The 56,900-nt window shown below is 65.9% G+C and carries 51 protein-coding genes and 1 pseudogene (2 of these 52 running past the window's edge); 32 read left to right on the top strand and 20 right to left on the bottom strand.

Annotation, left to right across the window (positions count from 1 at the left end; all coding sequences use genetic code 11):
- The 4 genes from C4S73_RS12085 to C4S73_RS12100 all read right to left on the bottom strand — a co-directional run.
- On the bottom strand, window positions 1-668 hold the beginning of the coding sequence (locus C4S73_RS12085; protein ID WP_103872741.1) for a tripartite tricarboxylate transporter permease. It extends 835 nt beyond the left edge of the window; only the first 668 of its 1,503 coding nucleotides appear in the window; its start codon is at window positions 666-668; its stop codon lies beyond the left edge, outside the window.
- 4 nt (window positions 669-672) lie between these two features.
- Window positions 673-1,164, bottom strand: coding sequence for a tripartite tricarboxylate transporter TctB family protein (locus C4S73_RS12090; protein ID WP_103872742.1), 492 nt, complete (start codon window positions 1,162-1,164; stop codon window positions 673-675).
- 86 nt (window positions 1,165-1,250) lie between these two features.
- Window positions 1,251-2,246, bottom strand: coding sequence for a tripartite tricarboxylate transporter substrate binding protein (locus C4S73_RS12095; protein ID WP_103872743.1), 996 nt, complete (start codon window positions 2,244-2,246; stop codon window positions 1,251-1,253).
- A 198-nt stretch (window positions 2,247-2,444) separates the two neighbouring features.
- Window positions 2,445-3,869: a S1 family peptidase gene (locus C4S73_RS12100; protein WP_146071338.1), complete on the bottom strand. Its 1,425-nt coding sequence runs from the start codon at window positions 3,867-3,869 to the stop codon at window positions 2,445-2,447.
- A 202-nt stretch (window positions 3,870-4,071) separates the two neighbouring features.
- On the opposite strand from C4S73_RS12100, the gene C4S73_RS12105 reads away from it, so the two are divergent.
- From C4S73_RS12105 to C4S73_RS12115, 3 genes and pseudogenes are all read left to right on the top strand, one after another.
- A complete protein-coding gene (locus tag C4S73_RS12105; RefSeq protein WP_103872745.1) occupies window positions 4,072-9,324 on the top strand; it encodes an alpha-2-macroglobulin family protein in 5,253 nt (1,750 codons plus the stop codon).
- 224 nt (window positions 9,325-9,548) lie between these two features.
- On the top strand, window positions 9,549-11,612 hold the full coding sequence (gene pbpC / locus C4S73_RS12110) for a penicillin-binding protein 1C (RefSeq protein ID WP_425290341.1): 2,064 nt from the start codon (window positions 9,549-9,551) through the stop codon (window positions 11,610-11,612).
- 126 nt (window positions 11,613-11,738) lie between these two features.
- Window positions 11,739-12,029 (top strand): annotated as a pseudogene (locus C4S73_RS12115) (GIY-YIG nuclease family protein).
- 94 nt (window positions 12,030-12,123) lie between these two features.
- Here C4S73_RS12115 and C4S73_RS12120 read toward each other — a convergent pair.
- Window positions 12,124-15,207, bottom strand: coding sequence for an efflux RND transporter permease subunit (locus C4S73_RS12120; protein WP_103872746.1), 3,084 nt, complete (start codon window positions 15,205-15,207; stop codon window positions 12,124-12,126).
- A complete protein-coding gene (locus C4S73_RS12125; protein ID WP_103872747.1) occupies window positions 15,207-16,298 on the bottom strand; it encodes an efflux RND transporter periplasmic adaptor subunit in 1,092 nt (363 codons plus the stop codon). The genes C4S73_RS12120 and C4S73_RS12125 overlap by 1 nt, the downstream gene beginning before the upstream one ends.
- Before the next feature lie 78 nt (window positions 16,299-16,376).
- Between C4S73_RS12125 and C4S73_RS12130 the strand changes: the two genes are divergently transcribed.
- The 5 genes from C4S73_RS12130 to phnE (C4S73_RS12150) all read left to right on the top strand — a co-directional run bounded on the left by C4S73_RS12130 (window position 16,377) and on the right by phnE (C4S73_RS12150) (window position 20,931).
- Window positions 16,377-17,063, top strand: coding sequence for a TetR/AcrR family transcriptional regulator (locus tag C4S73_RS12130; RefSeq protein WP_103872748.1), 687 nt, complete (start codon window positions 16,377-16,379; stop codon window positions 17,061-17,063).
- Between the two features lie 175 nt (window positions 17,064-17,238).
- Entirely contained in the window at window positions 17,239-18,057 is an 819-nt protein-coding gene (phnC, locus tag C4S73_RS12135; protein WP_103872749.1) for a phosphonate ABC transporter ATP-binding protein, read from the top strand.
- 64 nt (window positions 18,058-18,121) lie between these two features.
- Window positions 18,122-19,039: a phosphonate ABC transporter substrate-binding protein gene (gene phnD / locus C4S73_RS12140; RefSeq protein ID WP_103872750.1), complete on the top strand. Its 918-nt coding sequence runs from the start codon at window positions 18,122-18,124 to the stop codon at window positions 19,037-19,039.
- A 159-nt stretch (window positions 19,040-19,198) separates the two neighbouring features.
- Window positions 19,199-20,080: a phosphonate ABC transporter, permease protein PhnE gene (phnE, locus tag C4S73_RS12145; protein WP_103872751.1), complete on the top strand. Its 882-nt coding sequence runs from the start codon at window positions 19,199-19,201 to the stop codon at window positions 20,078-20,080.
- A complete protein-coding gene (gene phnE / locus C4S73_RS12150) occupies window positions 20,077-20,931 on the top strand; it encodes a phosphonate ABC transporter, permease protein PhnE (protein ID WP_244595570.1) in 855 nt (284 codons plus the stop codon). The genes phnE (C4S73_RS12145) and phnE (C4S73_RS12150) overlap by 4 nt, the downstream gene beginning before the upstream one ends.
- 173 nt (window positions 20,932-21,104) lie before the next feature.
- Here phnE (C4S73_RS12150) and phnF read toward each other — a convergent pair whose 3' ends face one another.
- A complete protein-coding gene (phnF, locus tag C4S73_RS12155) occupies window positions 21,105-21,851 on the bottom strand; it encodes a phosphonate metabolism transcriptional regulator PhnF (RefSeq protein WP_103872752.1) in 747 nt (248 codons plus the stop codon).
- A gap of 87 nt (window positions 21,852-21,938) precedes the next feature.
- Here phnF and phnG point away from each other — a divergent pair, with 87 nt between their 5' ends.
- From phnG to C4S73_RS12195, 8 genes are all read left to right on the top strand, one after another.
- Complete coding sequence (gene phnG / locus C4S73_RS12160) at window positions 21,939-22,370, top strand: phosphonate C-P lyase system protein PhnG (RefSeq protein WP_103872753.1); 432 nt, start codon at window positions 21,939-21,941, stop codon at window positions 22,368-22,370.
- Window positions 22,370-23,002, top strand: a complete 633-nt coding sequence (phnH, locus tag C4S73_RS12165; protein ID WP_103872754.1) for a phosphonate C-P lyase system protein PhnH — start codon at window positions 22,370-22,372, stop codon at window positions 23,000-23,002. Before phnG ends, phnH begins: the two co-directional genes overlap by 1 nt.
- Window positions 23,002-24,183: a carbon-phosphorus lyase complex subunit gene (locus C4S73_RS12170; protein ID WP_103872755.1), complete on the top strand. Its 1,182-nt coding sequence runs from the start codon at window positions 23,002-23,004 to the stop codon at window positions 24,181-24,183. Before phnH ends, C4S73_RS12170 begins: the two co-directional genes overlap by 1 nt.
- Window positions 24,180-25,211 carry an alpha-D-ribose 1-methylphosphonate 5-phosphate C-P-lyase PhnJ gene (locus C4S73_RS12175; RefSeq protein WP_280177591.1) on the top strand — a complete coding sequence of 344 codons (1,032 nt, stop codon included), beginning with the start codon at window positions 24,180-24,182 and terminating at the stop codon, window positions 25,209-25,211. Before C4S73_RS12170 ends, C4S73_RS12175 begins: the two co-directional genes overlap by 4 nt.
- Window positions 25,208-26,026: a phosphonate C-P lyase system protein PhnK gene (gene phnK, locus C4S73_RS12180; RefSeq protein WP_425290338.1), complete on the top strand. Its 819-nt coding sequence runs from the start codon at window positions 25,208-25,210 to the stop codon at window positions 26,024-26,026. Before C4S73_RS12175 ends, phnK begins: the two co-directional genes overlap by 4 nt.
- 134 nt (window positions 26,027-26,160) lie before the next feature.
- Complete coding sequence (gene phnL, locus C4S73_RS12185; protein WP_103872757.1) at window positions 26,161-26,859, top strand: phosphonate C-P lyase system protein PhnL; 699 nt, start codon at window positions 26,161-26,163, stop codon at window positions 26,857-26,859.
- Window positions 26,859-27,998 carry an alpha-D-ribose 1-methylphosphonate 5-triphosphate diphosphatase gene (locus C4S73_RS12190; RefSeq protein ID WP_103872758.1) on the top strand — a complete coding sequence of 380 codons (1,140 nt, stop codon included), beginning with the start codon at window positions 26,859-26,861 and terminating at the stop codon, window positions 27,996-27,998. The genes phnL and C4S73_RS12190 overlap by 1 nt, the downstream gene beginning before the upstream one ends.
- Window positions 27,995-28,690, top strand: coding sequence for a DUF1045 domain-containing protein (locus C4S73_RS12195; RefSeq protein ID WP_244595571.1), 696 nt, complete (start codon window positions 27,995-27,997; stop codon window positions 28,688-28,690). Before C4S73_RS12190 ends, C4S73_RS12195 begins: the two co-directional genes overlap by 4 nt.
- Here C4S73_RS12195 and phnN read toward each other — a convergent pair.
- On the bottom strand, window positions 28,677-29,291 hold the full coding sequence (gene phnN, locus C4S73_RS12200; RefSeq protein ID WP_103872759.1) for a phosphonate metabolism protein/1,5-bisphosphokinase (PRPP-forming) PhnN: 615 nt from the start codon (window positions 29,289-29,291) through the stop codon (window positions 28,677-28,679). The two genes, C4S73_RS12195 and phnN, sit on opposite strands and share 14 nt — an antisense overlap.
- On the opposite strand from phnN, the gene C4S73_RS12205 reads away from it, so the two are divergent.
- Both C4S73_RS12205 and C4S73_RS12210 read left to right on the top strand, forming a co-directional pair.
- Window positions 29,290-29,910, top strand: a complete 621-nt coding sequence (locus C4S73_RS12205; RefSeq protein ID WP_103872760.1) for an LbetaH domain-containing protein — start codon at window positions 29,290-29,292, stop codon at window positions 29,908-29,910. The genes phnN and C4S73_RS12205 overlap by 2 nt on opposite strands.
- Before the next feature lie 131 nt (window positions 29,911-30,041).
- The gene (locus C4S73_RS12210) at window positions 30,042-31,550 is read left to right on the top strand and encodes a globin-coupled sensor protein (RefSeq protein ID WP_146071339.1); all 1,509 of its coding nucleotides are present in this window, start codon (window positions 30,042-30,044) and stop codon (window positions 31,548-31,550) included.
- 6 nt (window positions 31,551-31,556) lie between these two features.
- On the opposite strand, the gene C4S73_RS12215 is transcribed toward C4S73_RS12210, so the two are convergent.
- From C4S73_RS12215 to C4S73_RS12255, 9 genes are all read right to left on the bottom strand, one after another.
- Window positions 31,557-32,243 (bottom strand): class I SAM-dependent methyltransferase, encoded by a 687-nt coding sequence (locus C4S73_RS12215; RefSeq protein ID WP_103872762.1) that lies wholly within the window; start codon window positions 32,241-32,243, stop codon window positions 31,557-31,559.
- Complete coding sequence (locus tag C4S73_RS12220) at window positions 32,240-33,394, bottom strand: glycosyltransferase family 4 protein (protein WP_103872763.1); 1,155 nt, start codon at window positions 33,392-33,394, stop codon at window positions 32,240-32,242. Before C4S73_RS12220 ends, C4S73_RS12215 begins: the two co-directional genes overlap by 4 nt.
- A 58-nt stretch (window positions 33,395-33,452) precedes the next feature.
- A complete protein-coding gene (locus C4S73_RS12225) occupies window positions 33,453-35,273 on the bottom strand; it encodes a S8 family serine peptidase (RefSeq protein ID WP_103872764.1) in 1,821 nt (606 codons plus the stop codon).
- A 67-nt stretch (window positions 35,274-35,340) separates the two neighbouring features.
- The gene (locus C4S73_RS12230; RefSeq protein WP_103872765.1) at window positions 35,341-36,024 is read right to left on the bottom strand and encodes a hypothetical protein; all 684 of its coding nucleotides are present in this window, start codon (window positions 36,022-36,024) and stop codon (window positions 35,341-35,343) included.
- Between the two features lie 45 nt (window positions 36,025-36,069).
- Window positions 36,070-36,630: a sigma-70 family RNA polymerase sigma factor gene (locus C4S73_RS12235; protein ID WP_103872766.1), complete on the bottom strand. Its 561-nt coding sequence runs from the start codon at window positions 36,628-36,630 to the stop codon at window positions 36,070-36,072.
- A 551-nt stretch (window positions 36,631-37,181) separates the two neighbouring features.
- Window positions 37,182-37,520: a hypothetical protein gene (locus C4S73_RS12240; protein ID WP_103872767.1), complete on the bottom strand. Its 339-nt coding sequence runs from the start codon at window positions 37,518-37,520 to the stop codon at window positions 37,182-37,184.
- A 189-nt stretch (window positions 37,521-37,709) separates the two neighbouring features.
- Window positions 37,710-38,087, bottom strand: a complete 378-nt coding sequence (locus C4S73_RS12245) for a DUF6481 family protein (RefSeq protein WP_103872768.1) — start codon at window positions 38,085-38,087, stop codon at window positions 37,710-37,712.
- An 83-nt stretch (window positions 38,088-38,170) separates the two neighbouring features.
- Window positions 38,171-38,434, bottom strand: coding sequence for a 30S ribosomal protein S21 (gene rpsU, locus C4S73_RS12250; RefSeq protein ID WP_103872769.1), 264 nt, complete (start codon window positions 38,432-38,434; stop codon window positions 38,171-38,173).
- Between the two features lie 154 nt (window positions 38,435-38,588).
- Complete coding sequence (locus tag C4S73_RS12255) at window positions 38,589-38,798, bottom strand: cold-shock protein (protein WP_068179468.1); 210 nt, start codon at window positions 38,796-38,798, stop codon at window positions 38,589-38,591.
- Between the two features lie 282 nt (window positions 38,799-39,080).
- Here C4S73_RS12255 and proB point away from each other — a divergent pair, with 282 nt between their 5' ends.
- From proB to hemC, 10 genes are all read left to right on the top strand, one after another.
- The gene (proB, locus tag C4S73_RS12260) at window positions 39,081-40,211 is read left to right on the top strand and encodes a glutamate 5-kinase (protein ID WP_103872770.1); all 1,131 of its coding nucleotides are present in this window, start codon (window positions 39,081-39,083) and stop codon (window positions 40,209-40,211) included.
- A 36-nt stretch (window positions 40,212-40,247) separates the two neighbouring features.
- Complete coding sequence (locus C4S73_RS12265) at window positions 40,248-41,555, top strand: glutamate-5-semialdehyde dehydrogenase (protein ID WP_244595572.1); 1,308 nt, start codon at window positions 40,248-40,250, stop codon at window positions 41,553-41,555.
- Complete coding sequence (locus C4S73_RS12270) at window positions 41,552-42,181, top strand: nicotinate-nucleotide adenylyltransferase (RefSeq protein WP_103872771.1); 630 nt, start codon at window positions 41,552-41,554, stop codon at window positions 42,179-42,181. The genes C4S73_RS12265 and C4S73_RS12270 overlap by 4 nt, the downstream gene beginning before the upstream one ends.
- 162 nt (window positions 42,182-42,343) lie before the next feature.
- Window positions 42,344-42,661 carry a ribosome silencing factor gene (rsfS, locus tag C4S73_RS12275; RefSeq protein ID WP_244595584.1) on the top strand — a complete coding sequence of 106 codons (318 nt, stop codon included), beginning with the start codon at window positions 42,344-42,346 and terminating at the stop codon, window positions 42,659-42,661.
- Window positions 42,662-42,674: 13 nt separating this feature from the next.
- Window positions 42,675-43,154: a 23S rRNA (pseudouridine(1915)-N(3))-methyltransferase RlmH gene (gene rlmH / locus C4S73_RS12280; RefSeq protein WP_103872773.1), complete on the top strand. Its 480-nt coding sequence runs from the start codon at window positions 42,675-42,677 to the stop codon at window positions 43,152-43,154.
- Window positions 43,155-43,237: 83 nt separating this feature from the next.
- Window positions 43,238-44,524, top strand: a complete 1,287-nt coding sequence (locus C4S73_RS12285; protein ID WP_244595573.1) for a murein hydrolase activator EnvC family protein — start codon at window positions 43,238-43,240, stop codon at window positions 44,522-44,524.
- Window positions 44,524-45,867 carry a S41 family peptidase gene (locus C4S73_RS12290; RefSeq protein ID WP_103872919.1) on the top strand — a complete coding sequence of 448 codons (1,344 nt, stop codon included), beginning with the start codon at window positions 44,524-44,526 and terminating at the stop codon, window positions 45,865-45,867. The genes C4S73_RS12285 and C4S73_RS12290 overlap by 1 nt, the downstream gene beginning before the upstream one ends.
- A 97-nt stretch (window positions 45,868-45,964) precedes the next feature.
- The gene (locus tag C4S73_RS12295; RefSeq protein ID WP_146071340.1) at window positions 45,965-47,176 is read left to right on the top strand and encodes a divergent polysaccharide deacetylase family protein; all 1,212 of its coding nucleotides are present in this window, start codon (window positions 45,965-45,967) and stop codon (window positions 47,174-47,176) included.
- Window positions 47,173-47,685, top strand: coding sequence for an RNA pyrophosphohydrolase (locus tag C4S73_RS12300; RefSeq protein WP_200827992.1), 513 nt, complete (start codon window positions 47,173-47,175; stop codon window positions 47,683-47,685). Before C4S73_RS12295 ends, C4S73_RS12300 begins: the two co-directional genes overlap by 4 nt.
- Before the next feature lie 190 nt (window positions 47,686-47,875).
- Window positions 47,876-48,820, top strand: coding sequence for a hydroxymethylbilane synthase (hemC, locus tag C4S73_RS12305; protein ID WP_103872777.1), 945 nt, complete (start codon window positions 47,876-47,878; stop codon window positions 48,818-48,820).
- A gap of 186 nt (window positions 48,821-49,006) precedes the next feature.
- Here hemC and aptA read toward each other — a convergent pair whose 3' ends face one another.
- Entirely contained in the window at window positions 49,007-50,338 is a 1,332-nt protein-coding gene (gene aptA / locus C4S73_RS12310; protein WP_103872778.1) for an omega-aminotransferase AptA, read from the bottom strand.
- Between the two features lie 130 nt (window positions 50,339-50,468).
- Window positions 50,469-51,347: a GntR family transcriptional regulator gene (locus tag C4S73_RS12315; protein ID WP_103872779.1), complete on the bottom strand. Its 879-nt coding sequence runs from the start codon at window positions 51,345-51,347 to the stop codon at window positions 50,469-50,471.
- An 85-nt stretch (window positions 51,348-51,432) separates the two neighbouring features.
- Between C4S73_RS12315 and C4S73_RS12320 the strand changes: the two genes are divergently transcribed.
- Window positions 51,433-52,575, top strand: a complete 1,143-nt coding sequence (locus C4S73_RS12320; RefSeq protein WP_103872780.1) for a C45 family autoproteolytic acyltransferase/hydrolase — start codon at window positions 51,433-51,435, stop codon at window positions 52,573-52,575.
- A gap of 114 nt (window positions 52,576-52,689) precedes the next feature.
- Entirely contained in the window at window positions 52,690-54,273 is a 1,584-nt protein-coding gene (locus C4S73_RS12325) for an ABC transporter substrate-binding protein (RefSeq protein ID WP_103872781.1), read from the top strand.
- Between the two features lie 6 nt (window positions 54,274-54,279).
- On the opposite strand, the gene C4S73_RS12330 is transcribed toward C4S73_RS12325, so the two are convergent.
- Window positions 54,280-54,900: a GntR family transcriptional regulator gene (locus tag C4S73_RS12330; RefSeq protein ID WP_103872782.1), complete on the bottom strand. Its 621-nt coding sequence runs from the start codon at window positions 54,898-54,900 to the stop codon at window positions 54,280-54,282.
- Between the two features lie 172 nt (window positions 54,901-55,072).
- Between C4S73_RS12330 and C4S73_RS12335 the strand changes: the two genes are divergently transcribed.
- Together C4S73_RS12335 and C4S73_RS12340 are read left to right on the top strand one after the other, a co-directional pair.
- Entirely contained in the window at window positions 55,073-55,960 is an 888-nt protein-coding gene (locus C4S73_RS12335; protein ID WP_103872783.1) for an alpha/beta hydrolase family protein, read from the top strand.
- A gap of 48 nt (window positions 55,961-56,008) precedes the next feature.
- Window positions 56,009-56,900: the 5' portion of an ABC transporter substrate-binding protein gene (locus C4S73_RS12340; protein ID WP_103872784.1), read on the top strand. Its footprint extends 653 nt past the window's final position; only the first 892 of its 1,545 coding nucleotides appear in the window; the start codon lies at window positions 56,009-56,011; the stop codon falls past the right edge of the window.

Below are 56,900 nucleotides of genomic sequence, written 5' to 3' on the forward strand. Positions count from 1 at the left end.
CGCTCGGTCAGGGCACGCATGACTTCCGCCAGCGCGAACACGCCGACAAGCGCCGGAATCGGCTCGATGCCCCCCAGCAGATCCGTAGAGCCCAGGGTGAAGCGCGCGACGCCACCTGGATTGTCGATGCCGATGCAAGTGATCAGCAGGCCAAGCAGCATCGCCGCGATCGCCTTGATCGGCGAGGAGCGCGCCACCAGCGTGGCGCACATCAACCCCAGCAGCGCGAGCCAGAAATTCTCGTAGGTCGAGAAGCTCAGCGCGAATTCGGCCAGCACCGGAGCCAGGATCATCAGCGACAACGTGCCGGCGATGCCGCCGAGCGCACTGAACCAGAGGCAGATGCCCAAGGCTGTTTCTGCCTGGCCCTTGCGCGTCATCGCATAGGCTTCGTCCGTATAGGCCGCCGAGGCCGGCGTTCCCGGGATGCGCAGGAGGCAGCCTGGAATATCGCCCGAGAAGATCGCCATGGCCGAGGCCGTGATGATGGTGGCGACCGCCGCGATCGGCGACAGGTAGAACGTGACCGGCACGAGCAGCGCCGTCGCCATGGTCGCCGACAGCCCGGGCAACGCCCCGACCGTCAGCCCATAGATCGCCGAGGCGAAGATCGCGATCAGCACATCCCAAGCGAAGACGAGCCCGAAGGCCTGGATGACTGTGTTCATGAGGTCACCACGGGAAGGGCAGCAGGCCGCCGGGCAAGGGCACACGCAGCAGCTTCAGGAAAATCAGGTTGATGAAGAACGGCGCGATCAGCGCCAGCGGCACGGCGAGTTTCGGCCTGGCGCCGAAGGCGAAGCTCGCCGTCAGCACCATGATCGCAGCTGTCGGCAGGAAGCCCAGCGTCTCGGAAGCCAGCGCATAGAAGAACACAAGCGCGGGCGGCAGCAGGGCAAGCCAGGAGCGCCAGGCCGGCAGCGGCTCCAGTTCCTCGGGCGTGGCATGGCTGATGACATCGGCCTCCGCCACCTCTTCGAAATGTCGGCCGATGCCGAGTACGATCAGGACGCCGCAGATCGCCAGCCCCGCTCCCACCACCATCGGGAAGGCGGAGGGGCCGACCTGCTGGCCGGGAACGGGCGGGAGCTTCGAGCCGTAAAGGAACGCGACGGAACCGAGCATTGCGATGGCAGCGCCGGTAATACGGTCGGACAGTTGCATTGCGGCAACCTCATCATGTCGAAGGATACGGGACGAAAACACCGGGGCCCCCTGAGCGGCCCCGGTGCTTGCAGGCTTGGACGCGATCAGGCCTTGGAAAGGCCCGCTGCCTTCATGGCCGAAGCCATCGCCTTGTCGCCCTCTTCCATGAACTTGCCGAAGCCCGGACCGTCCGCGAACTTCATGCCGAAGCCGCGTGCGTTCATGAAGTCCTGATAGTCCTTCGAATCGAAGGCCTTCTTCAGTGCCGCCGTAATCTTGGCCTGGATATCGGCCGGCACGCCCTTGGGCGCCCCGATGCCGCGCCAGGCGCCGACGGAATAGTTGATGCCGAGCGTCTCGTTCAGCGTCGGCACGTCCTTGAACTGCGGATTGCGCTCGGTCGCCATGATCGCCAACGACTTCGCCTTGCCCGCATCGATCATGGCGCGCGCCTCGGGCACCGAACAGGTCACGATGTCGATGCCGCCGGCGGCCAGATCCTGCATGCCAGGCGCCGCCCCGTTCGACGGGACCCAGGCGACATGGTCGGGCTTCAGGCCCATCGCGACGAGCCAGCCGATCAGCGCGAGATGCCAGATGCCGCCTTGCCCGGTGCCCGATGCCTTGAGCTTTCCGGCAGGCGCGGCCTTGATCGCTTCGGCCAGCGCCTTGATATCCTTGTAGGGGCTGGATGCGCTGACCTGTACGCCCGGCGGGTCCTCGTTCATCAGACCAAGCGGCGCGTAATTCGTCGATTTGAGATCGGTCAGCCCCTGATGGTGCATCATCGAGATCTCGACCGTCAGCATACCGATCGTGTAGCCATCGGGCGCGGCCGTCGCGATCGCCGAATGGCCGACGACCCCCGAGCCGCCGGTGCGGTTCACGACATTGACCGGCTGGCCCAGATCGCGCTCCAGAAGCTGGGCGACGATGCGGGCCGTCGCATCGGTTCCGCCGCCGGCGCCCCATGGGCAGATCATGGTGATGGGCCGCGCTGGCCAGTTCGCCTGGGCACGCGCGGGGTTGACGATGAGGCCTGCGGCGCCGGCCGCAGCCGCGCCCTTCAAGACACCGCGCCTGCTGATGATATCGCTCATTTTCTGGTCCCTCCGCTAAATCGATTTAAAATCGAGCGCTCCTCAGCCAGTGGCGGGGCACCCTTGATAGACGGTGGACATCTGAGCCGATTGTCGCAGCAACGACAACTGGTCTTTCGCAGCAGAACGGCCACATTCTGCGTGCAGCACCCGCATCGAAATACTTGGCCGGAGAAACACCTGCCTGGAACGTTCGCCTTACAAGCCGCACACGATCGGCAGGACCGACTTTCCGACCCTGTCGATAACGGCTCCGGTACTGAGCTCGGAACCTGATTGCGCGGCCGGCAGCGACAGGCCGGCCTTCCCAAGCACGCCCTGCAAGGTAGCAGCATCTGCAACCGCATAGGCGCGCTGCGGCGCGACGCCTGCGATCAGGACCTTGTCGGAGGGATTGCCGGTGACGAGCCCGGTCAGCCGTCCCTGCCGGTCGAAGACCGGGCTGCCGGATTGGCCCGGCTGAAGCGGCGCAAACACGGCCGAGCCCGCCCCGATGCGGGCGCCCTGCCCCGGCAACGCCACGGCGGCACGTTTGCCGCCATCATCCCCGAAGGCGACCAGCACGACGCTCTCACGCTCGGACAGCGCGCGCCCGCGCAAGGCGGGAGCAGAGCCAGCCCCACTGCCGTCGAGATCGAGCAGGACCAAGCCGCTCGCATCGTCCTTCATGCGCAGCTTCGCATTGCGATTGCCGACACGCAGGGCGCGACAGCCATCGATCGCCGACCCCGCCGTGACGACGATCTTGTCGGAGAGCACGAGAGCGACGCCATAGCGTTCGGTGACGCGCAACGGGATCGCCGCCACTGGCGGGCTCGCAGTACTCGCAACGGCTGTGGCGGCAGCTGGCGCCGGGCCGGTGGGGAACGGCTCGAAACTGCTGGCGATCGCGATCACCAGTTTGTCCACCGTGCCGGCCATCGCCTTGTCGTATCCAATGGAGAACCCGCGCAGGGCACCTGGGCCGGCGGCTAGCCGGCGATAGAATCGGCCGGTCGCGGTCTCGCCGGTGACGACGAAGAAGTCCGGCCTGATCAGCTTGTAGGTGATCTTGCGGCCAGGCACATTGGTGGCGGTAGCACGCTCGAACAGCGGCACCAGCGTCTCGGTTTCCGGCGTCGTGCTGGTGTCGAGCGTGATCTTGCCATCCTCGCTCTGCCAGCGGCTGCCTCCAGTCGGCGTCGCATCGCGGCGCGGCAGGAGCTTCGTAGGAATACCGATGCGCACCCCGGTGCGCTCGTCGGCGACGAGCCGGAAGCCCGCCGCATCCCGCGCCACCTGCGCAGCCTGCGCCAGTGCGCGGCGGTCGCTCGGGCTCAATATGCCGTCTGGCGCACCGCGTGACCCCGCTTTCAGCGCATTGATCGCCCGAAAGGTCAGCGGGCCATAGGACCCGCTGACGGCGCCGTTGAAATCCCCGGTCCAGATCAGGTCGGACTGGATCGCCTTGCGCTCCGCCTCGGGCAAGCTCTCGAAACTCGCCTGTGCGGCCGCGATCTGCGGATTGGGGCCGGGAGCCGGTGCCTGCGCCATCGCGACGGTCAACGTCATCAGGAATGCGGGAACCACCAGCGCCCCGGCGATCAATCCTGAAGCGGCAACTCCCGAACGTTTCCGCACCATCATCCGTCTCCAGGCCCGCAGCAAAGGTGGCGCATTGAGCGTCAGATCGCGACGGCCCGCAACTGCGCAGCCGTCAAGGCCACCTTTCGCATTGCGCCGGCAAGTGCCGGTGATAGCCTGCCGCGACCTTGGGGGTCGTCATCGCAACGAGGCTTTCGCCACGCAGGATGATGGGCCGGACCGACGTAAAAGAGGATCGACGATGCCCCTGTTCGCCCGTCTCGCGCTCGTCCTTGGACTGGCGCTCGCCGCATCGCCGGCTTTTGCCCAGAAGGCCTATGTCCGCAACGACCTCGCTGCCGACGGCCAGCGGCTGGAGGAGCGGCTGAAGCGTGAGGTTTCCGCCGGCACGCGCTCCGCCGCCGAGGCGTTGCGCACCGGCGAGGCCGCGCTTGCGCGTGGCGACGCCCGCACCGCACTGCCGCAGGCCAATGCCGCTGTCGTCGCCGAGCCCGGCAATGCCGCCGGCTGGCGCCTGATGGCGCGCGCTGCCAACACGATCGAGCCGCGCGATTATCGCGAGCGCTGGGAGTTGCGGGAGCGCGCCATCAGCGCCGCCTATCTCGGCTATCAGCGCTCGACCAACCGCAATGACGAGGCCGCCTCGCTCGGCGTGCTCGCCCGCATCTTCGAAAGGAACGAACTCTGGCGCCCGGCCCTGACGACTTATCGTCTCAGCCTCGACCTCACCGACAACGCCTCGCTGCGCACCGCCTATGAGAGCCTGCGCGAAAAGCGCGGTTTCCGGCTGGTCTCCAACAAGGTCGATTCCGATGCGGCCTCGCCTCGCGCCTGCTTCGAGTTCTCCGAAGCATTGGCGCGCGGGCGCGTCGACTTCGCGCCTTACGTCGCGATCTCCGGCGGCAAAGGCGATTTCGCAGTCAGCGCCGAGGACAAGCAGATCTGCGTGGACGGCCTGCGCCATGGCGAGCGCTACGCCTTCGTCATCCGCCAGGGCGTGCCCTCGGCCCTGCCCGACGAAAAGCTGCTGAAATCGGCCGATTACGAGGTTTATGTCCGCGACCGCACGCCATCCGTCCGCTTCACCGGCAAGAACTACGTCCTGCCGCGCACGGGTCAGCAGGGCGTGCCCGTGGTTTCCGTCAATGCCGGCCGGCTCGATCTCGAGGTGATGCGCATCGGCGACCGCAACCTGATCAACTCGGTCCACTCGGACGATTTCCTCGGCCAGCTCGGCTCCTATTCCGCCAAGCAGATCGCTGGTGATAAGGGCCAGAGTGTCTGGACCGGCTCGATGGAGGTGAAGTCGGAGCTGAACAAGGATGTCGTCACCGCCTTCCCGGTGATCGAGGCAGTCGGCGCGCTGAAGCCTGGCGTCTACGTCATGTTCGCAAAACCCTCGGGCAGTCAGGCTGCCGCGCCGCCCTCGGATGGGGATGGCGACTATGACGACGGCACGACGCGCGCGACGCAATGGTTCGTCGTCTCCGATCTCGGCCTGACCTCCTTCTCCGGTCCCGATGGCGTGCATGTGCTGGCGCGCTCGCTCGCCGACGCCTCCCCGATCGCCAATGTCGAACTCCGGCTGGTCGCGCGCAACAATGAGGTGCTGGCGACAGCGCGCTCGGACGCCAATGGCTATGCCCGCTTCGATGCCGGTCTCGCCAAGGGCCAGGGCGGCAATGCGCCAGGGCTCGTGACAGCCCTGCTGGGCGAGGATTACGGCTTTCTCGACCTGAAGCAGACGGCGTTCGATCTCTCGGATCGCGGCGTCAAGGGCCGCGTGGCCCCGACCGGCCTCGACGCCTATCTCTACACCGAGCGTGGCGTCTATCGCTCGGGTGAGACCGTCTATCTGACCAGCCTGCTGCGCGACGCGAGGGGCGCCGCCGTCACCGGCCTGCCGCTGACGATCTCGGTCAAGCGGCCTGACGGCGTCGAATATCGCCGCCGGCAGGTCGAAGACCAGGGCGCCGGCGGCCGCGCCCATTCCATTCCGCTTCTGTCGGGGGCCGCAACCGGCACCTGGCGGGTTCAGGCCTATGCCGACCCGAAAGGCCCGGCGATCGGCGAGGTCACCTTCCTCGTCGAGGATTACGTACCCGAGCGGCTGGAGCTGACGCTCACACCAAAGGCGCCCGTCCTCCAGGCCGGCGAACCCGCCGAGGTCGATGTCAACGCGCGCTATCTCTACGGCGCGCCGGGCTCGGCACTCGACGTCACCGGCTCGATGACGATCCGCTCGGCCGCGCAATCGGCCATTCCCGGCTTCGCCGGCTATCAGGTCGGGCTGACCGATGAGGAGTTCGCCCCCGTCCAGTCCGAATTCGAGGAGAGCACGACGACCGATGCCGCCGGCAAGGTCTCTGTCTCCAACCCCGTCCAGCAGCCCGAGACCAACCGTCCGCTCGAGGTCGAGCTGACCTTCCGCGTCGGCGAACCCGGCGGCCGCGCCATCGCCCGCTCGGTAACGCTGCCGATCGTTCCCAAGGGCGCGGCTATCGGTGTCCGCAAGGCTTTCAAGGACGGCGAGCTCGGCAATGGCCAGACTGCGACCTTCGATGTGATCATGGCCAATGGCGACGGCAAGCGGCTCGCCCGTCCCGGCGTGAAATGGACGCTCTCGAAAGTCCGCCGCAACTATCAGTGGTTCTTTCAGGACGGCCGCTGGAACTATGAAGGCGTGAAGACAACCCGGCGCGTCGCCGATGGTGAGGTCGCAGTCAGCGAAACCGCGGATGCGCGCGTCGCAGCCCCCGTCGAATGGGGCAATTACCGCCTCGATGTCGCCGCCGACGGCCCCGATTCCACCGAGACCTCGGTCTCCTTCAGCGTCGGCTATGAAACCGACAAGACCGCCGACACGCCCGATGTTCTCGATGTCGCACTCGACAAAGGCGCTTATGCCAATGGCGAAAACCTACAGGTCAGGCTGTCGCCCCGCTTCGCCGGCAAGGCGACACTCGCCGTCATCAGCGACCGGGTCACCGAGATCCGCACCATCGACATCGCCGCCAGCGGCGCGACCGCGAGCATCCCGGTCAAGTCCGAATGGGGCGCCAGCGCCTATCTGGTCGTGCTCGCCCATCGCCCGATGGACACGGCAGCGCAGCGCCTGCCGGGCCGCGCCATTGGCCTCGCCTGGTTCGCGATCGGCAAGGAGGAGCGGACCCTGAGCGTCGATCTCGGCGCGCCCAACCTCGTGCGCCCGCTCTCGACGCTGTCCCTGCCGGTCAAGATCACCGGCGCAAGGGCCGGCGAAGAGGCCTTCGTCACGGTCGCAGCCGTCGATATCGGCATCCTCAACCTGACGCGCTTCGTCTCGCCCGATCCGAGCCAGTTCTTTTTCGGCCAGCGTCAGATCGGGCATGAGCTGCGCGATCTCTACGGCTACCTGATCGACGGCATGCAGGGCACGCGCGGCGCGATCCGCACCGGCGGCGACGGCGCGGCCCCGTTGCAGGGTGAGGCCCCGACGCAGGAGCCCCTCGCCCGCTATTCCGGCGTGGTCAAGGTCGGCGCTGACGGCATGGCCAAGGTCGATTTCGAACTGCCGGCCTTCAATGGCTCGGTTCGGGTCATGGCGGTCGCATGGTCGGCCGGGCGTACCGGGCAGGCCAGCGCCGACGTGATCGTGCGCGATCCAATCGTTGCGCAGGCGACCCTGCCGCGCTTCCTCGCCATCGGCGACCAGTCGCGCTTCCATCTGCAGATCGACAATGTCGAAGGCCCCGCCGGTGCCTATGTCGTCGATCTCGATGTCCGCGGCCCGGTCCTCGTGGCCGCCGACGCGACGCGGCGCACGCTGCAGCTGGCGACCGGCGCCAAGAGCCAGATGACGATCCCGGTGACAGCGGCAGGCCTCGGCCGCGCCGAATTCGACGTCAGGATCACCGGGCCGAATGGCGTCGGCACCGTGCAGAACCTCGCCGTGCGCGTGCAGCCCTCGGCCAGCACCATCGCGCGCCGCGTCGTCCGGCCTATTCCGGGCAATGGCGGTTCGATAACAGTTTCGTCCGATCTGATGGCCGATCTCGTGCCCAATTCCGGCCAGGTCTCGGTCTCCGTCTCGCCGCTGGCGGCTCTCGACGTCCCCGCCATCCTGAAGGCGCTCGACCGCTACCCCTATGGTTGCACCGAGCAGACGGTGAGCCGCGCGTTGCCGCTGCTCGCGGTCAACAAGCTCGCCTCGCTGGAGAACCTCGCGCTCGACGCCAATGCCGATGAGCGTGTCGCCAATGCGATCGAGCGCGTGCTTGCCCGCCAGGGCGGCAATGGCTCCTTCGGCCTCTGGGGCGTCGGCGGCGACGACCTCTGGCTCGACGCCTTCACGACCGACTTCCTGACCCGCGCCCGCGAGCGCCAGTTCGCGGTGCCGCAGATCGCCTTCAACCTCGCGCTCGACCGCCTGCGCAACCAGGTCGTCAATACCAGCGAGATCAACAAGGAGGAGGCTGCCGGCATCGCCTATGCGCTCTACGTGCTGGCTCGCAACGGCCGGCCGGTGATGGGCGATCTGCGCTATCTCGCCGACAACAAGCTCGCGGATTTCGCGACGCCGCTGGCGCGCGCGCAGATCGGCGCCGCGCTTTCGGCATTGGGCGACCGGGGCCGGGGCCGCGCCGCTTTCACCAGCGCGCTGGCGAGCCTTCAGGAGAGCCGCGACGATGGCCTGTCGCGGCCCGATTACGGCTCGCGCCTGCGCGACGGTTCCGCCGTCCTCGCGCTGATCGCCGAGGCCAATGGCGAGCGCGCCGACATCTCCCGCGCCGCCAATATCGTCGAAAGCGCCCGCAACAGCGCGCGCTACACCTCGACGCAGGAGCAGATGTGGATGGTTCTGGCCGCACAGGCCATGGCAAAGGACGCCGAAGGCATGACGCTGACGGTCGACGGCACCGAGCGCAAGGGACCGCTCTACCGCACGATCTCCGCCGAAGCGCTCGAAGCCAAGGCACTGACAGTCGCAAACCCGGGCGCGGCCTCGGCACAGGCCGTCATCACCGTCTCGGGTATCCCGACCGCCCCGGAGCCCGCCCTGAACCAGGGCTTTGCATTGGAGCGCGTGATCTACACCATGAAGGGAGAGAAGGCCGACCCCGCCCGGCTGCGCCAGAACGAGCGCTATGTCGTGGCGTTGACGGTGACGGAGCCCGCCAGCCGCTATGGCCGGCTGCTGCTGGTCGATCCCGTTCCCGCCGGATTGGAGATCGAGAACGCCAACCTGACCGAAGGTGCCTCTGTCGCCGGCCTCGACTGGCTGAAGCAGGAGGTTGCTCCGGTCCATACCGAAGCGCGCGACGACCGCTATGTCGCGGCTTTTGAGCGAACCGGAGGCACCAATCAGAAGCTCGCCTTCACGGTCGCCTATATCGCACGCGCCGTGTCGCCGGGCCGCTATGTCGCTCCGGCTGCCGTGATCGAGGACATGTACCGGCCCGACAGGTTCGGACGGACGGGCTTCGGGACGGTCGATATTTCCTCGGCGCGGTAAGACCGACCGTGGAAGCACCGGGCGGACGACGCAGCGCAACAGAACCCCCTCTCCCCTCGTGGGAGAGGGTTGGGGTGAGGGGGCGCCGCATCCTTTATCGTTGGCGTTTTTCTTTGCGCCACATCATCGGAAAGGTCGCGCGCCCCCTCATCCGTCTCCGCTTGGCGGAGCCACCTTCTCCCGCGAGGGGAGAAGGGAAGCATGCGCACGCTCGCTTCAGGACACTGAAAATCGTTGCTACAACAGGCGCGCTCCTCGCTACAGCCGCCACAGCCTTCCTCCTCCACTACGCCTCCACCCTTCCCCCGCTCGCTCTCGCTGCCGCCGGCGACCGCTCGACGGTCGTGCTCGACCGCGAGGGCAAGCTGCTCCGGCCTTTCCTGACGAGCGATGGCCGCTGGAAGCTTCCTGTCGGCGTCGACGATGTCGATCCGCGTTATCTCGCGATGCTCAAGGCCTTCGAGGACAAGCGTTTCGATGGCCATTACGGCATCGACCCGCTCAGTCTGGCGCGCGCGGCCGGGCAGATGCTGCTGAACGGTCGCATCGTTTCGGGCGGCTCGACCCTGACCATGCAGGTGGCCCGCCTGCTGGAGCCGCGCGAGGACCGCACGCTCCAGGCCAAGCTCAGGCAGGCGGTGCGCGCCGTCGAACTCGAACGCCGCTTCGACAAGCGCCAGATCCTCGATCTCTACCTGACGCTGGCCCCCTTCGGCGGCAATCTCGAAGGCATTCGCGCCGCGAGCTTCGCCTATTTCGGCAAGGAGCCGAAACGGCTTTCCACCGCCGAGGCCGCGTTGCTCGTTGCGCTCCCTCAGTCGCCAGAAACCCGCCGACCCGATCGGCTGAGCGATGCCGCGCGCAAGGCCCGCGACCGCGTGCTCGCCCGCGTCGAACAAGCCGGACTTGCCACCGCCTCCGAGGTCGCCGCAGCGCGCAACGAAACCGTGCCGACCGCGCGAAAGCCCTTCCCGAACCTCAGTCCTCACATCGCAGAGCAGGTCGTCGCCGAGGCGCCCGGCGCTCGCAGCCACCGCCTGAGCATCGACGCCCGGCTCCAAGCCAGTTTCGAGGCGCTGGCCCGAGAGCGCAGCCTTGGTCTCAATCCGCAGGTCTCGATCGCCATCCTCGCTGTCGACAACGAGACCGGCGAGATCAGGGCTTCGGTCGGCGGCGTCGATTATTTCGCGGCTGAGCGCGCCGGCAGCCTGGACCTCACGCGTGCCCTGCGCTCGCCCGGCTCGGCGCTGAAACCCTTCATCTACGCGCTGGCCTTCGACAACGGCATCGCCCATCCCGAGACGACGCTGGAGGACAGGCCGGCGCGTTACGGCAGCTACATCCCCGAGAATTTCGACATGACCTTCCAGGGCATGGTCAGCGCGCGCAAGGCGCTCCAGCTCTCGCTCAACGTGCCCACTGTCGAGCTTCTGTCCGCACTCGGGCCACAGCGCTTCCTGTCACGGCTGCGCGATACCGGCGTCGCCATCGCCATGCCCAAGGAGGGCGGCGCGCCCGGCCTCGCGGTCGGGCTCGGTGGCCTCGGCATCACCTTGCAGGATCTGACGCGGCTATATGTCGGGCTGGCCCGTGGCGGAGAGATGGTGCCCTTGCAAGTGAAGACGCAGGCAGGCCCAAGCGAGACCGCGCCACGCCTCGTCGATCCCGTTGCCGCCTGGTACGTCACTGAGACGCTGCTTGGCGCACCGCCGCCGCTTAACGCCGTGCCCGGCCGCATCGCCTATAAGACCGGCACGTCCTATGGCTATCGCGACGCCTGGGCGGTTGGTTTCGACCGCAAGCATACGATCGGCGTCTGGGTCGGCCGGGCCGATAATGGCGCGGTGCCCGGCCTGGTCGGCCGGGTCGTGGCGGCGCCGATCCTGTTCGACGCCTTCGCCCGGCTGGGCCTCGATCCGCGGCCCTTCCCGCAACCCGAAAACGCGATCGTGGCGACGGTCGCGCATCTGCCGCCGCCGCTGCGCCATCTGCGCCAGGACGTGCCGAAGACCATCGCGGCAATGACTACGCCGGCGCTGAAGCTCGCCTTCCCGCCAGATGGTGCAAAAATCGATCTGGCCGCCTCGGCTGCCGATGGGCAAGGTCAGCTCAACCTGAAGGTCGCAGGCGGTGCGCCGCCCTATACCTGGCTGGTCGACGGCACGCCCGTCACCGGACCGATCCGCCGGCGCGAGACCGCCTGGCAGCCCGGAGGCAAGGGCTTCATGCGGATCTCGGTGGTCGACGGCACCGGCGCGAGCGAGAGCGTGTCGGTGCGGCTGCAGTAGACATCGCCGTAACCGTCATTGCGAGCGCAGCGAAGCAATCCAGCGTGCCGCTCGGCGTTCCCTGGATTACTTCGTCGCTTCGCTCCTCGCAATGACGGGCGAGACCATTCCAGGAGGAGGAGCTTAGTGCGCGAACCTGCCGTCTACATAATGGCGAACAAGCGCAACGGAACGTTGTACGTTGGCGTGACATCAGATTTGGCGCGACGCGCCTGGCAGCATCGCGAAGGAACGATCGACGGTTTCACCCGCCGATACGGCTGCAAGCATCTCATCTGGTAGAAGCGCTATGACCGTATCGACGAAGCGATCGCCCGCGAGAAGCAGATCAAAGGCGGATCGCGCGCTCGCAAGCTTGCCTTGATCGAGGCAATGAATCCGACTTGGCGCGATCTCTACGAAGAACTGGCATTATAACTCGACGTCATTGCGAGGAGCGATAGCGACGAAGCAATCCAGAAGTCGTCGAGCGAGGCTCGCTGGATTGCTTCGCTGTGCTCGCAATGACGGATCACTCCGCCGGCAGCGGATGCGCGCCGTCTTCGGCCTTGTGCGCGCCGCGCGCCGCATGCGTCTTGCGCGCCAGATAGGAATAGGCGACCGGCACTACATAGAGCGTCAGCAACGTGCCGAAGGTCATGCCGCCGACGATGACCCAGCCGATCTGCGAACGGCTCTCTGCGCCGGCGCCATGCGCCAGCGCCAGCGGCACGGCGCCCAGCACCATCGCGCCCGTGGTCATCAGGATCGGTCGCAGACGCAGTTCCGCCGCCTCCACCAGCGCGTCGAGCATCTCCTTGCCCTCCTCGCGCAGCTGATTGGTGAATTCGAGGATCAGGATGCCGTGCTTGGTGATCAGGCCGACAAGCGTGATCAGGCCGATCTGGCTGTAGACGTTCATCGTGCCGCCGGTGAAGTAGAGCGCCGCCAGCGCCCCCGTCAGCGACAAGGGCACGGAGACCATGATCACCACCGGATCGATGAAGCTCTCGAACTGCGCCGCCAGCACCAGATAGATGAAGCCCAGTGCCAGCAGGAAGACGATCATGATGCTGGAGCCGGACTGCTTGAACTCGCGGCTCTGGCCGGAATAGTCGATCTGCACCGAGGCCGGCAGCACCTTCTCGGCCGCCCTCTCCAGCACGGCGAGCGCGTCGCCCAGCGAATAGCCAGGCGCCGGCACTGCCGTGATCGTCGCGGAACGCAGCTGATTGAAGCGGATCAGCTCCTTGGGGGCCACGTTCTCCTCGATCGTGACGAGGCTGGACAGCTGAACGGTCGCGCCATTGCGACCCATCAGGTAGATCGACTGCAAGGCCTGCGGCGTACTGCGATCCCTGCCGGCGACCTGCACAACGACATCGTACTGCTCGCCATTCATGTTGAAGCGCGTGACCTGTCGCCCGCCGAGCAGGGTCTCCATCGTACGGCCGATGATATCGATGCCGACACCAAGGTCGGCGGCGCGCTTGCGGTCGATCGAGACGCGAATCTGCGGCTTGTCGAGGATGAGGTTCGATTCTGGGTTGGTCAGCGCGGGCGAATTCGCAACTTCCGCCAGCAGCTGGTCGACATAGCCCTTGATCTGGGCATAGGGCTCCGACGAGCGCAGCACGAACTCGACCGGCTTGCTGTTGGCGCCGCCGCCGCCCAGCGAGGGCGGGTTCGTCGCGAACAGGCGGATGCCCGGAATCTGCGACAATCCCTTGTTGATCTCGGCGACGAGGTCCTGCTGCTTGCGATGGCGCTCTTCCCACGGCTTCAGACGGGCAAAAGCGATCGCGCGCGTCACATCGGGGAAGCCGACGATGACGAGATAGGTTTCGACCTCCTGGATATTCTTGAAATAATCCTCGACGCGGCGGGCATAATCCGCCGTGAAGGACATGGTCGCCCCTTCCGGCGCCACGCCGATGGCTGTGATCGTGCCGCGATCCTCGATCGGCGCGAGCTCCGAGCGCAGGCCCGTGAACAGGAAATAGCTCGCTCCGGCAACGCAGAGCGCAAGCGCCACGATGACCGGGCGCATCGACAGCGCGCCGCGCAGCGAGCGCTTGTATCCGCTCGACAAGGCGTCGAAACCGCGTTCGAGCACATTATAGAGCCAGTTATGCGACTCGTGCTTCCGCAGCAGCTTGGCGCACATCATCGGCGTCAGCGTCAGCGCGACGAAGCCGGAGACCAGCACCGCGCCGGCCAGCGTCAGCGCGAACTCGATGAAGAGCTTGCCGGTGCGGCCGGTCGAGAACGCCATCGGCGCATAGACCGCCACCAGCGTCAGCGTCATCGCGATGACCGCGAAGGCGATCTCGTTGATGCCGCGGATCGCCGCCTTGTTGGGCTCGATGCCATCCTCGATATGGCGGTGGACGTTCTCCAGCACGACGATAGCGTCGTCGACGACGAGGCCGATGGCGAGCACCATGGAGAGCAGCGTCAGCGTGTTGACGGTGAAGCCGAGCGCATACATCAGCGCAAACGAGCCGATCAGGGAGACCGGGATGGTCACCAGTGGGATCAGCGTCGCGCGCAGCGAGCGCAGGAAAATGAAGATGATCAGCACGACGAGGAGAACCGCCTCGACGATGGTGCTGTAGACGGCCTTGATCGAGCGATCGATGAAGATCGACGTGTCGTAGGAGGTGGCGATCGACATGCCGTCCGGCAGGTCTTCCGTGATGCCCGGAAGCGCGGCGACGATGCCGGCGGACACATCCAGCGGATTGGCGGTCGCCTGCTTGACGATGCCGATCGTCACCGAGGGCTTACCCGAGAACCAGGCGGCGTTGCGCTCCTCGCGGGCGCCGAGCTCAACCTTGGCGAGATCGCTCAGCCTGACCTGGAAGCCGTTGACGTCCTTGACGACGATCTGCTGGAACTGCTCCGGCGTCGTCAGGCTGGTCTGCGAGAGCACCGTGAACTCACGGTCGTTGCTCTCGATGCGGCCCGACGGAATCTCGACATTCTGCGCCGTGAGCGCCGCCTCGATCTCCTGGACCGTGATGTTGTAGGCGGCCATGCGCGGCCGATCGAGCCAGATGCGCATCGCATATTGCCGCTGGCCGATGATGCGCACTTCGGCGACGCCGGTCACGTTCTGGACGCGGTCGGCGATGAAGCGGTCGGCGAAATCCGTCAGCTCGAGCGGGCTATGCCGCGCGCTCGTCAGCGACAGATACATGATCGGCTGGGCGTCCGCCTCGACCTTGGCGATGATCGGCTCGTCGATCTCGTCGGGCAGGCGGCCACGCACGCGGCTGACCCGGTCGCGCACGTCTGACGCCGCGACGTCGGGATTGACGCTGGGGCGGAAGCGCACCGAGATGTTGCTGCGTTCCTGGCGGCTGGTCGAGCTGATGATCTCGATGCCTTCGATGCCGGCAATCGAGTTTTCGAGGATCTGGGTGACCTGCGTCTCGATGATCTCGGCGCTGGCGCCGCGATAGGTGGTCTGCACCGAGACGATCGGCTCGTCGATATTGGGATATTCGCGAACCGTCAGGCGCCCATAGGAGACGATGCCGACGAGCATGACGAGCAGGCTCAGCACCGTCGAGAGAACGGGCCGGCGGACGAATAGTTCGAACAGGCTCATTAGAGCGAGCTCGTCTGCACGGCTGCGGGCTTGCTCTTGATGGCGATGGTCGCGCCGTCACGCAGGCGCATCTGCCCGGCCGTGACGATCTGCATCTGCGGGGTGAGGCCCTTGACGATCTCGACCTTGCCGGGGAGGCGCTTGCCGAGCTCGACCGCGACACGTTTCGCCTTGCCGTTCTCGACCACGTAGACGATCTTGCCGACGCCGTCGGGCACCACTGCCATCTCCGGGATGACGAGCGCATTCTCGCGCTGGTCGATCGTGATCATGATGCGGGCGAACAGCCCGGGCTTCAGCACGAGATCGGCATTGGGGATCGTTGCGCGCAACCGGACAGCGCGGCCGTTGACGTCGACGACCGGGTCGATCGCGAAGATCTCGCCGGTGAAGCTGGCATCGGGCACCGCATCGATCTTGACCTGGATGGTCTGGCCGACCTTCACCCGGCTCAGGAAGACCTCCGGCACCCGGAAATCCACCTTGATCGGGTCGATATTGGTCAGGATGATCAGCGGCTTGCCGACCGAGACATAGTCGCCGACCCCGACCGAGCGCAGCCCGACCACGCCGTGGAATGGCGCGACGATGGTCGATTGCGCGAGCTTGGCCTTGGACAGCTGGACCCGCGCCTCATTGGACGCGAGTTGGGCGGTGGCCTGCTCCAGCGCGACCTGCGTGCCCGCGCCACGCTGCACCAGCGCCTGATTGCGCTGGAAGGTGTCGCGCGACAGCGTCAGATCGGCCTGGGCCTGCTTGAGTTCCGCGTCCAGAATTGCGGTGTCGAGCTTGACCAGCTCCTGGTCCTTGCTGACGCGTTGCCCTTCCTTGAAGCCCAACGCCACGACACGGCCTGCGATTTCAGGAGCGATTATGACGGATTCATCGGCCGCCAGCGTGCCGAGCGCCTCGACCTCTTCATAAACAGTCATCTTTTCGATGACGCCGACCTCGACCGGTACGCCCGCAGCCGCAGGGTTGGCGACCGCATGCGCCTGCGCCGGCTGGCCGGCCACAAGGAAGTTGCGGTAGCCGTAATAGCCGCCACCAGCCAGGCCAGCGATCACAAGAAGAATGGCAAACCGCTTCATAAGACTGGACGCTCCACTACCGCAGGATTAGCTTAGACTGGACGGTCCAGTTTGATAAGAGGCCATATAGGCGGAAGCATGACAGAGACGACCTCGTCGCACCGTTCCACCCCCGCTAGGTCCGATGCAAAACGCTTGCCGGAACCAGGGTGCCTGCCGGCGGAGAAGTCGCGGCCGGACAAACACCACGCCATTACCAGGGCCGCGTCCGAGATGTTCCTGGCGGAAGGTTTCGATCGCGCCAGCCTCGACCAGATCGCCCATCGCGCCGGCGTTTCCAAGCAGACCATCTACAGCCACTTCATCGACAAGGAAGCGCTGTTCAAAGCAATCTGCAGCGAACTCACTGAGAAATTGACGATTCCCCTGCGCCAGCCGGCCGCCAAAGGCGATCTCCGGAGCACGCTGATCCGCCTCGGTGAAGACGCGCTGGCGATGATGCTGCACCCGGCCTCGCTGGATCTGCACCGTCTGGTGATGAGTGCGGCGAGCCGCTTTCCGGAGCTCGGTCGGGCTGCCTACGAGGCAGGCGCGATGCGGATGATCGATGATCTCTCGGCGTTGCTGCTGCAGCGTTCACAAATCGGTGATGGACTCACACAGGCAATCACTCCCGCACGATCGCAGGTCCTGGCCGAGCAGTTCGTCGGCATGTTGCGTGGCTTCCATCAGGTCCGCGGCCTGCTCGGCGTCAAGCCGACACCTCCTGCCAAACGCAAGGCCTATGTCAGCGCCTGCGTCGACATGCTGTTGCGAGGAGCTTGAGAGCAAACCGGTAGCGGTCTCCGTTTCACCAGAACGCGGATGCACGGGGTAAAAACCTGTCACTGCCCTGTCATCTCGGCTCGATAGCTCACCTTTCAGAGCAGAAGCGTTAACCGGACGGCCCAGAGCCGCTGCCGGATGCGCCCATGCCGGTGTCGTGTTCGAGAGATGATTCATGCTGCGCATCGAGGGTCTGACCAAGCGCTTCGGCGACAAGGCCGCCGTCGACAATGTCACGCTGTCCATCCCCAAGGGTGAGATGGTTGGCGTGATCGGGCGGTCCGGAGCCGGCAAATCAACCCTGCTCCGGATGATCAATCGCCTGGCCGATGCCAGCGACGGCAAGATCATCTGCGAGGATCGCGACGTCACCGCGCTCAAGGGCGCACCGCTGCGCGCCTGGCGCCGCGACACCGCGATGATCTTCCAGCAATTCAATCTCGTCGGCCGTCTCGATGTCCTCACCAACGTCCTGCTCGGCCGGCTGAACCATCGCTCGGCGGCGCTGACCCTGGTCAAGAGCTTCTCGCAGGACGACAAGATCCGCGCCATTGCCGCCCTCGAGCGCCTCGACATGGGCCATCTCCTCGCCCAGCGCGCCGAGACCCTGTCGGGCGGCCAGCAGCAGCGCGTCGCGATCGCCCGCGCCCTGGTGCAGGAGCCGAAGGTCATCCTCGCCGACGAACCCATCGCCTCGCTCGACCCGCGCAACACCCAGGTGGTCATGGACGCGCTGTTCCGGATCAATCGCGAGGACGGCATCACCGTGATGTGCAACCTACATGATCTCGATATCGCGGCGAAATACTGCGACCGGCTGATCGGCATGACCGGCGGCAAGGTCGTCTTCGACGATGTCCCGCAGGCCCTGACCCGCGAAGTCGCGGCCGAACTTTACGGCATCGAAGCCAAGGATGCCGGCGCCGAAGCGCTCGATGCGCTCGACGCCATCGCCCTCTCCGAGGCCAAGCGCGCCCGGCAGAACGTCGCCTGAGCGGTTTTTCGCCAGGCGCGACCGACGAGAAGACCACCGCCTTCAACTGCAACAGGAGAGTCCCATGCTGACCCGCCGTCACACCCTCACGCTCGCCGCCGCCGGCCTCGCCGCCGCGCTGGCCACCCCGGCCTTCGCCCAGGATTGGAAGGCCAACTATCCCGAACTGATCTTCGCGATCATCCCGGCCGAGAACGCTTCGGGCGTCGTCGAGCGCTACACCCCCTTCGTCAACTATCTCGCCAAGGAACTCGGCACCAAGGTGACGCTGCGCATCGCCAACGACTATGCCGCGATCATCGAAGGCCAGCGCGCCGGCAACATCCATATCGGCATGTATGGCCCCGCCTCCTTCGCCCGCGCCCGCATGACCGGCGCCAAGGTCGACGCCTTCGCGATCGAGACCAATCTGGACGGCACCAAGGGCTATCATTCGGTCTTCTACGTGAAGAAGGATTCGCCCTATCAGAAGGTCGAAGACCTGAAGGGCAAGAACCTCGGCCTCGTCGACCCCAACTCGACCTCCGGCAACAATGTCCCGCGCTTCGTGCTCGACGGCATGAAGATCGAGCCCGAGACCTTCTTCGGCAAGGTCGTCTATACCGGCAGCCACGAGAACGCGGTGATCGCGCTGAACCAGGGCACCGTCGACATCGCCGCCAACTGGTGGAACGACGAGCAGGAATCCAACCTCCTGCGCATGGCCCGCAAGAACATGGTCAAGGCCGAGGATTTCCGGATCATCTACAAGTCCGAGCAGATCGTGAACTCGCCGATGGCCTATCTCTCGGATATGCCCGAGCCGCTCAAGGCTTCGATCCGCGACGCCGTCCTGAACCTCGCCACCAAGGACAAGGTCGCCTTCGACAAGATCTATGAAGGCAAGCAGGGTCCGCTCGTCGCCGTCGACAACAAGGCCTACGATCCGATCATCGAGCTGAACAAGTTCGTCGACGCCCTTCGCAAGAAGAAGTCCTCGTAAGCTCTCGCGCTCATGCCGTCATGGTCGGGCTTGTCCCGACCATCCACGTCTTCATTGATCGAATGCGGTGTTCAAGACGTGGATGCTCGCCACAAGGGCGAGCATGACGGGCAGAGCCCTGACCGCAGACGACGACCTCCCGCGACGGACCCGCAATCCATGACCCTCGCGATCGATCGCAACGACCCGACCATCCTTGCTCACGCCGAGCTCTACCGTCGCGAGATGGGCGCCAAGCGCCTGCGGACGCTGCTCGGCGCTGTCATCTTCATTGTCTGCGTCTGGCTTGCGGCGCTCGGCTCGGAGGTCGACCCCGGCAAATTCATCGCGAACGCCTGGCGCTTCCCGAAATACATTCTCGAGACCATGCCCACCTTGCGCCTCCAGAGCTTCGGCGCTGACATGGCCGAATGGTACTGGGGCATCAAGGGCTGGCTCAAGCTGCTCTGGCAAACCCTGCTGATCGCCTATGTCGGCACGATCCTGGGTGTCGTCGGCGGATTCCTGCTCTGCTTCGCCGCCGCTGCCAATCTCGGCAAGACCAGCTGGCTGCGTTTCGCGACACGCCGCTTCCTCGAATTCTGCCGCACCGTGCCGGAGATCGTCTTCGCGCTGATCTTCGTCATCGCCTTCGGGCTTGGGCCATTGCCCGGCGTGCTCGCCATCGCCATCCACACCATGGGCGCAATGGGCAAGCTCTTCTCCGAAGTCGTCGAGAACATCGACATGAAGCCGGTGGACGGCCTCACCGCGACCGGGGCCGGCTGGTGGCAGACGATCCGCTTCGCGGTCGTGCCGCAGGTGCTGTCCAACTTCGCCAGCTACGCGCTGCTTCGTTTCGAGATCAACGTGCGCGGCGCCTCGATCATGGGTTTCGTCGGCGCCGGCGGCATCGGTCAGGACCTGATCGAGGCGATCCGCAAATTCTACTTCACCGATGTCAGCGCCATCCTGCTGCTGATCATCGTGACCGTCATGCTGATCGACTACGGCACCGAGCGCCTGCGCCATGCCCTGCTCAGCCTGGAGCACCGCTCATGAGCCTCGCCATGTCCGCCACCGAACGCGACGATCTCGTCAACCGGCATCAGGGCGCCATCGACGGCTCTCGGAAGACCCGCCTGATCACGATCGGCGTCATCGCCGCCTTGCTTGGCCTGTTCCTGTACGGGTTGACGACGCTCGAGGTCTCATTCTGGAAACTCATTGCGGGGTTCGGCAATCTCGGCACCTTCGTCGTGCTGATGCTCCCGCCCGATCCCGGCTCCCTCGCCCGCGCCATCATCTTCGTGAAAGCGCTGTTCGAGACCATCGCGATTGCCTTTCTCGGCACCATACTGGCCGCGATCTTCGCCTTTCCGCTCGGCTTCCTTGCCGCCAAGAACGTCGTCGCCAACCGCATCGTGCATTTCCTGGCGCGCCGCTCGATGGATACGGTGCGCGGCGTCGATCCGCTGATCTGGGCGCTGATCTGGGTCAATGTCGTCGGCCTCGGCCCGTTCGCCGGCATGCTGGCGATCATGACCAGCGATCTCGGAGCCTTCGGCAAGCTCTACTCGGAAGCGATCGAATCCGCCGATCGTAAGCCCGTCGAAGGCGTGACCTCGGTTGGCGGCGGCAAGGCACATGAAATCCGCTTCGGCCTGATCCCGCAGGTCCTGCCGGTCATCGCCAGCCAGGTGCTCTACTATATCGAGTCCAACACCCGCTCCTCCACCATCATCGGCATCGTCGGGGCCGGCGGCATCGGGCTTTATCTGGCGGAGACCATCCGCACGCTGGAATGGCAGCAGACCTCGTTCCTGATCCTGCTGATCCTCGTGGCGGTGTCGGCGATCGACTTCCTCTCCGGCAAGCTGCGCTTCGCGATCATCGGCAAGCGGGCGGTCTGACGTCCTTTCTCCGACGAGGAGAACCGCGACGTGCCTCTTTCCTTCTCCCCTCGCGGGAGAAGGTGCTCCGACAGGGCGGATGAGGGGGCGCCGTGAGCTCTGATATCCTGAGCGTTTGTTTGCCAACCGGCAGCGTCACAACGCCCCGCCTGCACAGCCCATCCCTCCAACTGCTACTCCGCGAACGGCTCGACCACCATCTCCACCCGCTCGCCGGCGAACACGCTGTCGACCAGATGGATCGGCGTCAGGTCCGGTAGCGCGTCGATCGCGGACGAGACCATCACCGCGGCTCCGGGCTCGATCTTGAGCAGCATGGCCTCGCGCTCGCTGGCGAGCCGCGCCGTCAACCGCGTCGAGAGGCGCACATAATCCTCGATCCCGTACACCTTGAGCGCAGCCGTCATGGAGGCGCCCGCCTCGTGGAAAGCGCGGTCGAAATCGGCGAAACGCTCCACTGATAGCCAATGCGTGCCCGTCCCCATCGGCGTGCCGTCGGCAAGGCTGAGCCCCTCGACCCGCCACAGGCGCGCGCCGGCCTTCAATCCGAGCATCGCGCAGATCTCGGCATCGCCTGTCACAGCCGCCGCCGACAGCATCGCGCTCGATCCGGTGATGCCGACCTTGCGGAAATTGGCGCGCATGCTGACGCGGCGGCCGATCGGATAGGGAACCCGCCGCGCACTCACCTGCGTGCCCCGCCCGCGCGAGACCGTCACCAGCCCCTGCTCCGCGAGATGCCGGAAGGCCTGGCGTACGGTATGACGATGCACGCCATAGCGCTCGGCGAGCGCGATAGAGGCCGGAAGTGTATCCCCGACCGCGTAATCGCCACGGCCGATTGCGGATTCGAGTTCGTCGGCAATGCGACGCCACGCCGTACCACGATCTTCGGCTTCGGCTGCCTCGCGGCCCGTCATCAAAATTTCATCCAAAATGTATAGACCTTTCGCAGCGCCGACCTATCATAGTCTAGACATTAAAGCCTGACCAGAGAGCGTGTCCCGATGACCGAGAAGACCCTGCGGCAGCAATGGATGGCGACGCTGGCCCGCGCCTCCCGCAACGAGATCGAGGCCCTGCTTGGCGAGCCGCCGGCTCACGAGGTGCTGAAGGCGCCCGAAACCGGCACGGTCATGGTCGAAGGTCGCGCCGGAGGGGCCGGACGCCGCTTCAACCTCGGCGAGGCCACGATGACCCGCTGCGTTGTCCGCCTCGGCGACGGAACAATGGGCTTCTCCTATGCGCTGGGCCGCGACGCCCGCAAGGCGCGCCTTGCGGCGATCATCGACGCAAGGCTGCAGGGCGCAGAACCGGTCGAACAGCTCCGCCAGGGCGTCCATGAACTGGCCGCGAGGCAGGCGGCGACGCGCGATCTCGCCTCGCGCAAGGCTGCGGCGACCAAGGTCGATTTCTTCACTCTCGTCAGGGGCGCGTGATGCTGCCGCAAAGCCAGATCGGCGCGGGTTTTTCAGACCCAGTCTTCCAGTCGCAGGCCGCCTTCCGCGCCCTCCTCGCCGCCCTGTCCGAGCCCGGAACGCGGCAGGTGATGACCAGCCCGGTCACGCCTCCGCAGGGCCTCGAAGCCGCCACCGCAATCGCCTTGCTGGCGCTTGCCGATTATGAAACGCCGATCTGGCTGACCCCGGCATTGCGCGACGGTCCCGCCGGCGCCTGGCTGCGCTTCCATTGCGGCGCGACGCTGATCGAGAACCCGGCGGATGCCGCCTTCGCCGTCATCGATGGCGCAACTGACGCCCCGCTGCTTTCAACCTTCAGCATCGGCACAGACCAGTTCCCTGATCGCTCGACCACCGTCATCGTGCAATGCGCCGGGCTTGAAGGTGGCAGGTCGGTCACACTGTCGGGCCCGGGCATCGCCGACACCCGCCTTGTCGCGCCGGACGGTCTGCGCTCCGGCTTCTGGGCCGAGGTCGCAGCCAATGCCGAACTCTATCCGCTCGGCGTCGACCTCGTATTGAGCCATGGCAACACCATCATCGGCCTGCCGCGCTCGACGCAGATCGCCTCGCCGGAACACGCCTCGCCTGAAATGCTGGAGACCTACTGATGTATGTTGCGGTCAAGGGCGGCGAGGCAGCGATCCTCGCCACGCATGATCTGATAGCCGAGGCGCGCCGCGGCGATCAGTCCGTGCCGGAGCTCTCCGTCGCCCAGATCCGCGAGCAGATGGGCCTGGCCTGCGCCCGCGTCATGAACGAGGGCTCGCTCTACGATCTGGATCTCGCCGCGCTCGCGCTGAAACAGGCGCAGGGCGACGCGATCGAGGCCGCCTTCCTGATGCGCGCCTATCGCACGACGCTGCCGCGCTTTGGTTCGTCGGAGCCGGTCGACACGGCCATGATGGCGATCCGCCGCCGGGTTTCCGCGACCTATAAGGATCTGCCTGGCGGCCAGGTGCTCGGGCCGACCTATGATTACACTCACCGGCTTTTCGATTTCGCGCTGATGGATACGCCTGACGTCATGGTCGGGCTTGACCCGACCATCTCGGGACAGGGCACCTCCAGCACGAACGCCTCCGGAGATGCTCGGGTCAAGCCCGAGCATGACGCGCGCGCCCTCGACGCCACCATGCCGCGCGTGCCCGATATCCTGGGCGCGGAAGGGCTGATGGAGGCGGAAGTGCCGATCGAGGGCGATCCTCGCCCCTTCGACCTCACCCGCGAGCCGATCTCCTTCCCGGCAGAGCGCGATGTCAGGCTCCAGGCGATGGCGCGCGGCGACGAGGGCTTCCTCCTCGGCCTGGGCTATTCGGTGCAGCGCGGCTTTGGCGGCAACCACCCCTTCGTCGGTGAAATCCGCGTCGGCGAGGTCTCCGTCGAATTCGTGCCGGAGGAACTCGGCTTCGCCGTCGATCTCGGCGACCTCACCCTGACCGAATGCCAGATGGTCAACCAGTTCGCCGGATCGAAGGACGTCGCTCCGCAATTCACGCGCGGCTATGGGCTCTCCTTCGGCCATTCCGAACGCAAGGCCATGTCGATGTCGCTGGTCGACCGCGCCTTGAAGGCGCGCGAGTTCGGTGAAGCCGCCGACTATCCCGCCCAGCAGGACGAATTCGTGCTCTACCACTCCGACAATGTCGAGGCGGCCGGCTTCGTCGAGCATCTCAAGCTACCCCATTATGTCGATTTCCAGGGCGAGCTCGAACTGATCCGCCGCATTCGCCGCGAGCGCGAACAGCGTGCGGCCAGCGAGCAAGAAACCCTGCCGGAGGCCGCGGAATGATGACCGCCCAGACCATTCTCAGCCCTCATCCTGAGGAGCCGCGCAGCGGCGTCTCGAAGGATGCTCCAGCGCGCTCTGAAACATCCTTCGAGACGAAGCCTCCGGCTTCTCCTCAGGATGAGGGCTGCGGGGAGACGAAGCCGGCTTACAACTACGCCTATCTGGACGAGCAGACCAAGCGGATGATCCGCCGCGCCCTGCTCAAGGCCGTCGCGGTGCCGGGATATCAGGTGCCCTTCGGCTCTCGCGAGATGCCGCTCGCACGCGGCTGGGGCACCGGCGGCATCCAGATCACGGCCGCGATCATCGGTCCCGACGACACGCTCAAGGTCATCGACCAGGGCGCCGACGACACCACCAACGCCGTCTCGATCCGCCGCTTCTTCCAGCAGACCGCGGCCGTGAAAACGACCGAGGCCACGGATGAAGCGACGATCATCCAGACGCGCCACCGCATCCCCGAGGCACCGCTCAATCCCGGCCAGATCATGGTCTATCAGGTGCCGATGCCCGAGCCGTTGCGGAAACTGGAACCGCGCGAGGCGGAAACCCGGAAAATGCATGCCTGGGCCGAGTACGGGCTGATGCAGGTCAAGCTCTACGAGAACATCGCCCGCTTCGGCGAGGTCACTACGACCTATGACTACCCCGTGCTGGTCAATGGCCGCTACATCATGGCGCCGTCGCCCATCCCGAAATTCGACAACCCCAAGATGCACATGTCGCCCTCGCTCCAGCTTTTCGGGGCCGGACGCGAAAAGCGCATCTACGCTCTGCCGCCACATACCAGCGTCAAGAGCCTCGATTTCGACGATCATCCCTTCCGCATCCAGAGCTGGACCGAACCCTGCGGACTATGCGGCGCAGGCGACAGCTATCTCGACGAGGTCATCACCGACGACCATGGCGGGCGCATGTTCGTCTGCTCCGACAGCCATCATTGCGAGACCAGACGGGGTCAGGGCCATCGCGGCGCCATGCTGGCCGATGCTTCGGCGCTGCATCTGGTCGAGGAGACAAAGCCATGAACGCCCATGTCAACGCCGACATGTCTCCGCTCGACATCGCGCTCGATCCGCAGCCCCTCCTGTCCGTCGCCGGCGTCGGCCGCTTCTATGGCGAGCGCATCGGCTGCCAGGGCGTGTCCTTCGATCTCTGGCCGGGCGAAGTGCTCGGCATCGTCGGCGAATCCGGCTCAGGCAAGTCGACCCTGCTGCGCTGCCTCGCCGGCATCGACCGGCCCGACGAGGGTGAGGTCCTGTTTCGCGGCTCGGGCGAGCCGCTCGACATCTATTCGGTTGCCGAACAGGAACGCCGCCGCCTGATGCGCACGGCCTGGGGCATCGTCCACCAGAATCCGCGCGACGGTCTACGCATGGACGTCTCGGCCGGCGGCAATGTCGGCGAGCGCCTGATGGATCGCGGAGATCGGCACTATGGCAAGATCAGGGAGCGTGCGCTCGACTGGCTATCCCGCGTCGAGATCACCGAGGACCGCATCGACGACAGGCCGCGCCAGTTCTCCGGCGGCATGCAGCAGCGCCTGCAGATCGCCCGCGTGCTGGTTTCCGAACCTAAGCTCGTCTTCATGGACGAGCCGACCGGCGGCCTCGATGTCTCCGTGCAAGCCCGCCTGCTCGATCTGCTACGGGTGCTGGTCCGCGATCTCGGCCTCGCCGCCATCATCGTCACCCATGACCTCGCAGTCGCCCGGCTGCTGACCGACCGCCTGATGGTGATGAAGGACGGCCGCGTCGTCGAGCAGGGCCTGACCGACCAGGTGCTGGACGATCCCCACCATGCCTACACGCAGCTTCTCACCTCGGCGGTGCTCAGTGTGTGACCACGTTCCCGTCATTCTCGGGCGAAGCGCAACGCAGACCCGAGAATCTCCTGCCGGAGATGTTCGGGTCGAGCCCGAGCATGATACCCCGCCGTCACAACCTCGTCACCTCGCCGGCACAAGGCACTGACACCATGACCACGATGATTCACGTCGAAAACGTCGCCAAGGCTTTCACCCTGCATAATCAGGGTGGCGTCCGGCTGCCCGTTTTCGACAACGTCAATTTCAGCGTCGCGGCCGGCGAAGCACTGGTTCTGGCTGGTGCCTCGGGCGCCGGTAAATCCAGCCTGCTGCGCATCCTCTACGGCAATTACCGTCCGACATCGGGCACCATCGCCATCACTCATGCCGGCCGGCCGATCGACATCGTCTCGGCGGTGCCGCGCACCGTGCTCGACATCCGCCGCCGCACGCTGGGCTTCGTCTCGCAGTTCCTGCGCGTGATCCCGCGCGTCTCGGCCCTCGACATCATCAGCGATCCACTGCTGGCGCGCGGCGTCCCGGCCGAGGAGGCGAGCGAGCGCGCCAAGGCGATGCTGGCGCGGCTCAATCTGCCGCAGCGGCTCTGGAACCTCGCGCCCGCCACCTTCTCCGGCGGCGAACAGCAGCGCGTCAACATCGCCCGCTCATTCGTGGATCCCTCTCCGATCCTCCTGATCGACGAGCCGACCGCCTCGCTGGACGCCGCCAACCGCGACGTCGTGGTCCAGCTTATCGCGGAAGCCCGTGCTAAGGGCTCAGCCATCGTGGGAATCTTCCATGACGAGGCCGTCCGCGAAGCGGTCGCGACCCGCTATCTCGATATCACCGATTTCCGGAAAGCCGCCTGATGCAAACTGTTCTCACCAACGCCAAGCTGATCCTCGAGAACGAAGTCGTCACCGGCACGATCGTCTTCGACGAGACCGGCATCACCGCGCTCGACCAGGGCCGCTCGTCCCTGCCGTCAGCGATCGATGTGGGCGGCGACCATGTCGCGCCCGGCCTCGTCGAGATGCACACCGACAACATGGAAAAGCACTTCATGCCGCGCCCCAAGGTCTTCTGGCCGAACGGGCTCGCGGCTGCGCTGGTCCATGACGCTCAGATGGCCTCGGCCGGTGTCACCACCGTCTATGACGCGATCTGCGCCGGCACGCCGTTCTCCGCCAAGGACTATCGCAAGGACATCTTCGCCGATGTCATGCTCGCATTGGCAGAGGGACGGCGCGAGGGCGTCTTCCGCATCGACCATCGTATCCATATGCGCTGCGAATTGACGAGCCCCGATCTGCTCGCCGACATCGATCCCTATAAGGACGACGAACTCGTCCAGCTCGTCTCGCTGATGGATCATACACCCGGCCAGCGCCAATGGCGCGATCTTCAGCATCTGCGCACCTATGCGCTCGGCAACGGCAAGACCGAGGCCGAGTTCGAGGAGGATGTCGCGACGCGCCAGACAGAAGGAGCGGCCAACGTTTCGCGCAACTGGAGCGCCGTGGTCGAGATGTTCCAGACGCGGGGTATCCCGATCGCGACCCATGACGACACCACGCTCGACCATGTCGAGGCCGGCATCGCTTCGGGCGCGGTGATCTCGGAATTCCCGACCACGATCGAGGCCGCCGAAGCCGCCAAGCAGCGCGGGCTCGCGACCGTCGCGGGCGCTCCCAACGTCGTACGCGGCGGCTCGCATTCCGGCGGCGTCTCGGTCGCCGAGCTCGCCGAGCGAGGCCTGCTCGACGGCCTCTCCTCCGATTACGTCCCGGCCAGCCTGCTTCAGGCCGTGCTCAAGCTGCATTCGCACCATGGTATCAAGCTGCCCGAGGCCATGGGCATGGTTACGTGGAAGGTCGCCGACATCCTCGGCCTCAGCGATCGCGGCCATCTGAAGCCCGGACTGCGCGCCGATATCGTGCGCTTCAAGGTGCTGGGCCCGACCCCTGTGGTCGCCACGGTCTGGTCGAAGGGCGAGCGCGCATTTTGACCACGCCGCGCTACGCCGTTTATTACGCCCCCGCTGCCGACAGTGCCCTTTGGCGCTTCGGCAGCGCGACGCTGGGCGTTGATGCCATCACGGGCAAGGATATCGCCTTTGCCGTGCCGAGCGGCTACGCGCCGGAGACCTGGCACGAACTTACGGCCGAGCCCCGGCACTATGGCTTTCACGCGACGCTGAAGGCCCCGTTCGAGCTGGCGGGCGGCCGCAGCGAGGCACAGTTGCGTGCCTTCGCCCATAACTACGCCGCCGGCCTCGAAAGCGTGGCGCTCCATCGGCTGGATGTCACCGCGCTCGGCTCTTTCGTAGCGCTGACCCCGCCGCCCGAGAACGAGACATTGCAGCGCTTTGCCTTTTCGCTGGTCCAGGCCTTCGAGCCGTTCCGCGCTCCGTTGAGCCCCGCGGACATGGAGCGCCGGCTTCGGCACCCGCTTACGCCGGCTCAGCGCGCCTATCTCGAAGCTTTCGGCTACCCCTATGTCGGCGACGCCTTCCGCTTCCACATGACTTTGACGGGGTCGCTGCCCTTTGAGGCGGTCGCGCCCGTCAAACAGGCGCTGGACGAGGCCTACACGCAAGCGGTTCCAGCAGGCCCGGTCCGACTGGACCGCATCGCCCTGTTCAAGCAGGACAGCCGCGAGAGCCGCTTCCGGCTGCTCGATTCCCTCATGCTGAGCTGATGTTGCGATGTGTGCGGAGGCTGGTCAGCAGGGCCATCAGCTCGGCCGCCCCCTCCGCCACGCTGCGATCGTTCTGGATCGAAACCAGCCGCGCCCGCTCGGTTGCCAGCGGCGCCTCGCGCGCCAGCCGCGCCGCGATATCGGCCTCGCTCTCGCGCCCGCGGGCTGCAAGTCGCTTCGCGAGCACGGCATCAGGCGCGGTGATGTTGATCACCATCGTGCGATGCGCCAGCCGCTCCGCCAGCGGGATAATGCCGCGCGAGATGTTCGCGATCACCACCTGGCCTCGGGCGAGGCCTTGCAGCGCAGTCGCTGGGATGCCGTAGCACAGCCCATGCGCGCGCCAGCTCAACGCCAGTTCGCCGCGCGCCTCCGCCTTGGCGAAGGCGGCTTCGCTGCAGCTATCGTGGTCTTCGGCCCCCGCCATGGCCGGTCGTGTGATCAGGCGGCGCGCGAAGCTGAAGCGAGCATCACCAGCCAACGCGGCGCGGGCGGCATCCATCAGCGTGTCCTTGCCGGCCCCGGAGGGCCCCACGACCAGTACGAGCGCCCCCTCGGAGACGGAGGGCGAAACAGACAATGTTTGGGAGATGAGTGACATGGCCGCGAAGAAGCTTGGAACAGAACCGCTGATCGACCCGACCGCAAAAGTGCGGCAGTCGACACTTGGACGCTACACCGAAATCGGTGCGCGCACCGCCTTCGTCGAGTCGACGCTGGGTGACTACTCCTACGTCGTGAACGATTCCAATGTCATCTATACGACGATCGGAAAATTCTGCTCGATCGCGGCCCATACCCGGATCAACCCCGGCAACCACCCGATGCAGCGGGCGAGCCAGTCGCATTTCACCTATCGTGCCTCGGCCTATTTCGACGATGCGACCGACGACGATGCCTTCTTCGCCTGGCGGCGTTCGACCCCCGTCATCATCGGCCATGACGTCTGGATCGGCCATGGCGCGATCATCCTGCCGGGCCGCACGATCGGCACCGGCGCTGTGGTAGCGGGCGGCGCGATCGTCACCAAGGATGTCGCGCCCTACACCATCGTCGCCGGCAATCCGGCAAAGCCGATCCGCAGGCGCTTCCCCGAAGCCGTCGCCGAGCGGCTCATGGCGTTGGCATGGTGGGACTGGGAGCACGCCGAGCTGCGTTCGGCACTGGAGGATTTCCGCAGCCTCAGCATCGAGGCCTTCCTCGAAAAGCATGAGCGCTGACGGCGCCACGCAGATGGCTGCCAGTCGACATCTTGATCTGGATCAAGCGCTTTGGTGATCACGCGTTAACCGACCCCCCGTCAATTGCAGGCTTGGCCGATTCTCCGGCTCCGGGCTTGGGGGCCATCATCATGTCGTCATCGGATCATCTCGCGCAGCGCCTTTCCTTCATCGGGCTTGGACCCGGCGAGCAGGCGTGTATCCGGGACGTTCAGGATGCGCTGACTGCGGCGCTGCCCGCCGCGCTGGAGACCTTCTACGCGAAATTGAAGAGTGTCCCTGAAACCCGCCGCTTCTTCAGCGACGATGGGCATGCCGATCGCGCCAAGCAAAAGCAGCTCGGACATTGGCAGCGGATCGCGAGCGGCCGCTTCGATACCGATTATGTCGACGCGGTCACCGCAGTGGGCCGGGTCCATGCCCGGATCGGGCTCGAACCCCGCTGGTATATCGGCGGCTATGCTTTGTTGCTTGAAGAGCTGATCGGCAAGGTGCTGGAAGCGCGTTGGCCCCGCGGCCGCTTCGGCGGCCAGATGCCGGGCGCGACCGAGCGCGGCGCCGAGATCGGCGCCATCATCAAGGCCGCCCTGCTCGATATGGATTATGCCATTTCCGTCTATCTCGAAGCCTCGGAGGCCGCTCGCCTGAAAGCCGAGGCGCAGGCCCGCGCGATCGAGCAGGCCAAGACGGCCGAACGCGAGAAGGCCGTGGCCTGTGTCAGCGAGGGCATGGCCGCACTTGCCAAAGGCGATCTGACCTTCCGCATGACGGCCGACATTCCCGCCGAATACGCTGAGATCCGCGACCATTTCAACGACGCGATGGGCCGCCTGCAGGAAATGGTCGCGACCATCAAGACGACATCATCGGCCATTGCCGCCTCCTCGCGGGAGATCAGCTCGGGCGCCGAAGATCTGTCCTCGCGCACGGAGCAGCAGGCTTCCGCGCTGGAGGAAAGCGCCGCCACGACCGAGCAGCTCGCAGCCTCCGTCAAAATGTCCTCGCAGTCCTCGCGCGAGTCGGTCGCGCTCGCCGACGACGCGACTTCGGTCGCCCGGACCGGCGGCACCATCGTCAATGACGCCGTCGATGCCATGACGCGCATCGAGGACGCCTCGAAGCGGATTTCCGAGATCACCGGTGTGATCGACGGCATCGCCTTCCAGACCAACCTGCTGGCGCTCAACGCCGCGGTCGAGGCGGCGCGCGCCGGCGATGCCGGCCGCAGCTTTGCCGTGGTCGCGGCGGAAGTCCGGGCGCTTGCCCAGCGCTCGGCGAAAGCCGCCAAGGACATCACGGGCTTGATCGCTTCCTCCGACGCGGAGGTCACCGAAGGCGTCAAGCTCGTCCGGCTGGCCGGCGACACCCTGGAGAAGATCGTCGAAGCCTCGCTGCGCGTATCCGCCACGGTGAGCGAGATTGCAGCTGCAGCCGGCGAGCAGGCCAATGGCATCGACGAGATGAGCCAGACCGTCACCCATATGGACGAGATCACCCAGCACAACGCGACGCTTGCCGAGGAAAGTGCAGCCTCGGCCCGCACGCTGCTGGACCAGACCGAACAGCTCAACCGACTCGTCTCCGCCTTCCACACGCAAGAGGACGCCGTTATCATCAGGCCGCAGCGCCGGGCCGCCTGAGCAGCACTAAACCCGCAGGCGCCAGACCGTGCTGTTCTTGATCTCCGCGTCCTCCAGCGAACGCGTCACCGGAACGGCATAGCTCGCCATCGCGTCGAGACGGTCCTTCGGCAGGTAGCTGCGGCCGGGATCGCCGATCAGCACCAGCGCGCCACGTCGGGAAAGCCCGGAGAGCCAGGCGATCACGCGTTCCGCCATGGAGCGCTCATAGCAGACATCGCCGGCGCAGATGACATCCCAGCCTTCGTCGCGACCGACGATGTCATCGAGCCTGACGGCAATGGAGACACCGTTCGCAGCCGCATTGATGGCAATCGCCTCGGCCGCGAAGGCGTCGATATCGCAAGCCTCGACTGAAGCGGCCCCCACCTTGGCGGCCGCGATCGCCACCAGCCCCGATCCGCTGGCGAAATCGAGCACGCGCTGGCCTGAAACGGTGCCGGGCGCATCCAGCAGATAGCGCGCCAACGCCTGCCCGCCCGCCCAGGCAAAGGCCCAGAATGGCGGCGGCAGGCCGATGATGGCGAGCTCGTCCTCCGTCTTCTGCCAGAGCTCCGTTGCCTCCTGCGCCACATGCAGGCTGATCTCCGGTGCGTGTGGTACCGGGAGAAGCCGCGTATGCTCGAGAATGAAGCCGCGCCGGTCCAGCGCCAAAACCGGCGTGCCCGGCGCGTCGATGCCCGGTGCGCTCATGCCACGACATCCGTCGTCGGCGCCCCGAGAAGCCCGCGATACAAGCCCTTCACCGCGTTCATGACGTCGCGCTCGGTATGGCCGTCGATCAGCCGCGCGCGCGCGCTGGCGCCCATGCGTTCCGCCAGAGCCGGCGAGCCTGCAAAAACCACCAGCGCCCTGGCGAGCGCGGCAGCGTCATCGGGCGGCACGACCATCCCGTCCTGCCCATCGCGCACGAAACTGCGACAGCCCGGCACGTCGGTGGTCAGGATCGGGCGACCGCACGCCGCAGCCTCGAGAATTGTACGCGGAAGCCCCTCGCCCCCGCGAGAGGGCAGGCAGCAGAGATGATGATGCCGCCAGACGCCCTCGATATCGCGCGTCGGCCCGGCCCAGTTGATGCCAGGTCGCGCCGCCCACTCCTTCAACGTCGCCTCGGGGATCGCCTTGGGATTGGACGGATCCGGCGCGCCATGAATCGTAAGCTCGACCCTGGCCCCCTCGCTGCGCGCCAGCCTGACAGCCTCGACGGCAAGATCGACGCCCTTCGACCAGAGCATGCGGGCCACCAGCGCCACCTTGAACGGCGGGCTTTGCGGCATTGGTTCCGGCATCAGCACGAGCGGATCGACACCGGCCCCACCGACGATGGCGACCTTGGCGGCATCCTGCGGATCGAGACCGAGCGTCACCGGATCGTCGGGGTTCTCGAACAGGAAGCGCACGCGGGGTCCATCGATCGCGCCACGCAGCCAGAGCTTCGTTGCCAGACGCGCAGCCTCCGCGACCACGCCCTGTCTGGCGCCGAGAAAGCCGAGCCCGGTCAGAGCATAAATGCGCCGCTCGACGCCCGCGAGCCTGCCGGCAAGCCCAGCCAGCGCAATCGGCTTGAGCGCGATGCAATGCAGGATGTCGGGATTCTCGGCCGCGATCAGGCGGCGCAAGGCCTGAACCTGGGCAAAGAGCGCGCGCGGATCGAGGCTGCGCCGCTCCGCTTCCAGCGCGATCAGGCGTGCGCCGGTGGCCTCGATGATGCGGCGATGCTGCCGTTCGCGCGCGATGACTGCGACATCGAAATCGAGTTCGCGCGCGGCCCGCGCCATCGGCAGGAAATGCGAGGCGAAGAACCAGTCCTCGGTCGCGACGAAAAGAAGCTTGGGGCGGCGCATTGCGCCATCAGGCCGATGCGGCGCCGAAGGTCAAGCCATCGACGATGCCGACCAGCGTCTAGGGTCGCGCGGCCGACACCGGCAACGCCCTTGCAAGAGCGGCAGGAGCATCGACACGGCCCGCGCCGAAGACCGGATCGCGACCCTTCGTGCCGAGATCGACCGCACTGTCCATCAACAGCTTGCGGATGCCTTCGAGATCGAGATCGGGCCGCTTCTCCAACAACAGGGCCACCAGCCCCGAGACATGCGCGGCCGCGATCGACGTGCCCGACGAAAAAGCGTAGCGGCCCTGCGGCTCGGCCGCGAGCACGTCGACGCCGGGCGCAGCGACAGCGATATAAGCGCCGCGATTGGCTCCCGGAAAAGCCTTGTCATCCGCATCGGTGGCGGTGACCGCGATCACATTGGGATCGGCCCCCGGATAAAGCGGCGCAGCGCTCGCCCCACCATTGCCGGCAGCGGCGACCGCAACCATGCCCCGCCCCTTGGCCCCGGCGAGCGAACGCGACAGCAACCGGTCCTGCGGGCCGGCGAAGCTGAGATTGACGACGCGGGCGCTCTGCTCCGCCGCCCAGTCGAGCGCTGCGAGAATATGAAAGGTCGTGCCGCTGGCGGACGCAGGCACGGTCCCGCCGGCAAAGGCCCGTGCGGCGAGCAGACGCGACGCCGGTGCGACCCCCTGCAATTGCGCCTGCGCCATGATCGCCGCCGCCATTGCCGTGCCATGGGCATGCGGTGCGACTTCGCCGCCAAGCGCATCGAAACTGCCGGCAACCACGCCCTGCAATTCCGGATGAGCGATGTCGGCGCCGGAATCGATCACCGCGACGCGGATTTTCTCGCCCCGAGCCAGCTTGTGCACATCATCGAGATGCAGCTTCTCCACGATGTATTGCGGCTGCAATTCGCGCTTCGGCGCCACCGGGGCAGGCATTGGTTCAGGCGATGCGATCGTTGATGCCGCAGGCGCGGAGAGCGTCAGGACCGGCAGATCGGGCTTCGCCGGAGCGACGTCCGGACTGCGAGGCGCATCCGCCGATTGCACGGGCGCGTCCTGCTGCAGCGAATAGATGTAGTTCGGTTGCGCGCTGGCGATGTTGCGATCTCCAGCCATCTGCGCGAGCACAATACGGGCGCTGCGGCCGTCATTCAGGCGGGCCCGGATGAGATTGACGCCGGCGAGTTCGAAGCGCCGGCTCGCGATCAGCGTCGCGCGATGCCGCCGCAACACAATCTCCGCTCGCGCGTTCGGGGCGAGTTCGAACAGGATCTCTTCGGCAACGAAACGGTTCTCGCTTGCAGGCGGCACGATGACGCGCGGCTGGCGCGGCGCAGGCCCCGCAGCCTGACGGGCCGGGGGAGGAGCGGCGCGCCGCGGCGGCGCGGCTTCACGCACAGGCGCCGGCCGCCGGGGCCGGCGCAAGGCAGGCTCCTCGTCGTCATAATACTCCTCGACGACGATCGGCCTTCGGACACGGCGCGGCGGTTCGGGCTCATAGGGATCATAGACCGGCCGGCGCGCAGCCTGGTCGAGCAGGATGCCGCCGATGATGCCGGCGCCGAGACCGATGCCGGCCGGTCCCCAGCCTCCACCCGGGCGCGGCCGGCTGGGGCGGCCAGACGGCATCTGCGCCGGGGGATACCGACCGCCTGTGGTGGGGCGTGTTGCAGGCACAGTCTGCACACGTCCGCTTTGCGGATTTTGCACGCGGCCGAGGGATTCGTTGCGGCCAAAGCCCTGCCCGGCGCCCGACATATTGGTCTGCGCCAGAGCCGGCACCGCGCCAACCCCGAGCATCAGGGAAAGCCAGCCGCATCCGGCAAGGCGCGCCAGGCGCGACATCGGCAGGGCATCGCGATTTGGACGAACCGGCATCGAGGAGGCCTCCAGCGACGATCATGATAGCATGCCTTGCTCCCGAAGGAGGTCAGGACCGCAGGTCTCAGGGAGCCGGCGCGACGAAGCTGATGATGGCGCCTTCGGCTTTCATGCGCGCCGCGATCGCATCGACCTGCGCCGTCGTCAGCGAGGCGTCGCCGACCCGGACCTTGAAGAAGCCATTCGCACGCGGCCCATCGACCACGGACGCCTCGTAGCGTTTGAAAAATGCCGCGATGTCGCTTGCCTTGGCGTCGGCGGCAAAGCTCAGCATGACATAGCGCTCGGACGGCCTTGTGCCTGGAGCCGACGCCGTCTCGAAGCTGCCGCCCGTGCCGCGCACGGCAAGTCCTGTCAAGGCGACACCCTGGATCGCGATCAAGACCAGCGCAGCGGCGCTGGCATAGGCCAGCCGTCGCGGCGGCTGGGCCGACAACCACCCGCCAAGCCAGGCCATCAGGCCGCCCTTGGCGCGCGTCAGCAAGGGTGCCTCTCGCGGCTCGGCCTCGATCCTGTCCATCAGCCGGTCGAGCGCGCGGTGAGACGGCGCGCCGAGGCTCTCGTTCAACAGCGTCGTCTCCGCCATGTCCTCGCGGACGATGTCGAGCCGCATGACAAGCTCGGGATCTCCCGCGAGCGCCTTCTCGATACGGGCCCTGTCGCCAGCCGAGATACGGCCATTGGCGTAGAAGGGCAGCAGTTCCTCCAGCTCGGTTCGCTTCGGGTCGGTCGCGATATTGTCAGTCATGACGCGCCTCCTCCGGCGTTGCCGAGAACTTGAAAGGCTTGTTGCTCATGGCCAACCCCGATCGATGCCGGCAGCCTTGAGCACGTCTCCCAGCTTCTTGCGGGCATGGAAGAGCCGGGTCTTGACCGTGTTTTCGGGGATGCCGACGATCCGCGCCACCTCTTCCACCGAGGTTTCATGGTAATAGACGAGATCGATGACCTCGCGATGCTCCAGCGTGAGCTTGGCAAGGCAGGCGCGGATAGCGAGACCCTTGTCCTGCTTCTGCAGCACGATCTCGGGATCGTCGGCCTCATCCTCGATACTCTCGGCGAAATCATCGTCGAGCCCCGCATCGCGTCGTTTGCGCAGCAGCGAATAGGCCTTGTTGCGGGCGATGGCGAGCAGCCAGGTCGCGACCGAGGCGCGCGCCTCGAAACGATCTGCCTGGCGCCAGAGATCCATGAAGACATCGCTGATCACATCCTCCGCCAGCGTTTCGTCGCGGACGAGCCGCAGCACGAAGCGATAGACCCGCACCTGATGCCGCGAGAACAGCACCTTCATCGCGAGCCGGTCGCCCGAGGCGATCCGCTTGACGAGATCTTCGTCCGATTCCGTATGCATCGCCCTCAAGGCCCGGCATCCCGGCTCGCAAACATTGGTCGCAGCGAGTCCGCGAAAGGTTCAATCGAAAGTGAGATTAGTCCGGCCCGAGGGATTTGCCGATAGGTCATGTACGACGCCGCGCGGTTGCCTCACGGCGAACACTGCAGATGGCGACAACTTGGTCAGCGATGGCCAGTCGATGCCTTCCGGCCTTCGGCTGGAAGCGCGGGTCATCCCGACCGGAGCGAAGCGTACAGCCCGGATACACGCGACCGTCAGGTGATCGTGATGATCAGATCCGCCACTGATAGACTGGACCCCGCAACAACGGTCGATAGCTGACCGGACGCGCGTCACATCTTATGCGGGCTACAGCAACGCGCCAGTATCGGCTGCACTCACCTGTCGACGCAGATAGTCGATCAATGCCGGCTGCCAGCGCGCGCGACGGCAAGGCCGGGTCGGCAAGGCTGCGATTCGCTTCTGTTCTTGGGAAAATTCAGGCGCGACAGATCTCTGCGGCGCCTCAGTCTTACCGACGGCGTGACGCCCGCCTGACATGCGTTGGTTCAGTCAGGCTGCTTGGTTGCGGCAGCCTTGCGCTTCGGCTTGGCCGCCTTGTCGGTTGCAGCTTTCGTCTTGGCAGCCTTTGCGGCGGCCTTCGCCTCGACCAGTTCGGCCTTTGCCTGCGCCTGCTCGGCGGCGATGATCGCGGCGGTCTCGGCGTCTGCCGCTTCCTTGGCAAGCCGCTGCGCCCGCAGCCGCGCGGTCTTCTGCATCATCGCATCGCGGTCGGCCTGCTCGGCCTCCATCGCGCGCGACGCTTCCTGCTTGCGCGCATCGGCCTTGTCGAAAGCAAGTTGGGCCCGACGCTTGATTTCGTCGGCGGAGAGTCCTCGCGTCGCCATGGCGGCTCGCTCCGGGGTTCAGCGGGAGGCGGGTTCACGTTCCAGGCCGTACGACCTGAAGCGACCCGACTCCTGAAGGGAGGCGTGTCACGCCGGCCAAGGCTCGTGCCTCGGCCGGAATCGTCGACTGCCGAGCCTCCTGCGGCCAATGGCGCGCGCGAGAAACCCCGTCAGTATAGGCTTTAGAGCTTAGCGACGGCCTTTGCCGGCCGCCCTCATCTGGGCGTATTGAACGGCTTCCAGAAGCACCTTGCGCGGACGCTCGGCATCGCGGCGGGCCTGCTCGGCCTTGCGGGCGATTTCGCGCTCGATCTCGGCGAGGCGCTCTTCCTCTTCGAGGCGAGCCCGCTCGATCGCGGCAAGACGTTCCGCCTCTGCACGGGCGGCGGCCTTTTCGGCCTCGCGGGCGGCGCGCGCCTCGGCAACCGCCTGGCGCTCCGCGCGTCGCTGCTGCATGATCGGGTCATCCGGACCGGGCCTTGCCTTGAAGCGCTCGAGAAGCGCCTGCTTGGCGGCTGCGGAATTGGCTTGACGATCAGTGAAGCTGCGGTCGGTCGGGTTCTTCAAGGGTAGCCTTCTCTCGGGTTGTTACGGGCAATTCCTGCCCGCGAGGGCGCAATAATCCAAATTGCGCCCGAATGGTATCGAAATCAGCGCGCAGGTGCTGCGCTTCCAGCGCGGACCGGCTTCGGCTTCGGCTTCGGCGCGGCAATCAGACCTTCGCGCTGCATCTGCTTGCGGGCGACCTTGCGGGCCCGGCGGATGGCATCGGCCTTTTCACGGACGCGCTTCTCGGACGGCTTCTCATAAGCCGAGCGACGCTTCATCTCGCGGAAGACGCCTTCGCGCTGCATCTTCTTCTTCAGAACCCGGAGGGCCTGGTCGACATTGTTGTCTCGGACGAGAACCTGCATGTCTGTCTCCTGCGGTTAGAGTAAAGGAAAAAGGGCCGGGCTTTTGACCCCCGACCCTTCATCATGCCGCATCCGGAGCTGTCGAAATGGCGGGCGCCAGTACATCCGTGGTCGCCCTTCCTGATTTCATCGCTCGCTGACGCGGCTTTTAGGCTCACTCAGCGCGGAGCTGATCGGCAGACATCTTGCCCGAGCGCTTGTCCTGAACCATCTCGTACGAGATCTTCTGACCTTCGCGGAGATCGCGCATTCCGGCGCGCTCGACAGCGCTGATGTGGACGAAAACGTCCTGACCGCCATCATCCGGCTGGATGAAGCCAAAACCCTTGGTCGAATTAAACCACTTAACTGTGCCGGCCGCCATGACGAACCCTTTCTCAGCATATGTTGAAGCACGTGAAAAAGCTCACGCGCCGATTTTCGAATTTGAGCAGGAAGGTCGTCAGCAAGCGCATTCTCATGCGCGGGGCCACGTCGTTCGGCCTAAATATCGACCCGCCCCATATGGACGCTTGAATCGACATTGTCAATGCAACCGCCGCGCGAATGCATCAGTCGCGCGCCTGCCCTCCGGCTCACGCGCTTTACAACGGCGCGCTTTTCCCCAACAGGCAGAGGCATTCTACTCCAGCCAACCCGTTTGGTCATGCTCGTAAAGACGCCGTCGCTAAACCAGTTTCGCCGCATCGTTGTCAAGGTCGGCTCCAGCCTGCTGGTCGACCGTGCCCGCGGCCGGTTGCGGCAGGCCTGGCTGGCCGCATTGGCCGAGGATCTCGCCGAGCTGCATTTGCGCGGCGCTGACGTTCTCGTCGTGTCGTCGGGGGCGATTGCGCTTGGCCGCACGGTGCTGGGCCTGCCGGGCGGACCATTGCGCCTCGAGGAGAGCCAGGCCGCCGCCGCGGTCGGCCAGATCGCGCTCGCCCGGACCTGGGCCGAGGCGCTCGGTCATCATGGCCTGACTGCTGGGCAGATCCTCCTGACGCTCGCCGATACGGAGGAGCGCCGACGTTATCTCAACGCGCGCGCCACGCTCGGCCGCCTGCTCGACCTGCGGGCCGTCCCCGTCATCAACGAGAACGACACCGTCGCCACCGCCGAGATCCGCTATGGCGACAACGACCGGCTCGCCGCCCGCGTCGCCACCATGGCCGGGGCCGATCTGCTGGTGCTCTTCTCCGATATCGACGGCCTCTATACCGCCCCTCCCGCCAGCGACCCCGGCGCGCGGCACATCCCGCTGGTCGAGCGCATCACGCCCGAGATCGATGCGATGGCCGGCGGCGCCGCCTCGGAACTCTCGCGCGGCGGCATGCGCACAAAGATCGAGGCGGGCAAGATCGCAGCCGCCGGCGGCACGCATATGCTGATCGCCGACGGACGCGGAAAGAACCCGCTCGCCGCGATCGATGGCGGCGCGCGCTGCACCTGGTTCCTCACCGCCTCGACCCCCGCCACCGCGCGCAAGACCTGGATCGCAGGCTCGCTCGAACCGCGTGGCGCGCTGCATGTCGATGCTGGTGCAGCGCGGGCGCTACGCGGTGGCGCGAGCCTATTGCCCGTCGGCGTCAGCCGCATCGAGGGCGATTTTGCGCGCGGCGATGCCGTTCTCATTCGCGATCCCGACGGCCATGTCCTCGGGCGCGGCCTTGTGGCCTACGACGCCAGCGAGGCGAAACTTGTCCTGGGCAAGGCCTCGCGCGACATCGAGGCAATTCTCGGCTATCCCGGCCGCGCCGAGATGATCCATCGGGACGACATGGCGCTCGGCGTCGGCTAAGGTTGCATGGCTATGATGGCTTTGGGCAGGTTGGACATGACGAGCGAAAGCGCGCTCCGCATCATCGCGACGGAAGACGCTGGCAGCGATGTCGCTCCGCTCATGCAGGCGCTCGGGCAGCGGGCACGTCAGGCCGCGCGCCTCATCGCGCTGGCTCCTGAGGAGCAGCGCAACCGGGCCTTGCTCGCGATGGCGCAAGCCCTGCGCAGCCGCGCCGGCAGCATTCTCGCCGCCAACGCCCAGGATATTGCCGATGCCAGAGCGGGCGGCCAGAACGCCGCCTTCATCGACCGCCTGCTGCTCGACGGGGAGCGGCTCGATGAGGTCGCCATAGCAGTCACCAGCGTTGCCGCCCTGCCCGACCCGGTCGGCCGCGTGCTGGCGACCTGGACGCAGCCCAACGGCCTGCGTTTCGAGCGCATCGCCACCCCGCTCGGCGTCATCGCGGTGATCTTCGAGAGCCGCCCCAACGTCACCGCAGATGCCGGCGCGCTCTGCCTCAAGAGCGGCAACGCTGCGATCCTGCGGGCCGGCTCCGACAGCTTCCGCACCTCGACCGAGATCGCCGCCGCCCTGCGTGAAGGCTTGGAGGCCGCCGGCCTTCCCGGCGACGCGATCCAGCTCGTGCCGACGCGTGATCGCGCCGCAGTGGGCGCGATCCTGACCGGGCTCGACGGAACGATCGATGTCGTCGTACCGCGCGGCGGCAAGAGCCTCGTCGCCCGCGTGCAAAGCGATGCGCGTGTGCCGGTCTTCGCCCATCTCGACGGCAACTGCCATGTCTACGTCCATGGCGCCGCCGATCTCGCCATGGCCCGCGAGATCGTGCTCAACGCCAAGCTGCGCCGCACCGGCGTCTGCGGCTCAGCCGAGACCCTGCTGGTCGATGAGGCCTGCGCTTCCACTCATCTGGCGCCGCTGGTCGAAGCCCTCCTCGAGGCCGGCTGCGCCGTGCGCGGCGACGCCGCCACGCAAGCCATCGACGCCCGCGTCACGGCTGCCACGGAGCTCGACTGGGCCACCGAATTCCTCGACCGCATCATCGCGGTGAAGGTCGTTCCCGGCATCGATGCCGCCATCGACCATATCGAGCGCTATGGCTCGCACCATACGGAGGCAATCGTCACCGCAGACGAAGCCGCGGCCGGCCGTTTCCTATCGGAGGTCGACTCGGCCATCGTCCTGCACAACGCCTCCACGCAATTCGCGGATGGCGGCGAATTCGGCTTCGGCGCCGAGATCGGCATCGCGACGGGCCGCATGCATGCGCGCGGCCCGGTCGGCGTCGAACAGCTCTGCTCCTTCAAATATCGCGTCCATGGCAGCGGCCAGATCCGGCCGTGACGCAAAATCTTGTTGGGACTAACGAGCACCTTAGGCTGCCGCCTCACGCGCCTGGCCTGCGCATCGGGCTGTTTGGCGGCTCCTTCAACCCGGCCCATGACGGACATCGCCTGGCGAGCCTGACGGCGCTGCGCCGGCTGCAGCTCGACAGGGTCTGGTGGCTCGTCACCCCCGGCAATCCGTTGAAGGACAATAGCGGGCTGCCCTCGCTTGCGGAGCGCGTCCGCTTCAGCCGGCAGATCGCCGATCATTCGCGGATCCACGTCACCGGCATCGAGGCGAGCCTGCGCACGCGCTACACCGCCGACACCCTGCGGGCGCTGAAGCGGCGCTGCCCCGGCGTCAATTTCGTCTGGATCATGGGGTCGGACAATCTCGCGAATTTCCATCGCTGGAACGAGTGGCGTGCCATCGCCCGGATGATGCCGATCGCGGTCATCGATCGTCCCGGCTCGACCCATAGCTCGGTCGCCTCGCCTGCTGCCAACTGGCTGTCGCGCTGGCGCATTTCCGAAAGCCAGGGCGCCGCGCTCGCCCATGCCAAGCCGCCCGCCTGGATCTTCCTGCATGGCCGCCGGTCCGAGTTGTCTTCGACTATGTTGCGCGAACGAGCGGAACAAGATTGAATTTTGGCGCCATCGGGCGTAGTTTGATGGTGTCGCGCTGCGAGCGCGTCGTCATGTGAGGATACGGAACTGAACCGTTCAACCCTTGGTGAAGCCGAGCCCAAGCCGCTTCCCCAGGCCGCTGTCGCCGAGAATCCCTCCGCCGACAGCGTAGCCCTCGCACTGCGTGTTCTCGAAGACATGAAGGCCGAAGACATCACTGTCATCGACCTGGTCGGAAAAACTTCGCTGGCTGATGCGATGATCATCGCGTCCGGCCGGGTGAACCGCCATGTCGCCTCGATCGCCGACTCGCTGGTCGAAGCCCTCAAGGCCTCGGGTCTGCAGACACCCAAGGTCGAGGGCATGCCCGCCTGCGACTGGGTGCTGATCGATACCGGGGACATCATCGTCCATGTCTTCCGGCCGGAAGTGCGCCAGTTCTACAATCTGGAAAAGATGTGGGGCGCCGACAGGCCCAACGAGCGTCTGGTCAGCTAACGCCTGAATTGCGATGCGCCTCGCGATCATTGCGGTCGGCCGGCTCAAGGACGGGCCGGAACGCGATCTTTGCGAGCGCTATCGCGAGCGCGCCCTGGCGCTGGGGCGCGGCCAGGGCTTCACCGGCCCCGAGATCATCGAGATCCCTGAGAGCCGTGGACGCCGCCCCGATGAACGCAAGCGCGACGAGGCCGAGGCGATCACCGCCAGGCTTCAGCCGGGCTTGCTGATCGCGCTTGACGAGCGCGGCCGCAGCCTCGGCAGCGAAGCTTTTGCAGCCCGTATCGCCGCCGCCCGCGATGCCGGGACCGCGACCGCCAGCCTGATCATCGGCGGCGCCGACGGACTCAGCGACGAATTGCGAAACCGGGCCGAACTGACACTGGCCTTCGGAGCGCTGACGATCCCACACCAGATCGTCCGGGTCCTTGTCCTCGAACAGCTGTATCGGACGATGACGATCATCGCCGGACACCCTTATCATCGCGTATGAGCCCCGCGCCGCCAATGATTCGCGCTCGTCCCGGTTTATGGGGCCGCATTGTCGCGGTGCTCGGACTTATGGCGAGCCTTGGCATGCCCCCCGTATCGGCGCAGGCGCCCGCCCCGGAACCCGAGCAGCTCGCACGCGAGGCGATGCAGAAGCTCGTCGAGAAGCAGGCGCGCGAGGCCGAACTCAAGACGATCGAGGAGCGGCTTGCCGGAAATGCCGAGGCGCGCAGCAAGCTCGAAGCCGAGATCGCCGCGATTCGGGCCGACCGCGCCGCTCTCAACAAGGCCCTCCTCGAGACGACATCGCGGACACAGGCTGGCGAACAGCGCATCGGCGCGGTCGAGCAACGGCTGGCCTTGCTGCAATCGAGCGAGGCCGCGATCCGCCGGTCGCTGGAAGGCCGGCGCGGCCTGATCTCGGAGGTGCTTGCAGCGCTCCAGCGCATCGGCCGTCGCCCCCCGCCCGCCGTTCTGGTCAGGCCGGAGGATATTCTGGAAGCCGTGCGCGCCTCGATGCTCCTGGGCGCTGTCGTGCCCGATCTGCGTCAGGAGATCGAGATTCTCGGCACCGACCTTGCTGAGCTCGTGCGCCTGCGCGACGGCATCGCCAGCGAGCGCAAGGCGATCACCGGCGAGATGGAGCAGCTCGCGGCTGAGCGCCAGCGCCTCGCCTCGCTGGTCGAAGCCAGGCGCGAGCGCGAGGCAAGTGCGGCAAAGGATGTCGAGGCCCAGCGCGGCGTCGGTGGCGAACTCGCGGCACAGGCCCGCAACCTGCGCGAATTCGTCGAGCGCATGGAAAAGGAAATCTCCGTCGCCAACCGCGCCGCGACCGCCGCGCGCGAAGCGCTGGAGACCGAAACCCGCGAACAGCGCCAGCGCATGGCGGCCTTGGCCTTCCGGGACCCGGCCCGGCTGGCGCCGAAGATCGCCTTCAACGAAGCGCGGGGCCTCCTTCCACTGCCTGTTGCAGGATCACAATTGCGTGGTTTTGGCGAATCTGATGGCGCGGGCGGCACAGCACGCGGGATTTCGCTGGAGACGCGTCCCAATGCCCTAGTTTCGGCGCCTTCTGACGCTTGGGTGGTTTATGCAGGGCCGTTCCGCTCCTTCGGACAACTCTTGATCCTGAACGCGGGCGGGGGCTACTACATGTTGCTAGCCGGCATGCAGCGGATCGACGTCGCGCTGAACCAGTTCGTCCTCGCGGGGGAACCGGTTGCGGTTATGGGCGAAACGTCGGAAGCTGCTGCGACGATCGTAGGTTCGGGAGCCGGACAGCCGGTTCTGTATATCGAGTTCAGAAGAGACGGCGTGTCGGTCGATCCGGCGCCGTGGTGGACGAAACCGCAAGGCGAAAAGGTTCGCGGATGATGCGCAAGGTTTCTCTCGTTTTCGCCGGTGCCGTCTTGGGCGCTGGTCTGACCGGAATGGTCACGCAGACGAGGCTTCTGACCTCGACCAGCGCGGTCGCGGCCTCGGCCGAGGTTTACCGTAGCCTGAACCTGTTCGGTGACATCTTCGAGAAGATCCGCACCGATTATGTCGAGAAGCCGGATGAACAGAAGCTGATCGAGGCCGCCATCAACGGCATGGTCTCCTCGCTGGATCCGCACTCGGCCTATCTCGACGCCAAGAGCTTCCGCGACATGGACACCGACATGCGTGGCCAGTTCGGTGGTCTCGGCATCGAGGTGACGATGGAGGACGGCGTCCTCAAGGTCGCCAAGCCGATCCGCGACACGCCGGCGTCCAAGGCCGGCATCCTCTCGAACGACATCATCAGCGAGATCGACGGCGACGTCGTGAAAGGCCTGAGCCTGACGCAGGCCGTCGAGAAGATGCGCGGCCTGATCAACACGCAGGTCAAGCTCAAGATCGAGCGTCCCGGCAAGCCCGAGCCGCTCGAATTCACGCTGACCCGCTCGACCATCGTCGTGCCGGCTGTCGAGGAGCGCGTCGAGGGCGATGTCGGCTATATCCGCATCGGCACCTTCAGCGAGCAGACCTATGAAGGTCTCCGCAAGGCGATCGACAAGGTCAACACCGAGATCGGCAAGGACAAGATCAAGGGCTACGTCATCGACCTCCGCAACAATCGCGGCGGGCGCCTCGACCAGTCGGTGCTGGTCTCGAACGCCTTCCTCGAGCGCGGCAAGATCGTCTCCACCCGCGGCCGCAATGCCGAGGAGACGCAGGTCTTCAACGCGAAGCCCGGCGGCGACCTGACCAAGGGCAAGCCTGTCGTGGTGCTGATCAACGGCTCGTCGGCCTCTGCCGCCGAGATCGTCGCCGGCGCCCTGCAGGACCACAAGCGCGCGACCGTGATGGGCACGCGCTCCTTCGGCAAGGGTTCGGTGCAGACGGTCATTCCGCTCGGCGGCAATGGCGGGCTTCGCCTGACCACGGCGCGCTACTACACCCCGTCGGGCAACTCGATCCAGGCCAAGGGCATCACGCCCGATATCGAGGTCATCCAGGACGTTCCCGCCGAGCTCAAGGACAAGCTCACCGACAACAAGGGCGAGGCCTCGCTGAAGGGGCACCTGAAATCGGGCGACGGCAAGGACGAGCAGTCAGGTTCGGCTGCCTATGTGCCCAACGATCCGACCAAGGACACCCAGCTGATCGCGGCGCTGAACCAGCTTCGCGGCGTCAAGAAGGATGCCGCGGCCCCGGTGACGACGCCTGCTCCCGAGGTTCCCAAGCAGAACTGAGCCCGACTGGGCTCGACGGGAAGCGTTCCGCGCGACAAGACTAGCCGCGCGGGCCACTGATTCGGGTCCGCTTCGCTTAAGCTGAGGACGGCTGCCCTTGGCCGGAACGCCGCTCACGGAACTTAATCGGCCGCTTGGCCAAAACCGGGCCGAGCCTCATGGCAAACCATGGGGCCGCTGGCTCGTGATGGCGTCGGGCGGCGTGGTCGGGACCGTACTGGTCGCGGTCCTGCTCCTCATCGCGCTGCGCCGCGACCCCGATGGCGGCCAGCCCATGGCGACCGCGACCATCGAGAAGCGCACCGAGCAACCGCAGCTTGCCGCGATCCCCGTGCAGCCCGGCGTGCCGCAGGGTCCGCGCACGCAATCGAATGCCAGTCAGCTCGAGAACGAAGCGGGCGTGACGGTGGTACGCCCGGGCGCCGACATGCCCGGCTCGATCATCATCACGATCCCCGATAGCGATGGCCCGATCAAGCTGGCGCCCTCGCCCGACAACCGCCTCGTCGAGCGCAGCCGCTATGGGCTGTTGCCCAAGACGGCACCGGATGGCGCGACACCGCTGCAGATCTATGCCCGCCCCCTCGGCCCCCAGCCTGCCACCAAGCCGGCAGGCCGGATCGCGATCCTCGTCGGTGGCCTCGGCATCAGCCAGAGCGGCACGGCGGACGCGATCGCCAAGCTTCCCGGCACGATCTCGCTCGCCTTTGCACCCTATGGGCAGGAGTTGGAACGCACCGTCCAGCGCGCCCGCAGCGAAGGGCACGAGGTCTTCCTGCAGCTCCCGATGGAGCCCTTCGACTATCCCGACAACGACCCCGGCCCGCACACCTTGCTGACCGGCCCGAAATCCAGCGACAATCTCGACCGTCTGCACTGGGTGCTCGGCCGCTTCACCGGCTATGTCGGCATCGTCAATTTTCTCGGCGGACGGCTGACAGCCGACGAGGCGGCGCTCTCGCCGATCCTGCGCGAACTCGCCGGCCGCGGGTTGATGGTCGTCGACGACGGCTCGTCCTCGCGCAGCCTGCTGGCCTCGTCGGCGGGACGCGCGCAGATCCCCGCGATGAAGGTCGACCGCGTCATCGACAGCGTGACGCGGGCCGATGCAATCGACAAGGAACTGGCTGGCCTGGAAGCGATAGCGCGCGAACAGGGCGTGGCGATCGCCTCTGCAAGCGCGCTGCCAGTCTCGATCGAGCGGATCGCGCGCTGGGCGCAATCACTTGAAGGCAAGGGGCTGGCAATCGTGCCGATGAGCGCCGCGCGGACATTGCGCAACCCGAAAACCACCGGATCCCTGAAATGACCGACGCTCCTCCCGAAGGCTATCGCCCCTGCGTCGGGCTCGCCTTGTTCAATGCCGACGGCCTTGTCTTCGTTGGCCGGCGCGCCAACAAGAAACAGCGCGAACATGTCGCTCCCGGCCATGAATGGCAGATGCCGCAGGGCGGAATCGATGCCGGCGAGACGCCGTTGCAGGCCGCGCAACGCGAATTGCAGGAGGAGACCAACGTCACCTCCGCGACCTTGCTGGCCGAGGCGCCGGGCTGGCTGAGCTACGACCTTCCGGTCGCCATCGGCAAGCAGGCCTGGAAGGGCCGCTGGCGTGGGCAGGCCCAGAAATGGCTCGCCTTCCGCCTCACCGGGCCCGAGTCCGAGATCAATGTCCTGAACCCGGCGGGTGGCCACAAGGCCGAGTTCGACGCCTGGCGCTGGGCGAGGCTCGACGAGACACCCGATTTGATCATTCCCTTCAAGCGGGACGTCTATCGCGAGGTCGCGGTCCTGTTCGCGCCCTTCGCCAGGCCGGCCTGAGCCGCCCCCGCGCAGTCTCGGAGCAGCGATGTTTGCGCGCATCCCCTCCTTGCCGCTAAAACGCTCGCGGCAAACGGCTTCCCGGATTCGGGGCGGCGGAACGCCACACTCGCGGTAATCGCAATCCGTTGATATAAAACGGTTCTAATCGACAGAGGCCGACAAGCCTCGGGCTCAGGTGAAGTTCTCCATGCTTTTGAAAATTGGCACGCGGCGCAGCCCTTTGGCCATGGCGCAGACCAATTACATCATGGGTCTGATCAAGGCGAAGCACCCGCAGACCGAGTTCTCACTGCATCCGATCGCCACGGTCGCGGATCGCGACCGGGTCTCCGAATTCCATCAGTTCGGCATGATCGGGGTGTTCTCGACCGAGCATGAAGAGCAGCTGATTTCCGGCGAGGCCGACATCATCGTCCATTCGCTGAAGGATCTGCCGACGACCTTGCGCGACGGGCTGGTTCTTGCGGCCGTGCCCGAGCGCGCCGATCCGCGCGACGGCCTGTGCGGCTCGACCCTGGCCGATCTCAAGCCGGGTGCTCGCGTCGGCACGGGATCGCTGCGGCGCCGCGCCCAGATCAAGCATCTGCGCCCCGATGTCGAAGTCGTGCCGATCAGGGGCAATGTCGGGCCGCGACTGGCGAAGATCGATGGCGAGGATGGGCTCGACGCCGTCATCCTCGCTCAGGCCGGTCTGCAACGCCTGGGTCTGGAGCGGGCGACGTCAGAACTGCTCGATCCGCATGTTTTCCCCTACGCGGTCGGACAGGGTGCACTCGGCGTCGAGGCACGCGCCGCAGACGCCGAAATCCTGGCGCTCCTCAAGGACATTGAGGATCCCAGGGCGCGTGCGGAAGTCGATTGCGAGCGGGCCATGCTGCATTCGCTCGGCGCCGGCTGCAGCCTGCCGGTCGGCGCCTCCACCAGCTGGGACGGCGACCAATTGACGCTGAGGGCGCAGATCACCTCGCTCGATGGCCAGAAATGCATCGTGGCGAGCGAAACAGCACCCTCCACCCAGGCGGTCGAGCTCGGACTTGCCACCGCCGATGTGCTGCGCAAGCGGGGCGGCGTCGAAATCCTCGAATCATCCTATCGAAGCTTCGGCGGCCATTTCAAATTCATCGGCGCCTGACCCGTCCGCTCGACATCGCCGACCTGTAGATCTCGCCTTCTCCATCGAATGAAGGATGTTCGTCGCCGACGAACTCCCCATTCTCAGGATCGCGCGCTGCATGCTCGCGCGCATCACCTGCCGCCCCGGCCACTTCCCTCCCAAAGGCGATCGGGGCGGCAATTTTCCTCGGGCAACCTCCGCGGATCAGTCGATCCGCGAGAGCGCCATCTCGATCGACGCAAAAATCGTTTCGATCTCCTCGGGCGAGATGATCAGCGGCGGCGAGAGCACGATCGTGTCGCCGGAACTGCGCACCAGCACGTCGCTCTCATGACAAAGCCGCGCGCAGGCCGAGCCACGCGCACCGGCCGCGCCTGCGCGCGGGTCGAGATCGATGGCGCAGAGCAAGCCGGCGGTGCGGATATCCAGGACATGCGGATGGCCCTTCAGCGCATGCGCGCGCGACTCCCAGAACGGCAGAAGGGAGCCGAGATGTCCGAGCAGATTGTCTTCAGCGAAGACATCGAGCATCGCGAGCCCAGCGGCGCAGGCCAACGGATGGGCCGAATAGGTATAGCCGTGGAAGAGTTCGATCGCTTCGGGCGGGCCGTTCATGAAGGCGTCGAAGACATGGCCCGCGACGAGCACGCCGCCCATCGGCACGGCGCCGTTCGTCATGCCCTTGGCGCAGCTCATCAGATCGGGGGTTACGCCATAGGCCTGCGCCGCGAAGGGCGTGCCCAGCCGGCCGAAGCCGGTGATGACCTCGTCGAAGATCAGCAGGATGCCGTGCTTGTCGCAGAAGGCACGCAGCCGCTCGAGATAACCGCGCGGCGGCGGATAGACCCCGCCCGATCCGGTGACGGGCTCGACGATCACCGCCGCGATCGTCGCCGGATCATGCACCAGTAACAGTGCTTCCAGCCCGTCGACGATACCGGCGCCGGCTTCTGGCTGGCCCTGCGAAAACGCCATGGTCGCGCGGTCATAAGGCAGCGGCAGATGGGCGGTGTCCGGCAGAAGCGGCCCGAAGCCGATCTTGTGCCGGCCAATGCCTGCGACGGACAATCCACCGAAGCCCATGCCATGATAGCCCTTGGCCCGGCCGATCAGCTTGGTCCGGCCAGCATCGCCGCGGGCGTGATGGTAGGCACGCGCGATCTTCAACGCGGTATCGACGGCTTCCGAGCCAGAATTGACGAAGAAGACGTGGTCGATGCCCTCCGGCGCGAAATCGCAGAGACGCGTCGCGTATGCCTGCGCGGCCGGGTGGCTCATCTTGAAGGAGGACACGAAATCGAGCCGTCCCGCAGCTTCGCGGATCGCCTCGACGACGCGCGGCTGCCCATGCCCGGCATTGACGCACCAGAGCCCCGCCATGCCGTCCAGAACGCGATGCCCCTCCGGCGTGATGTAGTGCATGCCCTCGGCGCGGTCGAACAGCATTGGTTCGCGCTGAAAACTGCGCATCGGCGTGAACGGCATCCAGAAAGCATCACGCTGATTGGCCAGATGGGGCGAAACGGGGGCGTTCATGGCGGCTCCTATGGGCGGCTCTGCCTCCGCAGGGATGGCCGCGCATGAGAGCGGCCTCGCCCGCGCGGCGAGATGACGAGCAAACTATGTGTTTATTGAATAAAAAAGACAACCGGCTCGCCGGCCGATGTCAGATCCGGCTATCCCCATGCCGCAGCACGCTCGCGCGCAGAAGATGGCTGCGCATCAGGGCCGAGGCGATCTCATGCTCGCCGCTCTGCAGGTAATCCAGAATCTGCATATGCTCCCGGCAATTCACCTGCACCCGCTCGAATCCAAAGACCCAATCGTAGTTCGAAAGCCGCCGCAGCTGGTTCTGGCGCCTGATCGCAGAATGAATGAAGCGGTTGCCCGATGCCGCCGCGAGCCCCTCATGAAAATCGGCATTCATTTCATAAAGCGCGATGCTCGCCGCCTCATGCCAGGGCCGCGCCAGCATATCGGCATGCCGGCCACGCATCTCGTCGACCCAGGCCCGCTCCAGTTGGAAACCTGGCTCAAGCAGCGCCGCCGGTTCGATCAGCAGGCGAAAGCGGTAGCGTTCATCATGAACCCGTGGATCGCGCGGCTCCTGCAGAAAGCGCCAGCCATAGCCGGGCTTGCGCTCGACCATGTCGAGATCTGCGAAGCGAGCCAGCAGCCGCTGCACCTCCGGCCGGCCGATTTCATAGCGCCGCATCATCTCCAGCTCGGAAATATCGTCGCGCAGGACGCCGGCCTCGCGGTCACGCGCGATCCTGACCATGGCGAGCTCGGCGCCATCCGGCAGCGCGCCGTTTCCGGCCGGCGGAGTCGCGGCCAGAAGTTCGACGCCCTTATTGGCATGACGCCGCACCAGCCCCTGCTCGGCCAGATAGGCCAGCGCCGCCCGAACCGGCGTGCGCGACACATTCAGGCGCCGCGCGGTGCTGTTTTCGTTCAGCCAGTCGCCGGCACCGAGACCGTCCTCGCGCACCATCTGGAGGATCTGCTCGGCGATGTCCTGCTGCAGCCGTGTCGGCGTCGCCATGAAAAGGCCCTTGATTGTCTTAATTCAAGATGAAATACATTAGCGCGAAAAAATTCGCCAGACCAGCATCAAAGAGGTCCGCTCCATGGTCCAGCCCTGTCCTTTCGTCGATGTATCGGGCACGCCCTATGAGCGTGGCCGGCAGCACGGCCTCGCCGTGCCCCAGCGCGTCAAGCGCAGCATCGAGCTTTATGGCGGCCAGCTCAATGAACTCGGCTTCGACGCGGCCGCGAAATCGGCGCTGATCGCCGAATTCGCCGGAGAGATCGAAGCTTTCGGCGCGCATTATGTCGAGGAGATGCGCGGTATCGCCGATGGCGCCGGCGTCGCGCTCGAAGACATCGTGATGGTCAATGCCCGCACCGAGGTCATGGCCAAGGCGCGGCTCCAGACAAACAAGCCGGTCGAAGCCGAGGAAGAACTCGACGACGGCTGCACCGGCGCGGTCATCCTGCCCGAGCGCAGCGCTACGGGCGAGCTGATCCACGGCCAGAACTGGGACTGGAAGGCCGAATGCGCGGAGACCGCGATCGTGCTGCGCGTGCGGCGCGACGACGGGCCGGATTTCCTGACCTTCGTCGAGGCCGGCGGCCTCGCCCGCTGCGGCATGAATGCCGCCGGCGTCTGCATCACCGCCAATTACCTCGAATCCGAACGCGACTTCAGCCAGACCGGCGTCCCGCTCGCGCTGATCCGGCGCAAGGTGCTCGAGCAGGAGCATCTCGCCTTCGCGATCAAGGCCGTGGCGACGACACCCAAATCCTGCTCGAACAACATGATGCTCTCGACGGTGAAGGGCTTCGCCATCGATTTCGAATGCGCGCCTGACGAAGCCTTCCCGATCTACCCGTCCGAGGGACTGATCGTGCATGCCAATCACTGGGTCAGCCCGATCGCGCTGACCAAGCTCCGCGAGACCGGCACGCCGCGCGTTCCCGAAAGCTTCTACCGCGACTGGCGCGTCCGCAAGCTCCTGGACGAAGCCGGTGGCAAGCTCACCGTCGACGATCTCAAGCAAGCCTTCTTCGACGATTTCCTAACGCCTTATTCGGTCTGCCGCCCGCCGCGCCTCAACGACACCGGCAATCTCTCGGCGACCGTCGCGATGGTGATCATGCAGCCGGCCAAGGGCATCATGGAAGTTGCCCCGTTGCCGGCACTGAACCGCACCTTCACGCGCTACAGCCTGACTGAAGACCCGGTGCTGCTGGCGCAAGCCGCCGAGTGACGAAAAGACCTTAGCCCTCAGGGGCAGGCCCCGGCCTTCAGCGCCGGTTCCGGGAGCGGAGACGATTCCCCCGCTCCCGAGCACAGCCAGACCAAAGAAAAACAGGGGAACGTGATGGCTCGCAGAAATTTCGTATCAGGCTGGTCCGCGCCACGCCTTGCCGCTGCAACCGGCATGCTGGCAGTGGCGCTCATGGCCGCAACGCCCGGCCATGCCACCACCGCGCGGGTGCATCTGAATGCCGACATCCGCAGCATCAATCCGGGCGTCAATCGCGACGACAATACCGACGCCGTGGTCCTGCACATGGTCGAGGGGCTCGTCGCCTATGGCGAGGATTCGCAGGTCAGGCCGCTGCTGGCCGAAAAGGTCGCGATCTCCGATGACGGGCTGACCTACACCTTCACTTTGCGCAAGGGCGTCAAGTTCCACAACGGCGCCGAATTGACCTCGGCCGACGTGGTCTGGAGCTGGAACCGCTATATGGATCCGAAGACGGACTGGCGCTGCCTGTCCGAGTTCGACGGACGTGGTCGGGTCAAGGTCGAGGCTGTGACCGCGCCCGACCCCTCGACCGTCGTCTTCAAACTCGACAAACCGAGTTCGCTTTTCCTCGCCAGCATCGCCCGCACGGACTGCGCGATGACCGCGATCCTGCACAAGGATTCGATCAAGGCCGATGGCAGCTTCGACAAGCCGATCGGCACCGGCCCGTTCCGCTTCGCCGAGTGGCGCCGCAGCGAATACATCCGTCTGAGCCGATATGAAGGCTATTCCAGCCTGCCCGGCCCCGTCGACGGCTATACCGGCGGCAAGCGCCCGCTGGTCGACGAAGTCCGCTTCATGATCATTCCCGACAGCTCGACCGCCAGGGCGGCGCTGCTGCGCGGCGATATCGACATCATCCCCGACATCGCCAATGCCGACGTCCGCGAACTCAAGACCAACTCCAAGGTCGAACTCTCGGTCGTCTCGAATATGGGCCTGGTCGGCATCCTCCTGCAGACCCGCGATCCCCTGCTGAAGAACGTCAAGCTGCGCCAGGCCATAGCTGCCGCGCTCGACACGGAGGAAATCGTTGCCTCGGTCACGGACGGCCTCGGCAAGCCCAATAATTCGATCGTGCCGGCCATGTCGACCTACTACACGCCCGTCCAGGCGAAGGGCTATCGCTTCGACAAGGCTGCCGCCAAGAAGCTGCTGGCGGAGGCCGGCTACAAGGGCGAGCCGCTCGTCATGCTCGCCAACAAGCGCTATCCGCAAAGCTTCGATTCCGCGGTGATTGCCCAGCAGATGCTGCAGAACGCCGGCATCAACGCGACGATCGAGGTGCTGGAATGGGCGACGCAGCTCGACCGCTATTCCAAGGGCAATTACCAGCTCCAGGCCTTCCCCTACTCGGCAAGGCTCGACCCGGCGCTCAGCTTTGAATCGGTCACCGGCCCCAAGGAGACCCAGCCGCGCAAGGTCTGGGACAATCCCGAGGCACAGGCCCTGCTCGACAAGTCGATGGTGGTTTCCGACAAGGCCGAGCGGCAGGCGATCTTCGACGAGCTTCACAAGCGCTTCATCGACGAGGTGCCGATGGTGATGCTCTATAACGGCCTCGACGCCGGCGTGTATGCCAAGCGGGTCAAGGGCTACAAATCCTCGATCCTGTCGAAGCCCAGGCTCTGGGAAGTCAGCATCGCCGAGTGAGCGCCCTCAGAGACCGTCCTTGATGATGTGGCTCGCGATCAGCCGGGTGAGGCCGGCTGTATCGCGAACCTCCAGCGCCGCGATCATCGCGATGTGGTCCCGGTCACTCTGGAGCAGCGATTCATGCGAGCTCCAGACCGTCACTGCCGAGCCGCGCGACCGGTCGCGCAGCGACCAGATCATCTCCTCCAGCACCGGATTGCCGCAAAGGCTGTAGAACACATGGTGGAATTCGCCGTTGATCTGGCTCTGCTCCATATGCGTGCCGGCGCTGACGGCAGCGCCGAAGCGGGCCGCCAGTTCCTTCAGTTTGGCGATCGTCGCCTCGTCCATTCGCGCGACGATTTCGGCAACCGCCGCCGTTTCCAGGATCACGCGCGTCTCGCGAATAGCCCGATAGGTCTCGGTGTCGAGCTGGGCGACGCGGTAGCCGCGATTGGGCACATGCTCGATCGTCTTGCGGACCGCCAATTCGTCGAGCGCGCTACGCACATCGAAGCGGGTCGCGTTGAACTTCTCTTCGAGGTCGATCTGCCGCAGCCACTCGCCGGGCCGATAGGCGCGCATATGGATGGCTTCGGCGATTTCGCCGGCAAGGGCGCGTTTTTCTTTCCGGCGGGCTTTCATCGGGCCTCTCTAGAGCATGGCACCGAAAAACGGGAACCGGTTTTCGGACAACACCATGCTTGAACGTTTGGATGGATGACGGATTCGAAAACCTGGGCATCTGCCTGTTGCAGGGCCCATAATAACATGCAACATAATTGGCGCCAATTATACCGCCAATAGGATCTACACGATGACCGCTCCCGCCGCTGTGAACCCGAAGCCGGAAGATGAGGCCGCCGCCCGCGGCAAGGCGCTCTATGATCTCGGCCCGACGCCGGTGATCGCCTGCCGTCAGGATCCGCGCTTCAGCTATTGCCTCTATGCGCCGTCGACGCTTGCAGAACGCGGCGAGCCGCCCGAGCTTGTCGTCGCCATGCATGGCACCGGCCGCGGCTTCACCGGATATCGCGACGCCTTCGCCGAGTTCGGCCGCTGGAACAATTGCATCATCCTCGCCCCGCTATTCCCGATCGGCGTGCTCGGCGACGATAATCGCGATGGCTTCAAATACATGCGCGAAGGCAACATCCGTTATGACCAGGTGCTGCTCGCCATGGTCGAGGAGGTCGCGCAGCGCTATCGCGCGAAATTCGATCGCTTCGGTCTGTTCGGCTATTCCGGCGGCGGTCATTTCACGCACCGTTTCCTGATGCTGCAGCCGCAAAGGCTCTGGGCGGCATCGATCGGCGCGCCGGGTTCGGTAACGCTGCTCGATCCAACGCGCGACTGGTGGGTCGGCACCCGCAACATGGCCGAACTATTCGGCACTGCTCCCGATCTCGAGGCGATGCGTCAGGTTCCCGTGCAGATGATCGTCGGCGCGGCCGATCTCGAAACCTGGGAAATCACCCACCAGCCGGGCGGCCGCAACTGGATGCCGGACGCCAACCACGCCGGCGCGACCCGCCCCGAGCGGCTGGCCAGCCTGCGCAAATCCTTCGAGGCCGCGGGGGTCTCTGTGCAGTTCGATCTCGTGCCGAACATGGCGCATGACGGCCTGAGAGCCGTCCCGCGCGTGCAGGACTTTTTCGCAGACATTCTGGCTCGTCGCCGCCGTGGCGGCGTCAAGGCGGCCTGAGATCGCCGCCGACCGGATCAAGAACACAACGATAACAGGGGAATCGCTATGAGCCGTATTCTAGCCTCTGCCTTCATGTTGGCCGTGCTCGCGAGCCCGGCTGTCGCGCAATCCGTCACCGTCTCGGTGGCGGCCGACATCCGCAGCATCAATCCCGGCGTCAACCGCGACGACAACACCGATGATTTCGTCCTCCAGCTCGTCGAGGGCCTCGTCGGCTACGGCGAGGATGGCACGGTAGGCCCGCTGCTGGCCGAGAAGATCGACGTCTCCGCCGATGGGAAGACCTACACCTTCACCCTGCGCAAGGGCGTGAAGTTCCATAACGGTGCCGACCTGACCTCGGCCGATGTGCTGTGGAGCTGGAACCGCTACATGGACCCGAAGACGGACTGGCGCTGCCTGTCCGAGTTCGACGGCCGCAACGGGCTGAAGGTCGAGTCGGTCGAGGCTCCCGATGCCGGCACTGTCGTGATGAAGCTCAACCAGTCCACCGCGCTGTTCCTCGACGCGCTGGCACGCACCGACTGCGCCATGGCGGCCGTGATCCACAAGGATTCGGTCAAGGCCGACGGCAGCTTCGACAAGCCGATCGGCACCGGGCCCTACAAGCTCGGCGAGTGGAAGCGGGCCGAATATTTCACCATGACCGCCTTCGACGGCTATTCGCCCTTGAAGACCGACGGCAAGCGCGATGGCTATCTCGGCTCGAAGCGCCCTCTGATCAAGGACGTGAAATTCCTGATCGTGCGCGATCCCGCGACCGTCAAGGCTGGCCTGATCTCCGGCGCGATCGATCTCGGCGAGATCCTCTACAGCGACGTCCCCGAGCTGAAGACCAATCCCAAGCTTGAGGTCGCCGTCGCCTCGAACGCCGTTCGCCATGCCTTCCTGATCCAGACGCGCGATCCGCTTCTGAAGAACCAGAAGCTGCGGCAGG

The organism is Allobosea lathyri (assembly GCF_900108245.1).
In the GTDB taxonomy this organism is placed as follows: Bacteria; Pseudomonadota; Alphaproteobacteria; order Rhizobiales; family Beijerinckiaceae; genus Allobosea; species Allobosea lathyri.

What these genes read in the sequence shown, in the direction of transcription:
- C4S73_RS12120 (WP_103872746.1), bottom strand. Translation starts at nt 15,207, where the DNA reads ATGAGCCTGTTCGAACTATTCGTCCGCCGGCCCGTTCTCTCGACGGTG.
- C4S73_RS12225 (WP_103872764.1), bottom strand. Translation starts at nt 35,273, where the DNA reads ATGCCGGTTCGTCCAAATCGCGATGCCCTGCCGATGTCGCGCCTGGCG.
- rlmH (WP_103872773.1), top strand. Translation starts at nt 42,675, where the DNA reads ATGCGCCTCGCGATCATTGCGGTCGGCCGGCTCAAGGACGGGCCGGAA.
- C4S73_RS12265 (WP_244595572.1), top strand. Translation starts at nt 40,248, where the DNA reads ATGACGAGCGAAAGCGCGCTCCGCATCATCGCGACGGAAGACGCTGGC.
- phnE (WP_103872751.1), top strand. Translation starts at nt 19,199, where the DNA reads ATGACCCTCGCGATCGATCGCAACGACCCGACCATCCTTGCTCACGCC.
- phnL (WP_103872757.1), top strand. Translation starts at nt 26,161, where the DNA reads ATGACCACGATGATTCACGTCGAAAACGTCGCCAAGGCTTTCACCCTG.
- C4S73_RS12095 (WP_103872743.1), bottom strand. Translation starts at nt 2,246, where the DNA reads ATGAGCGATATCATCAGCAGGCGCGGTGTCTTGAAGGGCGCGGCTGCG.
- C4S73_RS12290 (WP_103872919.1), top strand. Translation starts at nt 44,524, where the DNA reads ATGCGCAAGGTTTCTCTCGTTTTCGCCGGTGCCGTCTTGGGCGCTGGT.
- phnD (WP_103872750.1), top strand. Translation starts at nt 18,122, where the DNA reads ATGCTGACCCGCCGTCACACCCTCACGCTCGCCGCCGCCGGCCTCGCC.
- phnG (WP_103872753.1), top strand. Translation starts at nt 21,939, where the DNA reads ATGACCGAGAAGACCCTGCGGCAGCAATGGATGGCGACGCTGGCCCGC.
- C4S73_RS12210 (WP_146071339.1), top strand. Translation starts at nt 30,042, where the DNA reads ATGTCGTCATCGGATCATCTCGCGCAGCGCCTTTCCTTCATCGGGCTT.
- C4S73_RS12335 (WP_103872783.1), top strand. Translation starts at nt 55,073, where the DNA reads ATGACCGCTCCCGCCGCTGTGAACCCGAAGCCGGAAGATGAGGCCGCC.
- phnC (WP_103872749.1), top strand. Translation starts at nt 17,239, where the DNA reads ATGCTGCGCATCGAGGGTCTGACCAAGCGCTTCGGCGACAAGGCCGCC.
- C4S73_RS12175 (WP_280177591.1), top strand. Translation starts at nt 24,180, where the DNA reads ATGATGACCGCCCAGACCATTCTCAGCCCTCATCCTGAGGAGCCGCGC.
- aptA (WP_103872778.1), bottom strand. Translation starts at nt 50,338, where the DNA reads ATGAACGCCCCCGTTTCGCCCCATCTGGCCAATCAGCGTGATGCTTTC.
- C4S73_RS12100 (WP_146071338.1), bottom strand. Translation starts at nt 3,869, where the DNA reads ATGGTGCGGAAACGTTCGGGAGTTGCCGCTTCAGGATTGATCGCCGGG.
- C4S73_RS12320 (WP_103872780.1), top strand. Translation starts at nt 51,433, where the DNA reads ATGGTCCAGCCCTGTCCTTTCGTCGATGTATCGGGCACGCCCTATGAG.
- phnN (WP_103872759.1), bottom strand. Translation starts at nt 29,291, where the DNA reads ATGTCACTCATCTCCCAAACATTGTCTGTTTCGCCCTCCGTCTCCGAG.
- C4S73_RS12235 (WP_103872766.1), bottom strand. Translation starts at nt 36,630, where the DNA reads ATGCATACGGAATCGGACGAAGATCTCGTCAAGCGGATCGCCTCGGGC.
- C4S73_RS12230 (WP_103872765.1), bottom strand. Translation starts at nt 36,024, where the DNA reads ATGACTGACAATATCGCGACCGACCCGAAGCGAACCGAGCTGGAGGAA.
- phnK (WP_425290338.1), top strand. Translation starts at nt 25,208, where the DNA reads ATGAACGCCCATGTCAACGCCGACATGTCTCCGCTCGACATCGCGCTC.
- proB (WP_103872770.1), top strand. Translation starts at nt 39,081, where the DNA reads ATGCTCGTAAAGACGCCGTCGCTAAACCAGTTTCGCCGCATCGTTGTC.
- C4S73_RS12130 (WP_103872748.1), top strand. Translation starts at nt 16,377, where the DNA reads ATGACAGAGACGACCTCGTCGCACCGTTCCACCCCCGCTAGGTCCGAT.
- C4S73_RS12330 (WP_103872782.1), bottom strand. Translation starts at nt 54,900, where the DNA reads ATGAAAGCCCGCCGGAAAGAAAAACGCGCCCTTGCCGGCGAAATCGCC.
- phnF (WP_103872752.1), bottom strand. Translation starts at nt 21,851, where the DNA reads ATGACGGGCCGCGAGGCAGCCGAAGCCGAAGATCGTGGTACGGCGTGG.
- C4S73_RS12220 (WP_103872763.1), bottom strand. Translation starts at nt 33,394, where the DNA reads ATGCGCCGCCCCAAGCTTCTTTTCGTCGCGACCGAGGACTGGTTCTTC.
- rpsU (WP_103872769.1), bottom strand. Translation starts at nt 38,434, where the DNA reads ATGCAGGTTCTCGTCCGAGACAACAATGTCGACCAGGCCCTCCGGGTT.
- C4S73_RS12105 (WP_103872745.1), top strand. Translation starts at nt 4,072, where the DNA reads ATGCCCCTGTTCGCCCGTCTCGCGCTCGTCCTTGGACTGGCGCTCGCC.
- C4S73_RS12190 (WP_103872758.1), top strand. Translation starts at nt 26,859, where the DNA reads ATGCAAACTGTTCTCACCAACGCCAAGCTGATCCTCGAGAACGAAGTC.
- C4S73_RS12315 (WP_103872779.1), bottom strand. Translation starts at nt 51,347, where the DNA reads ATGGCGACGCCGACACGGCTGCAGCAGGACATCGCCGAGCAGATCCTC.
- C4S73_RS12215 (WP_103872762.1), bottom strand. Translation starts at nt 32,243, where the DNA reads ATGAGCGCACCGGGCATCGACGCGCCGGGCACGCCGGTTTTGGCGCTG.
- C4S73_RS12205 (WP_103872760.1), top strand. Translation starts at nt 29,290, where the DNA reads ATGGCCGCGAAGAAGCTTGGAACAGAACCGCTGATCGACCCGACCGCA.
- hemC (WP_103872777.1), top strand. Translation starts at nt 47,876, where the DNA reads ATGCTTTTGAAAATTGGCACGCGGCGCAGCCCTTTGGCCATGGCGCAG.
- C4S73_RS12325 (WP_103872781.1), top strand. Translation starts at nt 52,690, where the DNA reads ATGGCTCGCAGAAATTTCGTATCAGGCTGGTCCGCGCCACGCCTTGCC.
- C4S73_RS12125 (WP_103872747.1), bottom strand. Translation starts at nt 16,298, where the DNA reads ATGAAGCGGTTTGCCATTCTTCTTGTGATCGCTGGCCTGGCTGGTGGC.
- phnH (WP_103872754.1), top strand. Translation starts at nt 22,370, where the DNA reads ATGCTGCCGCAAAGCCAGATCGGCGCGGGTTTTTCAGACCCAGTCTTC.
- phnE (WP_244595570.1), top strand. Translation starts at nt 20,077, where the DNA reads ATGAGCCTCGCCATGTCCGCCACCGAACGCGACGATCTCGTCAACCGG.
- C4S73_RS12170 (WP_103872755.1), top strand. Translation starts at nt 23,002, where the DNA reads ATGTATGTTGCGGTCAAGGGCGGCGAGGCAGCGATCCTCGCCACGCAT.
- C4S73_RS12255 (WP_068179468.1), bottom strand. Translation starts at nt 38,798, where the DNA reads ATGGCGGCCGGCACAGTTAAGTGGTTTAATTCGACCAAGGGTTTTGGC.
- C4S73_RS12240 (WP_103872767.1), bottom strand. Translation starts at nt 37,520, where the DNA reads ATGGCGACGCGAGGACTCTCCGCCGACGAAATCAAGCGTCGGGCCCAA.
- C4S73_RS12285 (WP_244595573.1), top strand. Translation starts at nt 43,238, where the DNA reads ATGCCCCCCGTATCGGCGCAGGCGCCCGCCCCGGAACCCGAGCAGCTC.
- C4S73_RS12300 (WP_200827992.1), top strand. Translation starts at nt 47,173, where the DNA reads ATGACCGACGCTCCTCCCGAAGGCTATCGCCCCTGCGTCGGGCTCGCC.
- C4S73_RS12090 (WP_103872742.1), bottom strand. Translation starts at nt 1,164, where the DNA reads ATGCAACTGTCCGACCGTATTACCGGCGCTGCCATCGCAATGCTCGGT.